The organism is Streptomyces sp. NPDC054783 (genome assembly GCF_053611725.1).
In genome coordinates this window covers 1-57671 of record NZ_JBSHAY010000023.1, presented here as the reverse complement: position 1 = coordinate 57671, position 57671 = coordinate 1, and the positions used below count along the sequence as shown (strand labels likewise).

Below are 57671 nucleotides of genomic sequence, written 5' to 3'. Positions count from 1 at the left end.
CGAGGACGAGGCGGGCTTCCCCCGGCGGCCGCTCAAAGGACGCACCTGGGGCCGGCGCGGCCGCACCCCGGTCGTGACCGTCAGCGGGCGACGCTCGGGACGGCTGTCGGTGGCCGGACTGATCGCGATGATCGTGCTGGTGTGGGACCGGCTCAACACGCATGTCTCCCACGCCATACGTGAGTTGATCGCCGAACGTGAATGGCTGGCGGTGTTCCTGCTGCCCGCCTACTCACCCGACCTCAATCCCGTCGAGGGCGTGTGGATACACGTCAAACGCAGCCTGGCCAGGCTCGCCGTCGTCGCCCTCGACCGCCTGGAAACGCTCGTCCGCAACCGCCTCAACCGCCTCCAGTACCGGCCCGACACCCTCGACGGCTTCATGGCATGCACCGGCCTGACCCTCGACAATCCAGCGTCACCTTGATGAGCCGAAGTCAGAAACGAACAGCAGCCGGCCGTGGCACTGCGGCCGGGCGGGGCGAGGTCTCGACTCAGACGCTCACTCTGCCGCGTGAGCCGCTCTGTGGGCCGTCTGTAGCAATGTAACCCGCGCATGCTGGCGCCTTCGGCCGGGTCGCCCACACGTCGCGGAACAATTGCCCTGGTCAGGAGACAGGGACGCACCTGAGCGGCATCGAGGGGAACGAACGATGGACAGAGCAGGACGTCTGGGGCGCAGGGCGCTGCTTGCCTGCGGCACCCTGGCTCTCGCGGGGTGCTCATCGTTGAGGGCCGCTCCGGCGGCGCTCAGCGCTTCACCGACAACGCGGCCGACCACACCAGCCGCGGCATTCGCGAGACTGATGGAAGGCAACGAACGCTGGGTGAGCGGGACTCTTCAACACCCCGACCGGGATCCGAACCGGCGTCAGTTCGTGGCCCAGGAGCAGGAGCCTTTCGGGGCGATCCTCTCGTGCATCGACTCCCGAGTGCCGCCTGAACTCCTCTTCGATACCGGGCTCGGAGATCTTTACGTCATGCGGACGGGCGGGGAGGCGGTCGGCCCGGTGGTCACTGGTTCTGTCGAGTACGGGCCCATGACCAGTGGCACTCCGCTCGTCGTGGTCCTTGGACATCAGCGCTGCGGCGCCGTCAAGGCGGCATACGAGTCCCATCGTTACGGCAAACCGCTGCCCGGCAACCTGCAGGCGATCGCCAAGGCTCTTCAGCCGGCATACAAACTGGCAGTGAAGGAAGGCGGCGCCGACCCGGTCGAGACCATGGCCCGTGCCCAGGTCAAGTTGACCGCCACCGATCTGCGCTCCAACCAGGATCTCGCCCCACTGGTGGGAAAGGGCACCCTTGCCGTGGTGGGCGCCTACTACTCGCTCGACACCGGCAAGGTCGAAGTCCTGACAGGCGCTCCTTCCTGAACCGGTCGTACCCGCCGGATTCATCCCTGTCCCGGCCCACTGGGCGCGGTCGGTGACCTCGCAGATCGCCATGGTCGAGTGCGGGCTCGGCGTCACCGTCGTACCCGCCGCGACGTCCGCGTCACGCCTCGCCGTCCGCATCCTCACAGCCATCGATCGGCACGGTCGCCGCACGGCTGACTCCGGTTGATCTCGTGCCGATCGATGGCTGGCAGGCCGGCGAACAGACGCAGCTCCTTGACGTGAACCAGCGGCTTCAGCTGCCGGCGTCCTGTCAGAGGCGGGCAAGGAAAGCGTAGAGGCGGGCCGCTGGTTCAGGCATCTCGCCCGGACAACGGCCCGCGGCCCAGGGCCGGGGATCCCCCTCGTAGCCGCGGCCGCCCGCAACAGACAGATCTACGCCCTGGACGCGCAAGGCCGTCACCCCGGAGGCCCAGGCGCGCCCGCCAGGCGCGCTCGCCGCCCCTCCCCCGCAGAACCAGCTCACCCCGGCCCTGCGGCTCGGTCCGGCCCTCAGCATCAACGGCCGGGCCCGCCGAGCGGACGCCCTCGCCAAAGCGGAACACGCCGACGAACTGTGCCGCAGCGTGTCCGGGGAGCAGCGCCGCCCGGCGACCGGCGCCGTGGAACTGGCCGGGGGCCGCCGCGGCCATGGCCTCCGCGTACGGGCTGATGGCGTGCCGCTCACAGCGGCACGGGGCCGACGGCCGTCTCACCGTTCCTCGCGGAAGACGACGTGCTCCCCGGCCGGCTGGTCGTACTCATGAACCGAGATACGCCTCCGCGATCGCCAGGGCAGCGGCCATGATGCTCAGCTGCGGATTCACCTGCGGGCAGCTCGGGAGCACCGAGCCATCCGTGATCAGTACACCGTGTACGCCGCGGAGCCGGCCCAGCGGGTCGGCGGGAAAGCGCTGCGCGCTGCCGCCGGCGGCGACCGTGCCGGTGGGATGGTAGGCGGACAGATGGAGCTGCCGCGCGCGTGTGCCCGCGAGGACGGCGTCCAGTTCCGCGAGGTTGCGGACGCGAGGAGCGGCGGGGATGCCCGTGAGTACTTCCTCGGCACCCGCGGCGAACAGCAGCTCGCCCATGACGCCGACTGCCCGCAGCAGGCGGCCGGCGTCGCGGCGGTCCAGGTCGTAGCGGATCAGCGTCCGGTCACGGCCGAGGACACGGCCGGAGGGGCGGTCGGCGATCATTGCGCCGAGGGTGGCGAGCCGGTCGGCGCCCTCCAGTTCGCGGCGCAGCTCATTGCCCAGTCCGGGGAGGACGAAGGAGCCCATGCCGGGCGGGGTGGCGGTGGCCTCGATGAGGATGCCCGCGTCGTGGTGCTCCTCCACGCCGACGCTCTGCAGCACACCCTCCCAGGCGGTTACCGGTTCGGCGAAGCGTCCGGCGACGCTCGTGGCAGGGTGGACGCTGAGGTTGTGCCCGAGGCGGGGATGCCGGCCGAGGCCGGAGCGGCGCAGCAGCGGCGGGGACTGCAGCGCACCCGCCGCGACGACGACCAGGGGCGCGAGGATTTCGAGCCCGCTGTCGTCCCGGTGGACGCGCACCCCGGCCACGCGCGGACCTCCGGGCCGGTCCGCGTCGACGAGGATGCGCTCCACCCGTGCGCCGGTGACGATGCGGGTCCCGGCGGCGCAGGCGTCGGGCAGCACGGAGAGCTGGACGCTCTGTTTGGCGCCGGTGGGGCAGCCCACCACGCACTGGCAGGAGCCTTGGCAGCCGGGTGCGTTGCGGCGCAGGGGCGTGGCCTGCCAGCCGAGCTGACGGGCGCCGGCGAGCGCGATGCGGCCGTTGTTCCCGAGGACGTCGAGGGGTTGGGTGGCCACCCGCAGGGTGCGTTCGGCCTCGTCCAGGTGGCGGTCGAAGCCGTCGGCGAGCGTGAAACCCCACTTCTGGCCCCAGCCGGCGAGGACGTGTCCCGGAGTGCGGTAGCAGGTACCGGAGTTGACGACCGTGGTGCCACCGACGGCACGGCCCACCGGCAGCAGCAACGGGGGGTTGCCGACCGCGACGGTCGCCCCGCCGTCCCGGTACAGCTCGGTGAACCGGTCAAGGGGCGTGCGCCGGCCGAAGGAGGCGGTGGAGTGGTGTTCTCCCTCTTCGAGGACGACGACGTCGAGTCCGGCCCGGGCCAGGGTCCGCGCGGCCATCGCCCCGCCGGCGCCCGAGCCGATGACCACGGCGTCGGCGGTGGAGCGAGCGGGCCAGGCGGACGCGGGTGTCAGGTCCAGCGGCGGGTCCTGGCGTGTGAGGCCGAGTGGTGCGGGACCGTGCTGCAGCATCCGCTCCGTTCCGGCCGCCAGGAGGACGGGCGCCTTGAGCACGTCCAGCAGCGGGAGGAGGGCGGGATGCGCGGCGAGTGCGTCCAGTACGGACTCCCGCTCGGGCGTGGTCAGGGCGCCGAGGGTGCGTCCGGTACGCGCCACTGCATAGGCGTCGATCCCGCGCGCGGCTGTCCGTAGTCCGGCCCGGGCGGCAAGCGGCATGGTGGTGAGGACCGTCTGCAGTCGGGCGGGGACGCGCCGGGGCCAGTCGGCGGTGCCGTCGTCGGCGATGAGGGCGGAGACGAGGCCGGCGAGACTCATCGGGTGCCGACCTCCGCGTGGGCCGTGCCGTCGAGCATCCACTCGGCCTCGGTGCGCCAGCCGCCGAACCACCACCGCTCCAGCAGGACGCGGGCGTCGGCGCGTTCGCTGTTGCGGCAGGTAGCGTGCCGGCCGTCGGGGTCGGTGTAGTCCAGGGCGAGCGTGCGGTCCGCCGGCTGGGTGACCTCGACCCGTATTCGGCGCAGGCCGCTGCGTCCGGTGACCGTCCACGTGGGCAGTGCGATGTCGGCGCGGAAACGCCCTGCTCCGGCCCAGCCGACGGCCGTCCGCTCGGGGCGGCGGGGCCAGCTGCGGCCGTCCCGGCGCAGCCGGAGGAAGACCAGGGGTGGAAGTCTGCGCAGGCCCGGGCGCATCGACACGGCCGCGACGATTTCCAGGACGTCTCCGCCGCCGAGGTCGGCGTGCAGCCAGGCCCAGCGGCGGGCGTTGCCGTGGCCGTAGATCCGGGCCGACGCGCCCGGGGCTGCGGCGAGCGTCAGCGTCGTGCCGTCATGGGTGAAGGTGCCGTCGTAGGAGGCCCGCGCGGCGGGGAGCATCTGGGCGGCCGGCAGCAGGGGGCGGCGCCAGGACCAGCGGGGAAAGGTGAACAGCGGCTCGTCCGCGGGCCGTTCGACGAGGTCCCAGCGCAGGGCGCCGTCCTCGACCGACCCGGTCAGGCGTCCGGGCCGGACCGCGACCCCGTCGGCTTCGAAGCCGGACTGCTCGGGAGTCCAGGGGGAGGGGCCGAACCGGGCGTGTCGCACGGGTCCGTCCTTGGGGAACACCGCGGCCCAGCCGTGTGCGTGCGGCTCGGATCCGTCGGCCGGTGCGGTCAGCTCGTGGTGCAGCCACAGCCCGCTGCCGGTGTCCGGGTCGGTGACGGTGGTGTACCAGACCTCGGTACGGCCCGGCTCGCCGCGCCAGCGGGGTGCGAGGAACACGCCCGGTTCCTCCCGTCGAGGGAAGCGGAAACTGGCAAGGAAGGGGAGGAGTTGCGTACCGAGGGGGAAGCGCAGGGTGCCGGTGCCGATTCGCGCGCCGTCGTCGTAGAGGGTGTACGGCAGGACGGTCATCGAGGCGACGGGCCTGCGCGGGGTGACGGACTTCCAGCCGTCGAGGGTGAGCGGGCGGCCGTCGGCGGTGAAGGTGATGCGGTAACGGATACGGTGGCGCGCGAGCGGCGAGATCTCCAACTCCCCCTGGGCGTACGGGTCGTCGGCCCAGCCGGTGATGCGGATCCGGCCGGTGGCCCGGGCCGGGGTGGTACCGAGGGGCCGCAGGACGCGGTCCGCCGAGACGTTCAGATCGAGGCGGATCCGGCGGGTGCGGTCCTCGTCGTCGAGCGTCAGGGTGCCGAGCATCGTCTCGCTGAAGCGGGTGCCGCGAGCGGACGGGCCGTCGGCGCCCGTGGTTGTGTGTGCGGTCGTGTCCGCGCTCATGCGAGACCCTCCAGCATGATCCGCTCGGTCGTGGTCAGATACTGCTCGGCCGCCCGCCTGGCGCCGGCCTCGTCACCGGCCTCGACCGCGTCGACCACCGGCTCCAGGCGCCCGTGTGCCAGTTCGGGGTCCTCGAAGGGTCGCCTGAGCGCGGCGCGCACCGGCAGGTAGGCGTTGAAGAGGGTATTGGTCAGCAGGAGGTACACGCGGTTGCCGGTGGCGCGGGCCAGGGCCCGGTGGACCTCGATGTCCGCGAGCTGGACTGCATCGGAGTTCGCCGCCTCCCCCACAGCTGTCAGCAGCGTGCGCAGTTCGGCCCGCTGCCGGTCGGTCGCCCGGACCGCGGCGCGTTCGGCGATCAATGCTCCGATGTGACGGCGCACTTCGAAAACCTCGCCGATCCAGTCGGGGCTGTGCCGCACCAGCATGGGCAGCAAGTCGGCGCCGCCCAGGCGCAGATAGTCCCGCACGCGGGTGCCGACACCGTGCCGCGTCTCCAGCAGGCCGGCCTGCATCAGACGCCCGAACGCGTGCTTGAGGGTGGTGCGGGTGACGCCGTAGCCGTCGGCGAGCGTACGTTCCGGCGGCAGGTAACTTCCGGCCGGGTGGCGTCCGGTGAAGATGTCCTCACGCAGCCGGCTTTCCAGGACATCGACGATGGTTTCGCGGGGCAGTGCCTCCACGCCGTCCTCCCAGTGGTTCAGTGGATGAGCCACTCAACCAAGACATGCCTCTGGGGTCAATGGACATGACATGCCTTCGGCTCCTCAGGCTGATCCTTCTCGAGGTCCCTGATGGGCCCAGGCACTGTGGACACTGGCCCACCGAGCCGTCAGCGGATCGCGTAGCATGATCTGTGCGTCCGCCCGGCCGGCGAGGCCGACTTGGCGGTCCTCGTCCGCCTCCGCGACGACGCGGCACGCTGGATGCTGACGCGCGGAATCATCGGGCAGTGGCGGCATGGAGAGCTGGACGAGGACCACTTGCGCCGGGTCATGGTGCACGGCGAGGTTCGGCTCGCGGAGAGCTGCGGGCTCATCGCCGGCGCCTGGGAGCTTTGGTGGGAGGACGAGGCCGCCTGGGGTCCGCAGCCGCCCGTGGCCGGATCCGTGCACCGGCTCAGGGTGGACCGGGGCGTCGCTGCGCCCCTGGCCCCACTCGTGCCGGCGCTCGATGGCGGCCTCCGCCCACGACAGGGGGATGACGGATGGAGCCGGCCTTGAGGAGGCGATCGCCGCCGGTCGCCACGCGGAGGACCGGGCCGAGCAGCGCGCCAAGCAGTGGGGCCGGGACTTTGCCATGTACGCCAACCGGGTGCTGGGGGAGTTCCACGCCAGCGACGGAGACAGCGTTGTCTCCGGACTTTGATCACCGCAAGCTTGCTCCATCGGAGGTTGGTTGAGCGATACAGGTGCGGCGCTGCGCTGTCCACCCCTCAAGCCGAGGGGACCGGTTCCTGCCAGTCCGGATCATGCGCGCACGCGGGCCGGCCCGGCCGGTTTTCAATCTTGCCCAGGGTCTCCGCGGAAACCCCGCTGCGGCCGCCACCTCCGCCCCGCTGCAGCCGCCACCTCCGCCACGCTGCGGCTACCGAGCGCTCGACGTAGCAGCGCGCCGACCGCTCGCCGCGTGCCCGTTCCCACGATGGACCAGCGGTGGAGATCCCTGCGGATGCCGGCTACGAGAGCCTGGGCGCGCAGAGCGCTGGGTGGGTGGTGACACCACCGCGCCGTAGACGTGCTCGAGATACTCGCCGGCCAGGCTGCTCGATCCCGACGACGCCCCGTGTGCCCGTTGTCAGGCTCCGGCTGTGCCGGCCAAGGACCGAAAGCCCTGCCCACCCGCTGGCCTGGCAGCGGGCGCACGCCAGGAGGCAGCGACTGCGATCACCGACCCAAAAGAGTGACTTTACGCCAGTTTCACGATGGGCTACCGCAGGTCAGCGCTCTGGACGGGGAGCATCGGGCGTAGGTTCTTCACCAACCGGGTTTTTAGCCGAAACTAAAGGTGGCATGCTGATGGAGTGGCAACGAGCGTTGTCTCTCCATGAGTTGGGGGTGAATCATGGGCATTTTTGCCCGTGACGAAAGCCGGACGACGGCAGCGGCCTCCCGGATAGCACGGCAGGCGACGGCCTCTCTGGCCGGTCTGCTGGCAGGGCAGGGCAAGACCCGCTCCGATCTGGCCGCGGCCATGGGCGTCAGCCCGGGCCGCGTCAGCCAGATCATGTCCGGCGAGGCGAACCTGACAGTCCGCACCCTCGCCGCCGTAGCGGAGGCACTGGACGCCGACGTCCAGATCACATTCCGTCCCCGAGGACAGTCGACGGACGCCAAAACCCGCCGCAGCACGGACTCCTCACCCATCAGGAGCAGCGGGCTCCCCGCTCATCGCTGACCCGGAACCGGCACGTGTGCCCGCCAACGACCGACCCGCCTGCTTTCAGCGGGCAAGCCAGCGCTCGAACCAGCGACGCTGCGGCGGCAGAACGGGACTGTGGAACGCGTCGTCGGACATCGCCTTGGCACACAGGGTCCTCAGCTCTTCGTTCTCGCTGCGGCGGCCGTGAGCGTACGCGAAGCGCAGCAGGTGTCCGCATTGGGCGAGGGCGGTGCCGAACGCCTGGCGGCGGGCGATGAGTTCCTCATCGGTCGGTTCACGCCCAGCCTGGCGGCACGCCTCGTCGATGCTTGTCGCCATGTCCAGCGCCACGTCGATCGCCGTCTCCACCTCCGTGTAGATAGCGTTGATCATCTTGGTCTCGGCGGCGAGCGGATGCCGCTCCAGCAGGTACAGCTTGAGATCGTGGACGAACACCCTGAGCTGGGCAGACGTTTCAATACCGCCAAGAAAACGGTCCGCCCAGGTACAGGCGTCGAGGTGCACACGCTGCACCAGCCGCTCCCTGACCAGGGCGATGCCCAGGGTCATGAACTTGATGTACGGCTGCGCCGTCTCGTCCTGTCTCCGCCGGGGCAGCGCGGTCGCCCCCGTCGCGGCGCCCGCGATCACCGGGGGAATCGACGCCGCATGCGGCAGCAGCACCACCGCACCGGCCGCCACCGCACCCATCAGCGCCAGGACGAGCAGCATCAGAGAAGCCGACGCCCAGCTGCCCAGCAGCCGCCCCTTGCCGGAGAACTCACGCGCCAGCCCCACCCACGCGATGGCCGCACTCACAGCAGCAGGAAACGCGTAAACAGCCAGCCAGTTCTGGTGAAGCCAACTCATCGACGGCGCCCCCAAGACGTTCTACGAACAGGCCGGACCGCCTTCAACGTGCGGATTCCAGGAAGCCTCCCTCTCGGCACGTGTCACACCAGCACTCAGCCCCCTCGCCGCCCCACTTGTCCCCGAGTGCTGCCGCGAGTGGAATCGATAATGACAGCCAACGTGACACCAAACCGTCACTTTCAGCGACAACGGGCCAGCGTGTCCGACCCGTGCAGGAATCCGCTTGTCGCGTCAGTAGCTGTTGCCGCGGTGTACGCCACCGCACCCGGGCGGGCCGGACGTCGAGTCGGGCACGGGCCTGATCGACTCCCAGGCGGTCAATGCGGACGCCGTCGTCGGATCCGACGGACGCGGCTTCGACGGTGGCAAGCCGACCAACGGGCGCGGCACGTCGTGGTCGACACGCTCGGCCGACTGCTGGCGTTGACCGCCACGGCTGCGGACGTCGTCGACCGTCCCGCCGCGACGGCGTCACTGGTTGGCGTGAGCGACGCGCACCACCGGCATCCGGGCAGTCCCCATGCACGCCGAGTCTCGAATGGCAGTGCCGACTTGCCCCGTCGCGCTTGGGACGGCAAGAGGGCGAGCGTGCGAGTTCACGACGGAGTCCGCGGTGTTACCGGGCCCGGGGACAATCCACGCGGCATGGGGGCGCCGGACCGGGCGTTCTGGCAGCGGTGGCCGACCCCGTCGCAGCGGTGCAGGGCATGGACTCGCAGGTTCAAGGCCGAATGGCCATCGCTCGTAGCATCTGCCAGCCTCTTCTGTGTGATTCGCCTGTAGCTGCGGTTTCTGGCGGACTGTTACTGTCCGCGTCTGCGAGCCGCGTTGAGTGCCGGCTCGTACGGGTTCCGTCTCCCCCCGTCGAAGGCTCTCCAGCCGCCTTCGGACCCGTGGCGGCCGCTCCGCCCGAAGCGGTCGCTCCTTCTCCTGCACGGCATGTCTCCGCGCTGCCTCTCCCGTGCGCAGCGCTGCAAACAGAGAGGAAGAGTCCGATGAAGACCAAAGTCCTGCCGCGCCTGGTGGCCGGCAAGGCGCTGGTGATTGGCGCTCTGCTGGCACTGGCGGTGCCCGGGGTCGCGTACGCCAACACCGTGAGCGTGACCGTGAAGACCCCCGGCGCGACCGCCGGGCCCACCACCACCTTCTCTGAGATCTCGACCCACGCGGACTGCAGCAGCGGTCTCGTCTCCGGCGGCGGTCTCGAGCAGGCCATCGGCAGCGGTACGTCGTCCAACGGCAACCATGTGATGGGCACCGAGCCCAGCTCGGACGGCTCCACCGAGTACACCGGCACCACTGGTGTCGTCGGCACCGACAACACGCACTGGCTCGGCATCGGCGGCAGCGGAGGCGCGGTGAACAGTTCCTTCGCCACGACGCCGTACGCGGTGTGCTTCACCAGCAACCTGATCAACCACACCCAGATCGTCATGAACAAGGCCGCCGGGCCGACCGCCTCGGCGACACCGGTCGCAGTCACGGCCACCTGTCCGGCCAACACCGTGCTGCTCGGCGGCGGCGCCCGGACCACCCCGGCCAGCGTCGGCAGCCTCAAGCCGATCACGAGCTTCCCCACGTTCAACAACTCCGGGCACGACTACGGCCTGAAGGCCGCGGCCGACGGTGAGACCAATCCCGACTCCTGGACGGCGGTCGGCTGGAACGGCGGCGGGGGCGGCACCACGAACGAAACCTACGCGTACGCGGTCTGCAGCGGCAGCGGCATCAACGTCAGCGGCGTGACGGTGAAGGTCCACTACAGCGAGGTGACCACCTCCTCCTCGGCGGGCGCGAACACCGTCGTGACGGTCGGCTGCGGCGCCGACGGCGATCTGGTGAGCGGCGGCGCAGGCGCCAGCGGCGGCAATGTGACGACCACCGACTACACCGGCCCCGGCTCCGGCGGCGACCACCTCAACGGCAGCTTCCCCAGCGACTCCAGTGGCAACCCGGTCAGCGACGGCACCACCACCGCCTCGTACTGGTCCGCGGACGCCCACGCAGGCGGCGCCGGCTCCACCAACACCTACGCGGACGTCTGGGCGCTCTGCGCCAACGACGGCGTCTGACCGGCCGGTTGGCCCCGATCCGCAGGCAGGCCCTGCCCACCTGCGGACCACCCGTTCCCCACCCAGGCTGCCCACAGGGCCGGAGAAACAGTGTCAACATCCATGAGCGACAGCAGCCCGACCTCCCGTCGGACCATATTCAGATCGAAGATGATGTCGGTGGCCGGCACCAGCGGCCTCGTCGCCGCCGCGATCGTGCCCCTCACCGCGGCCGCCGGCGCGGCGAGCGCGACCGAGCCCTGCGGCACCGGCGGCGTCTTCACCACGGCTCCACAGCCCACGTGCACCTACAACTCCGTGGGCACGGACACCTTCACCGTCCCGGACGGCGTGAGCGCGGTCGACATCGAGCTGTACGGCGGCGAGGGCGGCAGCGCCGCCGGCTACATCGTCCCCCACCCGGTGATCCCCGGTGCGTCCGGCGGACTCGGCGGCGAGAGCCGCGCGACCCTGCCTGTGGCCCCCGGCCACACCCTCCAGCTCACCGTGGGCGCGGCCGGCGTCCCCGGCTCGTCCCGGCACGGTGAGTTCGCCCGGCCCGGCGGCACCGGCCACGGGACCGGCGGCGGTGGCGCGCACGGCGGCGGCGGCTCGGGCGGCGGCGGCTCGGACGTCCGGGTCGGCGCGTTCGGCGGCTCCGACCGCGTTTTGGTGGCCGGCGGCGGGGGTGGCGCCGGCAACGGCGGTCCCGAGCTGCAGGGCGGCGCCGGCGGCGGCCTGGCCGGCCAGGACGGCAGCCAGAGCAACGGCCCGCTGGGCTCGGGTCTCGCGGGCGGCGGCGGCAGCCAGACCGCGGCCGGTCACGGCAACCCCAACACCCTCAACGGGGGCCCCGGCACCCCGGGCATCGACCTCGACCCCGTAACCAGCAAGCCCAACCCCGGCAGCGGCGGAACCGGCGGCAACGGCGGTGCGGGCGGCCCCGGCGGCGGCGGTGGCGGTGGCGGCTGGCACGGCGGTGGCGGCGGCTCCGGCGGCGGCAACCCGGGCTACTTCCCGGGCGCGGGCGGTGGCGGCGGCAGCAGCTACGCGGATCCGTCGGCGATCAACGTCGCGCTCCTCCAGGGGGTCAACCACGGCAACGGCAAGGCTGTCATCACGTTCCAGTACGGGACTTCGGTCATGCTCGACGCGGACACCACCTCCCCGCTGTTCGGCCACGCCGTCGACGTCACCGCCACCGTGACCCCGGCCAACCTGGGCGCGGGCGCCCCGACGGGGTCGGTCACCTTCTCGGACGGGACGACCACGCTGGCGACCGTGCCGCTCAACGACGCCAAGGCCACATTCACCACCAGCAAGTTTCAGCCGGGTGACCACCCCATCACCGCCACCTACAGCGGCGACCCCACCTTCACGTCCGGCACCACGGCCGCACCCACCGACGTCACCGTGGGCTTCAGCCAGCCGTGCATCACGGACCACGCCGGACCGCTGACCGTGGCCGCCGACCAGTCGCTGTGCATCGCTCCCGGCGGTACACAGAACGGCCCGGTGCAGGTGCAGCCCGGCGGGGCGCTGGCAGTGGCGGGTGCGCAGATCAACGGCCCGTTGGCCTCAAACGGCGCCCTCGCCGTCACCATCTGCCACTCGACCCTCGACGCGCAGGTAACCCTCACGGACACCAGCGGGTTCGTGCTGCTGGGCGAGGATGGTGGGGGGATGGACTGCGCAGGCAACGCCTTCAAGGGCCCGCTGACCGTGGACGGCAATACCGGTGGCCTGGAGGTTTCGTCCAACACGATGTCGGCGCCCGTGAGAATCAACGACAACAGTGGCAGCGGCCTGCTGCCCGAGGACCTCGTCCCGGAGTTCGAGGGCAACCAGGTCGGGGCGCCCCTGCGCTGCGCGGGCAACTCACCCACCCTGCAGCAGTCGGACAACACCGTGAATGGGCCGCACATCGGTCAGTGCAAGTGACCTGAGCTGACGGGACCTGTCCGGCCGATCTAGCCGGGCAGGGCCCCGGCAGTGTCCTGGCGATCACGAGCGGAGCCGGATGACGAGCGCGCGGTGTGCAGCCCGGCGGTCAGCCTCGGCACGCGATTCCTGTCCATGACCGGCTCGAACCAGGTGCAGTCCGGTGGTGAAGCCGCCGCGCGAGCGGCCGAGCGCTTCACCTCCCGCACCTCCGCCGCCAGCCGGTCGACCCGTTCCGCCTGAATCCGAGGGGCTTTGACCGCCTGGCCGAAGCCCGTTTTGAGGACGGGCGTCGGGCGCCGTCGGGCGCCGCCGGCGTGGTGGTGCGCGCGCACGGACGTCGAGTCGACCGAGACATCCCAGTCAACATGACCGGCCGCGTCCGCCGCGTGGATCCGTTGGAGAAGCATCTCCCGCCTGCCGTCGGTCGACCAGCGGTGATGCCGCGCATGCAGCGTCTTCCACGGCCCGTACCGCTGCGGTGGATGAGGCCACTCACGCCCGTGCGGATCCGGTACAGCGCTCTTGTGTTCACCCCAGTTCGCCGCCGGACCGCTCCGCGCGGAGCATGGAGAAGATCACCTGATCGTGCCACTGGCCGCCGCGCCACTGAGCGGAGCGCAGCACGCCCTCCCTGACGAAGCCCGCCTTCTCCAACGCACGCTGCTCGGCGAGGTTGGCGCAATCCGTCCAGGCTTGCAGCCGTTCGGCCCTGGTGTGGTCGAAGAGGTACTCGGCCAGCAGTCGCTGGGCCCGCGTGCCTACGCCGCGGCCGTGCGCGGCGGGCACCAGGCCGATCGCCAGGGTCCAGCAGGTGGAGGTGGCGGGCCGCCCCCAGGTGCCGGCGAACCACTCGACCCGGCCGACCGTCCGGCCCGCCTCCGCGACGGAGAGCACGCCGCCGTCGGGGCTCAGCAGGCCGTTCTCCGCGAACTGCCGGCGCAGGCCGGCCGGTGAACCGAAGCCGAACCACTGGTACTGGCCGGTCCCCTCCGGCCCGTTGAACTCGCGCTCGAACAGGTCGAGATCGTCGGCGGTCACCGGGCGCAGAGTGATCTCATCGGACATGCAACGACTCCTGATCCTCTCGACCACAGGGTTCCACCTCGCGTGGTCGGCGTGGGCAATGGCGACTGACTCTTCCACACATCAAGCCGCGCCCCGGCAGGAAGCCCGCGGGAATCGTGAGCCACTCCGAAGCTGTTCCGGCTCACGAACTGAACGAAGCGCCGACCGGGATCCCGGGGTGAGGCCGTGTGCTTGGACACCGACCGCTCGGTGATGACCAGTTGCTGGGCGATGGCGGCGTTGGAGCACCCCTCCGCCATCAGCGCGAGCACCTCCCGCTGGCGCGGGGTCAGCGCAGCCGCAGCGCCGTCGGCGGATTTGTGGGCCAGCAGGCGGGCGATCATCTCGGGGTCCATCGCGGTTGCGCCCGCCGTCACCCGTCGTACCGCGTCGACGAACTGGGCGCCGTGCATCACCCGGTCCTTGAGCAGATGGCCGGTGCCGCCCTGGCCCGCGTCCGGTAGCTCGCGGGCGTAGAGCTGCTCGACGTACTGGGAGAGGACCAGCACCGTAAGCCCGCGGCCACCACCTGGAATCCGTGTGCCTCCGGCAGGCGCGTCAGGCCGTCCCTCAGGAGGAAGAGGTCTTCGTCGATGACATCGCGCACTGGATCTCCATGTTCACGATGGTCGGGCCGCCGGACGGGCTGCTGAGCGCGAGTACGCCGTCGAAGGCGGCGGGGCGGCGCTCGACACCGCGCAGACCAGTGCCGAGGGCCGGATCGGCGCCACCCCGGCCGTCGTCGGTAACGGTGATCCGCAGCGTACCCCCGCTTTGGTGGCCGCCGTGGCCGATCTCGATCCAGATCTGCCGGGCCTGGGCGTGCCTGGTCACGTTGGCCAGCTGCTCGCTCACCGCGAAGTAGGCCGCCGACTCCACCTGAGCGGGCGCCCGGCCCGGCAGCTCGGCGGTGAAGTGCCCCCGGTAGCGCAGGTCAAGGGCCAGCGCATGGACCGCGTCGGCCAGGCCCCGGTCGGCCAGGACCGGCGTATGGATACCGCGAATAAGATCGCGTAGTTCGGCCGGAGCGCGCGCCGAGGACTCCTTGACCTCGGCCAGCGGGCTCCGCGCGGCCTCGGGGTTGGTGGCCAGGAGGTGCTCCGCCGTGTCCAGGGCCATGCCCACGGCCACCAGCCGGCCTTGCGCGCCGTCGTGCACATCGCGCTCGATCCGGCGCATCTCGGCCGCACCCGAGTCGAGGGCGTCGGAACGGGTCTGTGCCAGGTGGTCGACGCGCTGCGCCAGTTGCTCCTGGCGGCTCGGGCCGAGCAGGTGGCGGGCCGAGCGGCCGTACCCGAGCATCAGTCGCGGAGCGGCCCACAGCACGACCGGCAGCGCCGCCGGCAGCAGGGCCGCCGCGAGCGTGACTGCCCCCGGCACCAGCAGGTGTCCGGTCGGCTTCATGCCGCCCGAACCCAGGAAGGCGCCGAGCACCCGGCCGCGACGAAGCCGGAACGGCGGTCAGCACGGCGGGGACACAGCCCATGCCTCCGGTGAATTAGGTCCACAGCACGTCGCGCCAGGTCGCCGGGGCGGTCAGCAGCCACCGCGTGGTCCGCCGCAGCCGTTCCGACCGCGCAGTCCACCGTCGTAGCCGGGTCGCGGTCGTCGGCACGTCGGCGACCGGATCGGGCACGGAACGATGGGGCACCGCGATGGGCACCCCACTCCACGAACCGACCATCCCCCAGTCACAACTACATCCGGTTCTCGGATGATCCTCCGCCCTGGGGCCCGGAGGTCACGACGACGTGAGATGTCTACCGGGACGTATCTCCTTCGCACACGTGGTGAAGGCGGGGGGAACGAGGCACAAGTGGTGTAGGCCGCCGAGCGACGGAAGGGCGCGGGTATCTGCCGGTCGAAGGGGCGATGAACCGCCGCCGCTTCTCCGAGCCGGCCCCACGCCTGCTCCCCTTCGTAGAGGACCAGGGCACGGAAGGAAGAGCCTGCGCCCCGGAACGCCGTCGCGTCACGGGCGAAGACGAGGCGGCCCCGGTTCCCTACGCGCCGATGCCCAGGCAGAACGGGAGCTGGACGGTCAGGACACAGTTCTCGCTGTCCCTGGGGATGCCGGTCGGGCTGGTCAGAGCATCCGTCGCCTTTGTGGTGACGTGTGGGGTGAGCGGGGCGGCCGCAGCGGACGCGGCCGTCGCCGCCCCTACCGCAAGAGCAAAGGCCAAGGCAGCACCAGCTGTCCATGTTTGCAGGATGACCTTCTTCGGTCGGTCCATCTGTGTGTGCATGGGGATACCGTGCACACCGCCGCGAGACATGTCATCTTGAGCGCAGCACATGGAGCAGCCGCCGACAAACGCATCACCTGACTGTGACCGGGACGGGCCCTCTCGGAGTCCCGCCGCGACTCATACGAAGGTCATCCGAACGGCTGACTTCCAGCCCCGAAGCGCCGGTTGCCCGATTCGCCGTGGCGGCTGACGGTCAGTGATCTGAGTACGCCTTGAGTTTGACGGTCTCCCGGTCGACGGTGTTCCCGGCCTTGTACCGGGTCCCGTCGAGGCCGGGACGTCGGTCGGCGCGCGAATCCTTGGGCAAACGGGCGGACTTGGTGCCGCTCTTCTCCGGGATCACCTGGCGGATGACCCGATGCCGCAGGTAGGAGCGGATCACGCCGTGCCCCTCCGCCCGCACGGCCGGGGTGGAGTCCACCCTCGGTCGTCGCTCGGCCGGCGCCACGGTCCGCTGCGCCGAGACGCGTGGCCGTCTGCGGCCGCCCGGACAGATCCGAGCAGTCCGCCCTCCGTGCTCTCTCAGCCGCCGTAGAGGATCCGGAAGCGATCGGGTTCCGCCGGGTCCCGGTCGACGACTCGGATGGGTGCCCAGGCCCATTGCCAAACGCTGATGCCCGGCGTGCGGGAGAACCGGATCGGCCCGCGGGTACCCTCGACCGCCACACGCTGCCATGACTCGGCGATGGCCGCCCGGTCCGTGCCGTGGGAACGCAGCGCCTCGGCGAGGACGGCGACGGTGTCCCAACCCTCGAAGGCGACGAAGGAGGGCGCTTCGCCCAGTTGCTCGCGAAGCTCCTTCCCGACGCGTTCGCCGAGCGGACCGAGGCGCTCGGGCAGGTAGCGCAGGAACGGGATCCCGGCGCCGTCCTCGCCCAGCGCCGCGGCCCATTGGGCGAACTCCGGTTGTCCGGCCGGTGCGCCGATCAGGATCTCCGCGAGCCGCCGGTCGCCCCGGACGGCTCTGACGATCGGTTCCGCCGGCTCCGGATGGCCGACCAGCAGGAGCAGCGCGGTCACGCCGTGGTCGACGAGCGCGTCGCACAGGGCCTCGGGAGTGAGCGCGTTCGTATCGAGTTCGACGACGGTACCGCCCCGGGCAGCGAGGTGGTCCCGCAGGACGCGGGTCCCGGACGCCCAGTAGACGCTCGGTTGGGTCGCCACGGCGATCCGACGACGGCCCGCGCCGAGGAGGAAGTCCGCGTAGATCCGCCACCCGCGGGACTGGACCGGAGCCAGGCGCGCGACCCATTCCGTCGGCTCCTCGGTGAGCGCGTCGAGCACAGCGGACGAGCAGAGGAACGGCACGCCGAGGGCGTCGGCCCGGACGGCGGCGGCGCGGGCAACCACGCTGTGGTACTCGCCCGCCACGGCGGCCACGCCCAGGCCGGCCAGTTCGTCCACGGCCGCCGCGGCCCGCTCCGGATCGGCCGCGGTGTCCCGGACCATCAGCTCCAGCGGTCTGCCGTCGACCCCGCCGGCGTCGTTGACCTCGCGAACGGCCAGGTCGAGTCCTGCGAGCAGGTGCCGGCCCGCCTCGACCCAGCCGGGCCGCGTCAGCGGGACGAGAGCGCCCAGGCGGACGGACGACCCGTCCGTGTGCTCCGTTCCGAACGGCGATGGTGGCGTGTTCATCGGGTGGCGTCTCCTCTGCGACGATGCGGTCCCGGTCCGCCCGGACCACGCGCCGGCCGGGGCAAGCTGTGCGCGTTCATCACCACTCTCGCCGCGACAGGCGCGCCCGGGTGATCACGACGCTCATTGCATCCAACATCATCGCCAACAGGCAACCGAGTCCTGGTCCGCAACCGCTACATCTGCGAGGCCGAAGACCGCGCAGTGTCCGTCCCGGAACTACCGTATGCGAGAACGCCGACTGGTTGCGTCAGCCGGCCGACGGCTCCTCAATACTCCGGCGAATCCCGCGCCGGCCGAGGTGATCGAGGAAGGTGCCGTGGGTGCAATCGATTCCCTGATTCTTCACCTGTCGGTGTGCGGGGCTGTAGCGGGTAGTTCCACAGTGATGCGGAGCCCGCCGGCAGGGCGCGGGGTGAGGGTGAGCGTTCCGCCATGTGCGCGGGTGATGGTTTTGACGATGGCCAGGCCGAGGCCGACGCCGGCGTGATGGGTGTGTACGCGTTCGGTGCCGCGCTGGAATGGTTCGGTGAGGGTCGAGGCCAGCTGGGGGGTAACCTGCTCGCCGGTGTTCTCGACAGTGAGCACCACGGTCTTGGGGCGGACGCTGGTATGGACCCACACGGTGCCCTGTTCGGGCAGGTTGTGGATGATCGCGTTGTGCACGAGGTTCGTGGTCAGCTGCAGCAGGAGCGCCGGCGATCCGATCGTGGGGGTGGTGTCGCCACGGGTCTCGATGGTGACACCATGCTTTTCCGCGAGCGGGAGGAGTGTTTCGGTGGCTTCTTCCGCCATGAGGGACAGGTCGACGCGTTCTCGGGTGAAGGACCACTGGTCGGCTCGGCTGAGCAGGAGCAGTGCCTCGGTGAGGTCGATCGCTCGGGTGTTGACGGCGTGGAGGCGGTCGATGACTTCGCCGGTGTCGCACGTCGGGTCGGTGCGGGCCACGTCGAGAAGCGTCTTCGAGATGGCCAGCGGGGTGCGCAGCTCGTGAGAGGCGTTGGCTGCGAATCTCCGCTGTTCGGCGACGTGTGCTTCGAGCCGCGCGAGCATCGTGTCGAAGGCGTCGGCGAGTTCGCGGAACTCGTCCTTGCGGCCCGGCAGCCGGATCCGGTGCGAAAGCGATCCGTTCGCGGCCGTGCGGGTGGCGCCCGTGATGCGAGTCAGGGGCGCGAGCATCCGGCCGGCGAGAAACCACCCTCCCACGAGACCGAACACCAGCAGGAACACCAGCACGACCGCCGCAGTCGGAGCGAAAGCGCGCAGCGTTGATGCTCAGCAGTTCCAGGGCCGTGTCACCGTCACCTGCGATGTCAGCCGCGATCGCCTCCAGGCGTAGGCCGTCGCGGATGGCTTCCGCCAGATAGGGCTCGTCCTCGACGATCAACACACGCATGCCATCAAGGCTACGAGTCGGCACATATCGTCGGTGTATCGAAAACCGCATACGTGCCCGCAACACGGCGCCGCCTTGACTGGCGGCATGAATCGAACACCACCGTCGGCACGAACAAGGAATCGCCGGATTCGGTGGCTCGTGGTGGTCGGCCTGGCAGTGGTCACAGCAGTGATCACCGCAGCCCTCGGCCACCAGGTGCCGAAGCCCTCTTCCACCTCGGCCTCCTTGCCCTCCTCAGCCGCATCGCCCTCGAAGTCCTCCCCGGCGGCATCACCGCATGCGTCTGGCGGTGAGCAACGTGGTGCGCCCGGCGACGCTGACGGTGTCGTCCCCGATGGCGCGACGGTCTTCGGTGACGCGATTCCGGCTGTGGCCAACCTCGATGCAGGTCTGTTCAAGGCCCTCCGCCGGGCTGCGACAGCTGCCACGGACGCCGGAGTCGAGTTCTACGCCGGCAGCGGCGGGCGTTCCCCGGAATACCAGAGTCAGCTGCTTCGCGAGACGGACGCCGAGTACGGGTCCGAAGACGAGGCCGCTCGATGGGTGGCCGCCGCGGCGGCGTCTCCCCACGTGTCGGCGGACGCGGACGGCATCGGACGCTCCCATGCGACAGCGTTGCTGTCCCGGCACGGTGCCGCATACGGGATGTGCCGGATCTGCAAGAACGAAGCCCGGCACTACGAACTGCGCCCCGATGCGACCGGTCGTCGCTGTCCGCGTATGCATGCCGCCCCCACCCAGGACCCGGGGACGCAGCAGTGACCGGCAGTGAACGAGGACGGACGATGGTGCGGCTGGACACGGCGGAGACCGGGCAGGAAGGCGAAGGCGGCCGCGACACCGGCTTTGGTACCCGGCGCGCGCGCATCCGCCGCGTGATCCGCCTCGCTACCCGGCCGGGGCCCTGGAAGCGCGGCCCGGTGCCGGCCGCGCTGGCGCTGCTGCTCGGGCTGCTCATGCTGCTGCACGCACGGATCACGGACCGAGGGGGCCTCGGCAGCCTGGTGGAGACCTTTCTGCCGTGGTTCGGCCTGTTCGTTCCGGTGCTGCTGGCCGGGGCGCTCTGGCGCCGCTCCGCCTCCGCGGTGCTCGCGCTGCTGTTGCCGGTGTCGGTGTGGTTGAACCTCTTCGGCGGGCTGCTCATCGACAAGTCCCACCCAGGCAGCGACCTCACCGTGGTCAGCCACAACGTCAGCGCCGACAACCCCGATCCGGCCGGCACCGGCCGCGACCTGGCCGCCTCCGGTGCGGACCTGCTGGCACTGGAGGAGATCACCCCGCAGGCCCAGGGCACGTACGAGAAGGAGCTGGCGAAGAGGTACCCGTACCACACGGTGCAGGGCACGGTCGGGCTGTGGAGCAAGCTGCCGCTGTCGGACACCCAGCCGGTCGACATCGAGATGGACTACGGGCCGCTGGCGGACACCAAGCCGGTCGACGTCAAGATGGCCTACAACCGGGCGCTGCGCACCACGGTGACCACGGACCAGGGGCCGCTGGCGGTGTATGTGGCCCACCTGGGGTCCGTACGCGTGCTTCCCAGGAATGGCTTTGGGACGGACAGCCGGGACCGCGGCGCGAAGGCGCTGGCCGAGGCCGTCGCCGCCGAGCCGAACGAGCGGGTCGTGCTGCTCGGCGACCTCAACGGCACCACAGACGACCGCGCGTTCGCCGGCATCACCTCGCAGCTGCATTCGGTCCAGGACGCGGCCGGGGACGGCTTCGGCTTCAGCTGGCCGGCGAAGTTCCCGGTCGCACGGATCGACCAGATCCTGGTCCGCGGCGTGACGCCGAAGAGCTCGTGGGTGCTGCCGGCCACCGGCAGCGACCACCTGCCGGTGGCGGCCGGAATCACCTGGTGAACACGCGTGGAACTGCCGGCCGGTTCGCCCAGTCGACAGCGCAGATCCAGTCCCAGCCGATCCAGTTCGCGCCGAACGCCGCCTCACCCCACGAGCTGTGCTCGGTCCGGGTCGTTTCCGACACCTCAGCTGGCAGACCTCGATCGGCTGCGACTGCCGTTGCGGTCCCAGGTTCGGTACTCCACGAATCCGCGAAGGTCTGTTCCCGCGTGCTCAAGGTGTCGTGATGCCGCCGATCCGTGTACCCCGGGTGGCTGACGGTGGCACTTGCGGGGCGATCCCCGGGACCGCGGCTCGAAGTGCGGCGGCGACTTCCTGAGTTCCCCGTGCGCGCGTGGGACGGTCTTCACCACCCCGACGTCGCGCCGCAGTGCTTCCCGGGAGCACCGGCCTCTCCAATCCGGACCGCCGGCCGTCTGTGCCGCCGTGACCGGCGCGCCGCCGTTCCCTCCGGTTCGTTCGTCCCGCGTGCCTCTTGGGCACGCGGGACGAACAGCGCAGAGGTACTACTTACTGATCGCGAAACGCATCAGGGCATGCTCGTCACCCTGCTTGATCTTCCCGGTCACATTGATCACTTCGAGCTTCCAGGTCTCGCCGACGCGCATGGCCTTGGCCACGGCGCAACCGTTGTCCTGGGTGAGAAGGCTGGGCCAGATGTCGGCGACCTGCTGGGAGGTTCCGCCGGTGGCGTCGTACACCTTGAAACTGATGTTGCGCGCCTTCTGAAAGGAGCTGCCCCTCTTGAAGGCAGCAGCGACGAACACGATCGAGGTGATGTTGCCGGGGATTCGCGCGAACTCGACCGTCACGGTCTCGTCGTCCCCATCCCCCCGGCCGGTCTGGTTGTCCCCGCTGTGCACCATGGAGCCGTTGCCCATCGGATCGAGAGAATCCAGGCCGGCCAGGCGAACCGGGTCCGACCCCTGCATGGCGATGGCTATCAGGTCCAGGTCGGTGCCAGCCTTGCGCCGGAGCACGCCCATGACTCCGCCGCTGGCGCCCCCCGTGGGATCCCAGGACACCCCGATCGACAGGTGGGTCACTCCGTCCAGATCGGCCGGGCCGTCTTCCTTGGTCAGCGTGATCATGCGTGATTCATCCTCTTGGTGAAGGGACTGCGACACGAAGAGTGTGCCGGGAGCTTGTGGTACTCCGCCCAACGGGTCAAGTGTCCGAGCATCCGGCGCCCCCTCCAGATACACAGGCTCAGTGACAGGTCCGGCCCCGAGCCACGTAGCCGCAGGTGTGACGGGAGACGGCGGCCGGCTTCCTCGAGGCGGGTGCGGTGGCTGAGGGTGATCGACATCGGGTCGATGGGGGCATCCAGCTCCAGGCAGTGCCGGCGACCGCGGGGGACGATCGCAGCGCGCCTGTCTCCAACTGCGCCATGTCCTCGGCTCCGTCGGGTCTGGCGGAACGGGAGTACAGGCGGACATCACCGGCCAGGCAGCACACCGCCTTCTTGTCCGGAACACCGTCTCGTTTCCGCCATTGCCGTCCTTCGACTCGCCGGTCAGGCCGCCGAACGGCTGCCCCGCCGGGCGGCACGTCCAACTGCCTCACGGAATTCGGACATCACGACGCTCCCTCATGCACGGTACCCGGCTGATCAGCGGGACCGGTTCGCTTCATGGCCGGCGCCGCGGCCGCGCCGCTGACTCCTCATCAGGCTGACCGGACGCGCCACCGCGCGCCGCCTTCGCCGCGAACCCGCACCGGTCATCAGGACAACCCGGGCCCGCACCGCGCCTCACCATGTTGTTCTCACCATGGACATGCCATATTGAAGGGTCCATCCCCCACGAAAGGTCACCTCCATGGCATACAAACGCCTGGCGGGCCTGACCGCCGGTGCCGTCGTCGTCGCCACGGCCCTGCTGCCGCAGGTGGCACAGGCCGGCACCGGCGCGCACGCCACAGCGGGCCGTGCCACCACCACCGGCCGCGCCCACGGCGCGCACCGTACGGTCGTCATCTACCGCGTGCCCACGCGCAATCCCCGCGCCGACGCCGAACGCCTCATCGACTCCGGATACGACCTGCTGGAGAAGCGGCAGGGTGACAGCCTGTTCGTCGCGGGCGACACGTCGACCGCAGCCGGACTGCGGCGGCTCGGCTTCGCCCCTGCGATCGCCTCCACGCTGACCGAGGCGACACCCTCCCCCACCGCGGTGACGCGCGCCGCCGCTGGCGACACCTTCGACGGCGGCTACCACACGGTCACCGCGCAGTACTCCCACCTGGACGCAACCGCCTCCCAACACCCCGACCTCGCCAAGGTGGTGACGTATGGTCAGTCATGGCTCAAGCAGAAGGGGCGGGGCGGGCGTGATCTCAAGGCGATATGCCTCACCAAGCTCCAGGCCGGCGACTGCGCCCTCAGCCCGAACTCGGCCAAGCCGCGGTTCTTCCTGATGAGCCAGATCCACGCCCGCGAACTGACCACCGGTGAGATGTCGTGGCGCTGGATCGATGCGTTGACCAGCGGCTACGGCAGAGACTCGGCGATCACCAAGCTGATGGACACCACCGAGATGTGGGTGGTGCCCGACGCCAACCCCGACGGCGTCGACATGGTCGCGGCGGGCGGCGACAACCCCGTCCTCCAGCGCAAGAACGCCGACGACTCGCACGGCTCCAACTGCGGGGTGAGCGCCTACAGCCAGATCGGCGTCGACCTCAACCGCAACGCCGACACCCACTGGGACACCTCCGGCACCTCCCACGCGCCCTGTGCCCAGACCTACGACGGTCCCGCAAGCGACTCCGAGGTGGAGAACTCCGCTCTGGAGAGCCTCTTCCGCAAGCTGTTCCCCGCGGTGCGCACCGGGACCGGCGACACCGACCCGGCCCGGTCGAACGCCAAGGGCATGATGATCACCCTGCACAGTGACGCCAGCATGGTGCTCTTCCCCTGGGAGTACGACTCCACCGTGCACACCGGCAACGACACCGCCCTGCGCACGCTGGCCGCACACATGGCCTCACTCACCGGCTACCAGTACGGCCAGGCGGGCGAGATCCTGTACAACGCCTCTGGCGGAACCGACGACTGGACCTACGACAAGCTCGGCCTGGCCAGCTTCACCATCGAGATCGGCGACAGCGACGGCGTCGGCTGCGACGGCTTCACCCCGTCGTACTCCTGCCAGGACAGCTACTTCTGGCCGAAGATCGAACCGGCCCTCCGCTACGCCGCCCAGCACGCCGCGGCCCCGTACACCACCACAGCCACCGACCACCGCTGACGGCCCGAATCCAAGCGGCAGGCAGAACGGGGGGTGTCCCCCTCCCGTCGCGGAGGGGGACACCGGCGTCCGGCCATGTCAGGAAGCCGGCAGGGTCCAGCGCCGACCGGCACTGCCCGTGCAGGTGGCAAGCGTCATCTGGGTCTCGTCGGCCGCTCCGTTGCTGGAACGTGCGTCACGCCGGTGACCATGCCCCACTTGGCGAGGGTGCCGCCCTTTGCGTAGTCCTCGGTGTACCGGGCGCCGTGGCGGCTGGTCACGGGGTGCACGGCGTCGTCTTAGCCCCGGTAGCAGCCGTCGGCGTGGCTGACCACGCTGGGGAAGAGCGAGGTGCTCCAGGGCGGTGTGGAAGATGCGCTGCTGGTCGCTGGTTGCCGCCGCTGACCGCGATCTTCGACAGCTCCTCGCGCCACGCCGTCGTCACCGCGGACCTCACGTCGGCGAAGCTCTTGCCGGTGACCTCCGCGTCCCCGTTGGCGGCCGCCTCGGCCACCGACGTGCAGGACACGCCGACCCGGGCCCCGACCGTGCCGTACCACCCGCTCGTGTTCCGGCTCACCGGGCCGGCTCAGGAAGAAGCCCCCGCGGCCGGGAGTTGCCGGCGGACGGCGCCCACCGCCCGGCCTCCAGCAGTTGACCCACCGCGTGATCGTCCACGGCGGCCGACGGGGCGAACGGGTGAGGCTGAACCGTCCGGCCAACCGAGGATGGATGCCGTCGGGCGCTTCCGGATCACGTCGCATGTCCCGGTGCAACCGATCACCGTACGGGCACCGCCCCGAGCGTCACCGGCAGCACGCCTCCGGCACCCGCCGCGTGAGCGGTGGTCCGTATCCAGCACTGCTTCATCGAGGCCTGCCCGACGGCCAGGAGCGTCCTGATGGCGGAAAGGGGTGTTCTGGTATGCATGGTGGGAAGGAACACCGTGGCGGAGTGGACGGGGGTGACGCCGTGGCGGAGTACCACGTGGACTGGCCGTGGCTGCTGACGGGACCGGACCCTCGCGGGGACGAGGCCCTGCGGGGGATCACGGAGGCCAAGTCCGCTCCGGACCGGGAGCGGTGGCTGGCCGTCCTGTCCGACGCGGCGACCAGCGCCGACCCGGCGGCAGTCGAGCGCTATGCGATCGGCCTGGCGCAGGCGGGCCGGTACGCCGAGTCGCTCAGGTTCTGGCGGCTGCTGGTGGACCATCTGCCGGGGACCGCCCGCGTGCTGCTGAACATGGCCTCCTGCCTGATGAGCGCCGGACGCCTGGACGAATGCTCCCATGTGATGGAGGAGTGCGCCCGGCTCTGCCGCGACGACGACCCGGCCCACCCGGTGGTACGCCGACGGCGAACCGAACTGGAGGACGTGCGTGGACGGTTGGACCGGGAGCAACGCCTGCTGGAGGCCCGCGCGGACGCCTACCGGAAGCTGGCCGCCCAGGGCCGCGCCTCGCTCTCCGACCTCAAGGAGCTGTGCCGGATCCTGGCCGGCCTCGCTCGGCAGCCCGGCAGCCGTGTCACCGCGTCCGAGGTGGCGGAGGTCGCGGAGCGGATCCACGCCCAAGCGCCGGACGACGCGGGAGGCCTTGAACTCCTCGCCATGGCGAGGGTACTGACGGATGATCGCAACGGGTTGGCCGAAGTCCTGCGCCGACTGGAGCGGGTCGCCCCGGACTCACCGGTACTCGCGGCCGTCCGCGCCCAGGTGACCGATCCCGGATTCCGCGAGCGCTCGGACGAGCTCAAGCGCCGCTGGGACGACATCTGCCGCCGGGCCTCCCACGGCGAAGCCGGCGCCGAGGACGAACTCCGCCGGGAGCTCCGCAGCCACCCGAACGTCGAGCAGCTACGGATCGGCCTGCTCTTCGCCGTGTACGGCCGGGCTGCGGACGGCCGGGGCGACTACGAGGAAGCGCGCCGGCTCGCCCTCGAACTCGCCGCTGATCCGCGCGCGGGGCACCACGCCCACTTCCACGTCGCGCAGTTCCTCTGGAACCTCGGTGAACGCGACGAGGCGCGGCGGCAGTTCACCTTCGCGCTGGCGACCTCGGAGACCGAGGAGGATCGGGAGAGCGTACGGCTGGCCGCGCGCACCGTCGGCGCGCAGATCGGCGATCTTGCGGGCGGCGCGGGTGGGTGACCGTGAGCGGCAGGTCGCCGCGCTGCTGATGCAGGCGGACAGTCTGCGGCGGGCCGAGTACGTGCTCTTCACTCATGCACCGGGCATCGATCTCACGGAACTGGTAAGGGAGTTGCGGGCCGGTCGGCGCACCTTCGAGAGGGACGGACAGGCGAAGGCCGCGGCTTTGGTGGACCTCTATGTGTCGCTGGTGGAGGGGATCACGCCCGCGCTGCGGGAGGCCGACCGCCGTCGCGGCGCGGAGCCCGCCGACAGCTGGGAGCCCACCGAGCGGGATGCCTCCAGACTGCTGGCGCAGGGGCACCTGGACGCCGCCCTGGCGCTGGTGCGCACCGCGGGCGCTGCGCTGCCGCCGGGCTCCTATGCCATCGGGCGGATGCTCGGGATGGAGTGGCGGGTTGCCGAGGCCATGGGGGCCGCAGGGCGCCACCGCGAGGCACTTCGAATCCTGGACGGCCTCGACCGGGAGGTCGGCACCTCCGACGATGTGATCCAGCCCGGTCTGCGGCTCCGGCTGCACCGGATGCGCGGCGGGCTGTACCGGGCTCAGGCAGAGTACGAGCGCGCCTGTTCCGAGTACCGGGCGGCGCTCAATGCGGCGTCGTCGATCGGGGAGATCGGCGACGAGCTGGAGATTCGGAGCGAGTTGGCGGACGCCCACTCGGCTGCCGGCCGGAGCCGGCAGGCGGTGCGGGAGTGCCGCCGGGTGCTGACCCGCGCCGAGGCCGCGGGCGCCGGACCGGGGCCGCGGGCGCTGGCGCTCAACCGGCTGGGTGAGACGTACCGACAGGCGGGGGATGCCGCAGCGGCCCGGCGCTGTTTCCGACGCGCCCTGCAGCTGGCCGATGACGCCGGCGTCGACGACCCGCGGGTGCTGCGGGCGGCGGAGGCCTGGGTCGGGCTCGGGGACCTTCTGGTGGACGAGGACGACCACGCGGGGGCCGCAGAGGCTTACTTCCAGGGGCTTTTGAAGTCGATGACGGTCAACCGGGAAGCCACCGCGCACGGTATGCGGCTGGTGGCGTGGCGGATGGAACGGCTCAGGGCCCCGGAGGCGAAGCTGCTGCTGAGCACCGCGGAGGTGTTTCGCGACTCGTTCCCCGAGGACGACCGCTACTGGGGGCATCATCTGCCGTTCCGACTGGCTGAGGCGGAGGCGCTGGCCGCGTCGGGAGACGCGGGCGGCGCGGCCGCGGCGCTGCGGGCGCTGCGGGAGGAGGCGCTCGGGCGCAGGGCCGGTCTGACGACACTGCTGCGGATCGAGGTGCGGCTGGCCAGAACGCTGAGGGCGGGCGGAGCAGGCAGGGTCTCACGATCGGGCACCGGCGCGGATCGGCAGGCGGCGTTCGACCTGTTGTGGGCGCGGCGCTGGGAGCTGCGGCGCACGGTCGCCGGGCGTGCCGGGGAGGCACGGGCGGACCTTGCCTCGCTGGTGACACGGCATCAGGAGTGCTACGGGCTGCTCATCGGCATGCTGCTCGACGACGGGGACGGGCTCGCCCTGCCGGAGGGGGACGGGCCGCTCGAGCTCGCCTTCGATCTCCACGAGGAGTACCGGGCATGGGTCGAGGGCGCCTCGTCGCCCGCGGGCGTGCCCCGGAAGCCGGCGACCTTGCGTGAGCTGCGGGCCTGCCTCGCAGCGGATCCGGACGCCCGTCACTGCGCCCTCGTCTCCTACTTCTGCTGCGGCGAGCGCGGCTGCGTCATCTTCGTCGTCCACGCCGACACCGGGCGGCTGACGGCCTTGCAGACGACACTGTCCGAACGCGAGGTGCAGCGGGCGGCGGGACGGCTGCGGCGGGCCTTCGACGGGGACGCAGACGCCTTCCCTCCGCTGCCTCCGTTGCCGGCAAAGCGGCCCTGGCGCCGGAAGCTGGACTTCTTCGAGGATCTGGCGCCGGGACTGCTGGCCTTCCTGCCCGCGGTGGAGGGGCGGGAGCTGCTCTGCGTCGCCGCCGACCCGGCGCTGCAGGCATTGCCCCTGGCGGCGCTACCGCTGCCGTCGGCGGACGACGGCGCGCGGGGAGACCGACCGTTGCTCGCCCACCGCCACGCCGTCGTGCAGGTGTCCAGCGCGACCGCTCTGCTGCGTACGGTCGCCCTGCCCCCCGCCCCGGCCGACGGAGGTGTTCTGGTCGCTGGCGTCGCGGCCGGCGAGGACCCGGACCCGGAGCGGCTGGAGCACGACATCGACTTCATCGCCCCTGAGCACGCCGGCCGGAACACGGTGACCGAAATCGGCTGTCTGTCCGCCACCCCGGACGCAGTACTGGCCGGTCTGCGCACCGCGCGAGTCGCCCACCTCACCGGGCACGGCTGGTTCGACCGCGTCGAGCCGCTCGACTCCGGGCTGCTGCTGGCTCAGGACGGTCGGCGACCGAGCAAATATCCACCAGAGGTGGAGATCCGGACCCGGCTCCGGCACTTGTTGACGGCACGTCAGGTTCTCGACGCCAAGTTACGGTTGGACCTCCTCACACTGCGCGCCTGCTCGACGGCCCGCCGCGACCTGCACAGCACCGGGGACCTCCAGGGACTGGCCCACCTTCTCCAGGCCTCCGGCGTGCGGTCGGTCGTCGGCACGTTGTGGGACGTGGACGACGCCAGTTCGCGACAGCTCTTCGCGGACTTCTACCGCCGGTTGACCGCCACCCCGGAGACGCCGTGGCGGGCATTGTGGGAGGCCCAGCGCGCGATGCTCCGGGGAGAGGGCGCGCAGTGCGACGCGCCCTGGAGGCGCCATCCGTACCATTGGGCCGCGCTCGCACTCTTCGGAGATTGGAGAATCCGGTGACATCGCCGACACCGTACGCTGCGGCCGAACTGACCGACCGTGAAGTCGTCCTCGTCCTCCAGGAGCTGACGGAGGAGCTGACGGCCGGCGCGGCCGCGGACGCGATGCCGATGGACCAGGAGGAGGCGGTCCTCCTGCTGGACGCCGTGCGCCGCGCCCGGCCGGAGGCGGAGGCCGACGCGGTCCCGGCCCTCCCCGAGGGCGCCGCGGCCTGTGCCGCCGCCCGCCGCCTGCTCGCTGTGCTCGCCGAGGAGCCAACCTGCGCCGACTTCGCCGCCGAGCTGCTCGCCGAGCCGCCGAACGACTCGCGGCTCGGCGGCGAGCTGGCCGTTCCGGGCGTCGTCGTCCTGGCCGGTACGGTGGCCTGGCTGCAGACAAAGGTCGACATCCGTTTCAAGCGAGGCGGCGGCAAGACCGAGTTCGAGTTCCGGCTGGGCAAGGAGGCCGCCGACGGGTCCACGCTGCGTGAGCTGGCTGCGGTCATCGCCCGCCTGCTCGGCTGGCCCCGGCAGTAGTCACCCGGTGCCTGCCCCGCCGGCCGGGGCGGGCACCGAGTCCACGCATCGCGGCGGTTGGGTAGTCCACCGCCCAGGGACGACACCCGACTGATCAGGCTGTCGTCCTGACCCACTCCCCCGCACCCGGAGGCCTCACGTGGCACCCACATGTCTCCCGGCGGTCGCGCCGGCGCTGTGATGCTCCTCGCGGCTGTCCCACGTCGCCCACGTCACCACTCAAAGGGCCAACCGCTCCGGTCTGCCGCACAACACTTCCCGGTCCCGAAGGTGGTCCCGGGACCGGCACGACGAAGCTCCTGGTGGTCAGCGAGTGGTCCTGGTCGTCACCCCGTCTGCCGGGAGCTTCGTCGCTGCGTACTGCTTGGGCCTCTCACCTTGGTGGCGGCCCCGTGCGTGAGCCGTCTCCCGTGGACCCCCGGATCAGCAGGGGAAGGTGCCGCTGTAGAAGGCGTGTCCGTAGGAGGAGCTTCCGGAGCCGAAGCCGTACATGCCGTCGTCGCTCCAGACCGCCTCGCGGAAGCCGTTGACGCAGGTCGACGTCGGCGCGATCGCGAAGCCCTCCAGGTTGTCGGTCGGCATGACGGCCGGGTTGGTGTAGGTCGCATCAGGAACGATCGCGCCGCCGGCGTTGACCTTCATGAAGGTGTGCGTCTCGCCGCAGGTGTTGTCGCAGGTCGCGACGATGCGCTGGGTTCCGGCGTCGAACGTCACATCCATCACGGAGACCTTGCCGGTCGCGATCGTGCCGAACGTGGTGAACGTGCCGTCGGAGTTCAGGCCGTAGACATGCAGCGTGCCGTCCCACTCCAGGCCGGCGAAGAACAGGCCCGACCCGTGCAGCGGGTAGTTCGCAGGGTTGTAGGCGGCGCCGGTGAGCGGGTCGACCCATCCGTTCGCGGTCAGCCAGCTGTCCGGTACGTAGCCGACGCCCTCGAAGCCCAGGTTGGCGTCGTCCTTGCTCCCGGTGTTGAGCTGCGGGAACTGGGAGGTCATGTCCCACTGGTGGATCGGCGTCAGAGTCGATCCGGTCGCGGCCGGGTCGAACTCCATGATCGTGTCCTTGGGGACCGTGTTGTTGGTGTTGTCACGCTCGGAGGTCACGTAGATGTGGCCGTTGGCGCCGACCGTCAGGCCCTCGGAGTCCGGCTGGCCGGTGCCGCCGGCGAAACGGATCTGCTTGCCGGTCGCGCTCCATGACGCGTCCGGGATCCACTTGCCGTTGCTCTTGACCAGCTTGTACAGCCAGTTCTTGTTCTTGGCGGCCCACAGCACCGACGGGTTCGCCGGGTCGAAGGCCAGCCCGCTCAGGTCCCGTCCTTCAGGGCCGGTGGACGTGGTGAACGCGCAGACGTCGTCGGCGATCGTGACGTCCAGCCCGCCCGGCCACGCCAGGGTGCCCGCCGGGGTGGAACCCGTACCGGAAGGGGCCTCGGGGGTGCAGCCGCTGGTGAGCGCGCCGCCGCCACCCAGCAGCTGACCGCCACCACCGCCGGTACCACCGCCACCGCCGCTGCCCGAGCAGGAGTTGGCGCTGCCGAGCGTCGCGGTCGTGGAGGTCTGGAACCAGCCGGTGCCGTTGGCGCAGCGCTCGTCCGACGGCTTGGCGCCATCGGTCGCCCAGGTCAGCGAGTCGACGGTGTTGCCGTTGCTGTCGAGGAGGAAGACCGAGTCGTTGTCGCCCAGACCGAGGGTGGAGTTGAACGTGACGTAACCTCCCGCGGGGATGCTGGTCGCGCTCGGCGAGGAGGACGAGACCGAGACCGGGGAGTGCGTGGTGTCATTGTCGACGTACTTCCACGACCCGATGCTGACCGCGCTCGTTCCGCCGTTGTACAGCTCCACGGTGTCCGCGCCGTCCGAGGTGACCTCGTTGATCCGCACCCGGCTCGCCGCCGGTATCGACGACGGACAGCCCGAGGCGTTCGAGGCGCCGAACGTCGACGCCGCGGTCATGGTCACCCACCCCCCGGTGCCGTCGCCGCCGCAACGCGCCATCGCCGGCTTCGCACCGTTGGTGGCCCACTCAACGCGGTCGACCACCGTGCCGCTGGCCGTGTAGACCACCAGCTTGTCCGAATCACCGAGCCCCTTGGGCGAGTTGAAGGTGACGAAGCCGCCTGCCGGGATCGTGCCGGCGGACGGGCTGAACGTCTGCGGCGAGAAGCTGTCGTCGGACATCTTCCAGCCACTGATGCTCACTGCAGTCGACCCGGTGTTGTACAGCTCCACCGTGTCGCTGTTCGACGAGGTGACCTCGTTGATCCGAACATTCTGGTAGCCGGCCGGGTCCGCGGCAGCCGCAGGCTGAGCGGCAACCAACCCTGTCACGAGCAGTCCTGAAAGCGTCAAAGCCGCGGCGCATACAGAGGCGACGCCGGCACGCGAGTGTGAGGTAGACACGAGGTGGAACTCTGGCGACGCGATCTTGAAACAGCGTGTACTCCAGCTGAATGCCACCTGCTGGCCACCAGAACGCCAGGCGCGCATCACCACCTTGCGATGCGAGGGCACCGCCGAGAACGGTCAAGAACACCGCTCCGGAGAGCACCGTCGGACACCACGGTGCACCGCCCTGCCCACGCGGCCCTGCCGCACACTACCGCGCCCCTGCTCTCTCCGGCCCGACAGCCCCTCAACAGCGGTCGGCCGCCGAAGCGTTGGCCCCAGCTGCCGCACTCGCGCGGCCGTCACGCACGCTCCGGATGTGAGGCACCGCGCTTCTGGAGCAGACAGACAGGCACGGTTCGTCGTCCCGGCCTGGCTCGGGCGCTCATCGGGTTCGCCCCGGCCGGACTGCTGTCTCCGGGTCGGCCGGCGGCGGCCACGGTGAGGTAAGGGGCGGCGCCGTCGGGACAGACGTGGGTGAGGCGGCAGTTGATGGTGGCCGGATGTCCGGTGGCCTTCGCGGCGGCGGTGCCGACCTCGGTGCGGACGGCGTCGATCAGGGCGGGAATCGTGTCCCAGGTGGCGGCGGTCTCGAAGGTCTCGATCACGGCGCCCATGCGGGCCAGGCCGTCGCGCAGGTAGGGCATGCGCAGGAACACCGAGCGCCAGGCGCTCACGGCCGCGTCGGCCGGGGCATCGCGGTCCGCCGTCAGCGCCCCGCTGCGGCCGCCGTGGGCCCGGGCCAGGTCCACGGCGCTCGCGAGGCGGTCTTCGACGGGGGTGGTGGCGGACTCGAAGCCCAGGACCAGGACGGCGGAGCCGTCGTTGGAGGCGCCGGACAGTGCGGCCTCGCCGGGGTCGAGCAGGCGGCAGTTGGCCGGGCCGAGGTCGGACTGGGCGATGGCACGCACCGCGTCCAGCGCCTGGTGGAAGTCGGCGAAGGCCACGGACGCAGAGGTCTTGCGGAGAGGGTCGACCACCCCGACCAGTCACCCGAGGCCATGACCCGGCGCTGCGCACGGCTCTTCGGAGCCACCCACGCCATCCTCGCCACCGGCGACGACAGCACGTTAGCCGGACCCAGACCCCACCTACCTGCCGTGAACGCCGGGGGTTCTGGCTCAACATCCGTGAAGTCACGCCGCGCGCGGCATTGATCCTTACAGGTTTCCACGCCCGTCGGCCGATGATCCCTCGCCGGTGCGGACCCGGCTCAAACCGCCGCGATCCACGAACTCGCGGCTCAGCGGCGGCAGTTCAGCGTCTTGACCTGCTTGCACGGCGGCAGGTTGCCCAGCGGCAGGTGCGAGGAACCGAAACAGCCCGGACCCGCATTTCTGAGGCGGGGTGCGCTCTGCGGCGTCGTCGTCGCTCACCTCTACGTCACGCCCCTCCGGTCACCCCGCGCACGCCTCGCACCGCCTGGCGCACGTGGCACGCGGCTGTCGGCCTACTTGATTCCGACCACCTTCTTGAGAAGGTCCTCACAGGTGAATCCGGGATGCCAGGAGTCGTCGTGGTTCAGGATGCGGTCTATGAAAGGCGTGTCGTCCCCGACGTCGTGGGTGGGCTCGTACTGGCAGAACTCCTGGTCCACAACGTGTTTGGAGTCAGCGGTCAGCAGAACTCCGTTGGAGGACAGGATGGTCTCCGAGGTGTCGCTGTCGTCGAGGACGTAGCCGACGAAGGTGTAGCGGCCGTCGTGCTCGACGTTCAGGTGCGGGAAATCCGAGTCGTGCTGAATGCCCTCCTGCTCGACCACAGCCGGGACTCCGTCGAGTGTGATCACCTGGGCGGGCAGCCACATGCGGTCGTCGGACTGCTTGAGCAATGACCAGGTCATCAGGATGGCGACAGGGAGAAGGGTGTACGTCGCCACTCCCCACATACGCCAGGGGCTGCGGGTGGGCGCAGCCGGCGTCCGAGCCTGGTCCGGGTCGCCGGTGTCGTCCCTGGTGCCGTCCGTGGTGGCCACCGTCGCGTCGGCCGTTGTGCCGTCCGTGCTCGGTCGCCGGAATGCGGAACGGCGTCGCCAGCCACGGACAGCGAGCGCGCGGCCGACATACAGCAACCCGAGCCAGGCGTAGATCCTGAAGAGGTCGACGGGCTGCCAGGTCCACTCGTTGTCGGCGTCGTAGAACTCTTCCAGGTAAGCAGTACTGATGAACGCCGCGAACGTGCCTGCCAGCAGCCAGAGGGCCGCGCGGCGGTGGTCCCAGATGACGCGGCGGAGCCAGGAGCGGGGAGGGGATTCCGGTCGTTCGAGCAAGAGGCGCGCCAGGAGGAACGCCGTCACCGCCCCGCCGATCACCCCGATGAAGCGGATGAAGGTGTCCAGCACCAGGGCGCTCACGTTCAGCGTGGCGAGCAATTCCAGCATGGTCGTACGGTCGCCGTGAGCGATCAGATAGATTCGTGTCCCGGCGATGAGTGTGGGCAACAGGCCGAGGAAGAAGAACAGGTACTCGGCGAGGCTGGCTTCGTCCTGCCCCGGATCGCCCCCCGCTAAGTGTTCCGGACAGTCACCGGGGTCCGGCTGCGCGTGCGGGCCCGTGCTGCCTGATCTGGTCTCCGTATCGGCTGTTGCGGTGGCAGACACACCGCCGCCGCCCTCCCCGCTCGTCACGCCTGGCCCCCTCTTCTGTCCAGTTGTGCGCAGACACCACCGTAGCGGGGGCGCGGCCGGTCCGGCCAGGCACTTGACCCGCCTTGCTCCTGCCGGCCCGCACCTTCGGTGGCCGCCCTGGCCACCGGTCTCAGGCAGGAGGCCTTCGCCTCCGTCACGTGGCGGCAGGGCCCGTCGTCGACCCCGGCACCGACACATCCCATCTGCTCATCGCCCTTGGCACCGAGACCGCGATGGCCGGTTTCCGTAGTACGCACGTCCCTTGCGAGCGAACTGGTCAGCGAGCTCGTCGAAGCCGCAGACGAGACGCAGCCGATCAAGGCCATCTCCCGCTACGGCCGGGGCGAACTTCTCTGCATCGTGAACGTGGCAACAGAAATCAGCACCCTGCCATGCCGCCTGCCTGAGACAGCAGGCCGTGACGCCCTGGGGCCGGCGCTCGCGCACTGTCCGGCGGAGCCTGTGTCGTGGGTCGCCACAGAAGCACGCCTGTCCTGACCGGGGGCCGCGCCGTCGCGGCGGCGCGGCCCCCAGTACGGATGCGGGCCGGCGGTGCCTCAGCGGGCTTCAGCGCCCTGCCGTCGCAGGTGCTGGCCGGCGGACGGCACAGTGAGCCGCTGCCCCGGGTAGATCACATCCGGATCGGGGCCGATGGCCTTGCGGTTGGCGTCGTACAGCCGCTGCCAGCCGCCGAAGACGGCAGCCTGCCGCGCGACACTGGACAGGGTGTCGCCGACCTGCACGGTGTACGACGTCCCGGGGCGTCGGTCGGTGCCGCCATGCGAGCGAGGCCCGGGCACGGCGTGCCGCGGACCGGCGGGACGGACCCCTGGCTCGCTCTGCCCGACGCCCCGCCTGAGGTGCGCCCGCACCGAGCAGACCGGCCATGCTCCCGGCCCCTGCCGGGCGAGCACCGCTTCGGCCACGGTGATCTGCTGCGCTCGGCTCGCCAGATCGGCTCGCGGGGCGTAGACGGTACCGCCGTACGCCACCCACGTCGGCTGAGCGAACTGCAGCCCGCCGTAGTTGCCGTTGCCGGTGTTGGTGCTCCAGTTGCCACCGCTCTCGCAGTCGGCGACCCGGTCCCAGATGGTGCCGGATGCCGCTTCGCCGACGCCCGGGGTGAGAAGCGGCAGGACGACGCCGAGGCTGCCGATGGTGAGAACGGTGCGGAGCGATGACAGGAGGCGTGGGGACGTGGTGCGGCGGTGCCGCGGTGGTGCGGTCATGGCCTTCCTCTCCACTGCGAATCCCGCCCAGCGGTGGGCCCGGTGGGCTGAAGGCAGTACGACAGTGCCGCCCGACCGCTCACAAGGCGTGAGGGGTTCACGGATGGTCATGCGCTGCTGCGCGCCACCGCGTGCATGGGTGACGACCCGTCAGTTATGCAGGGGTGCCGTCACGCAAGTGGGCATGGGCGCACGGAAGTTCAGCTGCTACAACTCGAGACGGTGCTGCACTTCGACGGCACTGCACTTGGACGGCAAGCCGCAGGCGCCGCACATCTGCAACCGGTACGGGAGCGCACCGCCCTCGTCGGGCGGTCACGACAGCGCCGTTGCAGTACCCGGCACCGCGCGAACGGGCCAGGAGGCGCACACGGCCACCCGCCGCGCGTTGATCCGCGTCTTGGGTAGGACAAGGGGATGGATTAGAGGGCTCCGACCCGCCGGACAGGCCTCCGCCCCGCGCACCGCCCGGATGCGCTTCCCGCCGACCGCGGCTACGGCCCGCCACAGGCAACGGCGCGCAGACCAGCGGTACGTGAGCACGTCTCGGAGGCAGTGGAGGCCTTCGTGGTGCACATGTCGTACGAGGGCCATTGCGTCCGGTGTTCTCTACCGGTACGACCTCCGGGGACCAGACGGCCCTCGGGGCTGTGCCTGAGGTATGGGCGCATGCACCGCGGGAAAATCCCTGCCCGGCCCTTGCGCATGACGTACGCTGGGGACACCGACGCGGGGTGGAGCAGCTCGGTAGCTCGCTGGGCTCATAACCCAGAGGTCGCGTGGTTCGAATCCCGCCCCCGCTACGAGCATCCGGCCCCCTCCCTTCGCAGTGGAGGGGGCCGGAGCAGTGTGCGGTGCTGCCGCCGGTGCCCCGCGAGCCGGGACCAACCCCAAAGAGCTTGGAAGCAATTGAGATCGGGGGTTGTCGGCCTGGCTGTTCGGCTGGTGGTTGATCAACAGGCGCGCTGCCGGACGAGGACGGGTTCGTCCGCACCGGGGACTGGCTACGGCGCTGCTCACGCCATGCGTGGTGTTCGCCCAGCGGCGCGTCCGCCTTCGGCGACTTCGGCGGGGCGCTCATCTGGTCGGAAAACTCGTCGGCCGGGCCCGGCAGCCCTGGGCGATCGCTACCCTCACCCCGGGGGTGCTGGCGGAGCTGCTCGGCGCTGCCCTGCGCGGGGACGGCGGACCTGCACCTCAGTGCGGGCCCGGCCGCAACTCGGCGCACCCGGCGTCGGCGTGGGCGCACAGGCCCTCCAGCGTGCGCAGCCGCAGTCCGGGGCGGTCGGGCACCGCGAAGCCGCGGTCGGTCCGGCAGCTGTCGGACTTCGCGGATCGCCCCGGAAAAAGTGGAGCGATCGCACTGTCTGGGCCGCCGCTCCGGCCGCCCGCTGCCTGCCGCCGCTCTCCGCCGCGCCGTACAACCGGGCACCGGTCACAACTCGCCCCACCCGTAAGGCGCTTGCTACGTCAAGGGGCGGCCGGCCCTGCCGCTCCTCGAACGGCAGGGCGTCTGCCATGATCGCTGCCATGCGCGCACAGATCACCTCGGCAGAGATGACCGACATCCATCAGGTTCTTGCCGATCACCACCGGTACTGGGGAGAACGGGACCTTCGGTCCCTGCACCTTCTGGCGCTGGTGCAAGAGTTCGGTGAGACCTGTCTGGTCGCACGGGCCGAGGACGGAATCCAGGGGTACGTCATCGGATTCGTCACCCCGACCGGCACCGGCTACGTACACCTGATCGCCACTCGGGACGATGCCCGCGGTACCGGTATCGGGCGCCGTCTGTATACGGCGTTCGCTGACGCCGCGCATCGCCGTGGCGCGCTTCGGTTGAAGGCGATCACGTCACTCGGAAACACCGGCTCGATCGCATTCCATCGCAGTCTCGGCTTCGACGCGAAGGTCGTCGACGACTACAACGGCCCCGGCCAGGCCATGGTCGTCTTCCGTCGCGCTCTGCCGTTCGACTCGGTGCAGCCCTGAGCGACCAGCCGTCCCGCCGGCGGCAATCGTCCACCGGATCGTCGGAGTCGAGGGCTGGGCGAGCGGGCCGCTGTGCTACGCGGTCGGTCGTTTTCCGTCGTAGGGACTTACGGTCCTGGCCGGCTTCCGCCGGATCTGCCGCAGCACCCTCCGATCGTCGCCTCGTCGCTGTATCCCGTCGCCGCCGCCCATGCGACGCCCGCTGCGGCGAGGTCGCTGACGAAGACGATCTCTGTGGCGAGAAGTGTCCGTGCCCATTCCCCCGCCACCGAGTGCGTGCGACGTCCTCAGCCAGCGCATTCCGGGCAGGGTCGGGGTTGCTGTCGTAGCCGAGGTGGGAGGCATCCACGGATCGTCACGCCGGCGGGCAGGCGGACCGGACGGCCTACTTCCGCATGCCTGCCACTCACGAAGACACCAGAGTGGGACACAACAGGCCTGTTGGAAGGGAGTATCCGTTCGTGGGGATACCGAGCCCGTTTCACTTCCCGAGGACAGGCGCAGGCACAGGACAGCGTCGGCCACGGCGCCCCCGATGGCTTACCACAGCGGTCACGGTCGCGCTCGCCGCGACAGCGGCCGGCTGCCCCGCCTCCCGCCCGTCGGACCGCACCGGGAGTCCCCCCGTGGCGCCGGACCGGCACCTTGCATCCGCTGTGACCTGGATCGACCACGCCTACCAAATACCCGATCCGCTGCCATCCGCGGAACCGGGCACACTGATTGCGGCGACAGACCATGGCCCTGATGCGCGGCTGGGGAGCGCGCGGCGCTGGACGGTGCTGTACCACTCCACCAACGCGCGCGGCGCGAACGTTGCCGTCAGCGGCACCGTACTGCTGCCGTCGGGCAGCGCTCCCCAGGGAGGCTGGCCGGTGGTGTCCTGGGCGCATGGAACGACCGGCGTGGCCGACGCCTGCGCACCCTCGCAGTCAGCGAACCTGGGCTCGGAGGCCTTCGCTCAGGAACTGCGCGCGCTCCTGCGGGCCGGGTACGCGGTCACTGCCTCGGACTACCCCGGACTGGGCACCCCGGGCCCGCACACCTATCTGGTCGGCGTGGACGAGGGCAACGCCGTGGCCGACATCGTCACCGCGGCTCGCCGGCTGGTGCCCAGCCTGGCGCCGGTGTGGTTCGCGGTCGGGCACTCACAAGGGGGCCAGGCCGCACTGTTCGCCACCCACACCGAGCGCCGGACGGGCGGCCAGCGCCTTGGCGCGGCGGTGGCCGTCGCCCCGGCCAGCCACCTGGAGGCAATGCTCGCGGGGGTGAGAGCCTCCCATGTGCCCAGCGAGCTGTCCTTCGCCTTCTACTCGCTCGTCGGTCTGTCCGCCACCGAGCCCGGCGGCCCTGCGGCGGATCTGCGTTCGCTGCTGGGGCCCTCGGCAGCCGCTACGGCCTCCCGGGTCATCGCCGACTGCGTGACGCACAGCGACCCCGTGCTCAAAGGGGTGAACACCGAGCGGATGCTGCCGCTGAATGGAGATCAACTGCGGCGCATGAGCGAGCGGATGGGCGCCTACGGCGATCCGGACCGCTCCGCCGTCACCGTCCCCACACTGGTCATCCAGGGTGGCGCCGACGAGGATGTGCCGCCGGCCTGGACCGACGAGGTCGTGGCCCGCCTACGTCGCCTGGGCTCCCCCTCACTGGTCTACCGCGCCTACCCCGGTGCGGGCCACGACCAGGTCCTCGGCCAGTCCGTCTGCGATCTGCTAGCCTTCCTCCACGCCCACGGCGGAACCCGCCCCGGGGCCTGCGCCCCGCCCCCGAGCCGTCACGGTTGAACCGGTCGGGCACGCCACCGAGCCCCGCTTCGGTATCGAACCAACCGCACGGTTCCGGCGCGCTCTCGCCACCGGCACCTGACGACTGCCCCGGCGCCCTCGCCCGTCCACGGACGGCGGCTGCAAGTACGCGCTCCGACCCCGCGCACGCCCTGCAGCGCGAAGGCGCTCTCATGGACTTTCAGCGGGTGTGGGCGGTGGCCGCCGCGATGTTGTTCACCGACGACGTCATCGCTGGTCAGGGGGCTGCCACGCCAGTTGATCGAGAGGTGGCTCGGGAACGGCGGCCGGCGCCCCGGTGCAGGCTGACCAGCCCGTATGCGCGGCGAGGTCGCAGAATGCGAGGGTGGTCCTCCGGCGAGGCCTCCGCTGCGCCACCGTGGTCGGCCTGGTTCCCGTCTGGCAACAGCGGAGACATGTGTCAGAGTGGAGACATCCGGACGGCGCGGTCAGCGCGGACGAGACAGGAGAGGGCGGCCTGTCATGTCCACATATTTCCGTCCCCGCAGTGCGGCGACGGCCCAGTCGGTCTCCGTCGACCGACGGAGCGAGGAGTACGCGGACCTGTTCGGGCAGGCCCCGGTGATCTTCGCTGCGCTCAGCGGCCCGAGACACCTGCTGGAAGCGGCGAACTCGGCATTCTTCGAAACCCTCGGGTGCGACCGCGGGCGCCTCGGCGAGCCGGTCGGAAAGGTGATTCCGGAACTGGTTCCGCAGGGCGTCCTCGACCGGCTCGATGCGGTCTACCGCACCGGTGTGGCATTCAGGGCCCGGGGCGGGCGACTTCTGCTGGGCTGCCCGGGCAAGCAGCGGGAAGGGTTCTTCGACTTCACCTACGAGCCCCGCCGGGACGCCGCCGGCCGGATCGACGGGGTCGTGGTGATCGCGGTCGAGACCACCGCGTACCACCACGCGCATCTCCTGGCCGCCGAGCAGCGCGCGCTGCTGGAGCAGATCGCGCGTGACGCCCCGCTGGACGAGATCCTCCGTGGCATGGCCACCGCGATCGAGGAGCTCTCCCCGGACATGCTCGTCTCGGTACTGCTCGTCGATCCCGACGGACAGCGCCTGCGGCACGGCACCGGCCCGCGCCTGCCCGACTTCTACAACGACGCGGTCGACGGGGCACCCATCGCGGAGGGCATCGGCTCATGCGGCACGACCGCCTTCCGGCGCGAACCGGTGATCGTCACGGACATCGCCACCGATCCCCTGTGGAAGGACTACCGCGAACTTGCACTGAGGGCCGGGGTCGCGGCGTGCTGGTCCACACCCATCCAGGACGCGGACCGCCGACTCCTGGGCACCTTCGCGATGTACCACCGCGCGCCCAAGGCTCCCACGGACAAGGACGTGGCCCTCAGCGCCTCCTTCGCCCGCATAGCCGCGCTGGCCATCGAACGCCACGCCGCGGTGGAGGCCAGCCGCGCCGCCCAGGAACGCGAGAAGGCCGCCCGGGAGGATCTGGCCTTCCTGCTGGAGGCCAGCACCGCCATCACCGGCGAGACGCACTATGCGGACAGCCTCCAGCGCATGGCCCGGCTGACGGTCCCGACCCTGGCGCCGCTGTGTGCTGTCCACGTATCCGAGCGCGGCGAGACCCAGCGCATCGCCATCGCAGCGTCGACCCGGGAGGGGGAGAAGCTCCTCTCTTCCCCCGCGCTGTGCGACGAGGTGGACGCCGCTGTCGCCCGAGTCCTTGCCTCCGGCGCCACCGAATCCGGCCACGCGAGCGGCCTGCGCGCGCGGCTCGGCGTCATGGATTACGTGTGCGTGCCGCTTTCCACCAGGGGCCGCACCTTCGGAGCGCTGACCCTCCTGGCCACCGACCTGCCTCTGGACGAACGCAAAATGGCCCTGGCCCAGGAACTCGCCCGCCGGGCCGCTTCGAGTGCCGACAACGCCCATCAGTTCACCGACCGCGTCCGGCTTTCCCACGATCTCCAGGCAGGCCTGTTGCCTCCCGAGTTGCCCAGGATTCCCGGCGCCACCCTGGCGGCCTCGTACCACCCGGCCGGCGAGGGCCTCGAGGTCGGCGGCGACTTCTACGACGTCTTCCCGCTGCCCGCCGACCGCTGGGCGCTCATGATCGGCGACGTCTCCGGACGTGGCGCGCTGGCAGCCACCACCACCGGAATGGTCCGCCACACCGCACGCGCCGCCGCCCGCCTCCTCGACGAGCCGGCTGCCGTGGTCACCGCCATCAACGACGCGTTGACGGGGAACACCACCGATGACGACCAGTTCGTTTCGCTCGTCTACGGCGAACTGCGGCACATCGCGTCCCACCTCACGCTCGACCTGATCCGAGCAGGGCACGTACCGCCACTCGTGCGCCGCGCCGACGGCACGGTCGTAGAACACACGCAACCGGGCCTGCTGTTGGGCATCGGTCCTGATCCCGACTTCTCCCCGTGCCGCATCGAACTCCACGTCGGCGACAGCCTCGTCCTGGTCACCGACGGCATCACCGAGGCCCGTTCCGCCGACGGCGAGTTCTTCGGCGAGGATCGCTTGTCCGACGCGCTCGTCGCCGTCCGGACCATGACGCCGACAGCCGCTGCCGTCGTCGAGTCCATCACCACGGCGGTCACCGCGTTCGCGGGCAATGCCACCCTCGACGACCAGGCCGTACTGGTGATCACCGCCATCTGACGGCCCCGGCGCGGCATCCGTTCGACACATCAGTGCAGCGATCCTGGCGGCGACAGGGCGGGTCACCCGTAGGGCCCAACAAGAGTCACAACACTCGTACGGCGGACCTGGCGTGCCGCCGGTTGACGCTTCCGGAAGCCTAGGATCCGGCACCGGACGAAGGGGTGTCGTCCGCCCTGCCGGGCACGGGCGGATTCACCTCACAACCGGAGGAGATGGGATCTTGCACCACGCCGGCAGAACCTGCTGGAGGCGCTTCGCCGCCGTCCTGATCCCCGGCATCGTGGCCTCCGCAGCCCTCGCCGTCGCCATGGCACAGGGAGCCCTGGCCGCGTCCTTCTTCGTCTCCGGCCAGCGATTCCAGGTGACCGCGGACACGCTGACCATGCGCGGCTTCAGCCTCTACGGCATGGTGGACGTGCCCAAGAAGGGCAGCCCCGTGCCGGTCATGGTCATTGGAGCGCGACACGCCACGGTCAGCGGATTGTGCCAGTCCGTGGTGGTCGACATCCCGGTACTGGGCCCACAGACGTTGAGACTCACCGGCGGCAACGAGCATCCGGCCGAGGCGACGAACCTGTTCATCAACGCGACATCCGAGTTGATCGGACAGGCGGATTTCAGAGGGATCGACACCGGTGTCGCACAGGGTGCGATCACCAAGGGACCGGTCGATCCGGGCGACAGGGACTCCCGGTTCTTCGACCCCAACGGTGTCGGGCAGCAGGCCGTGTCGGCCACGCTGACCAACGTGCGCGTGACGGCGATCGCGGTCTCGGCCGGCACGTTCAGCATCCCCGGCCTCTACGAGCAGCTCAAGCAGGGCCGCCACGAATGCTTCTGACCGGGCGGCGCGTCGTACGCGCCCCAGGCCCGTCGTCATCCGAGCCGGAATGTTCTCGCCCCACCCTGATCAGGACAGGACACGTGTTCATCGACTCCCTCCGCCGCCCCGCGAGACCGCGCTTCACGGCCGCCGATGCCCGGCGCAGGTTCAGAACCTGGCGCGGTGAGCGCCCCTTCTGGGCCGGGGTGTTCACCTTCCAGGCGAGCCTCCCCATCCTGTATCTGCCATACGCGCACCTTGATCTCGGCGCAGTGCCGCTGGCCTTGTCGACCACCTCGGGCGCCGGATCCCTGGTCATCGGCATTCTGCTCATGGCCCTGGGCCTCAGCCTCTGGTACCAGCAGCGCCTTCGCGTATTCGCCGGCATCGCCACCCTGCTGCTCGCCCTCGTCTCCTTCCCCGTCGCAAACTTCGGGGGCTTCCTGCTCGGACTGATCTCCGCCCTGATCGGCGGCTCCTTGGCCTGTGCCTGGATCCCGCCCACCGCCGCCGAGCCGCCGACGGCCACTGGAGCGACTGCGACCACGACTGCGACGCACAGCGCCTCCACAGCCGTTCCGGCGGCGGGAGAGCCAACGTGACAAGTGACAAGCGCAGCCGCATGATCGGCCGAGTGCAGCGCCCCATTGTCTGCACACTGGCCGCGGCAGCCGTCCCCCTGGCCCTGCACCTCACCACGCCCATGGCGACGAAGACGCTCCTGGCCCCCGCAGACACCACCACCGGATCCGAGACCCCCTCGACCTTCACACCGACGCCCACGGACGTCGGACCGACACAGGCGAGCGGCACACCGACGCCCACGGACACCGGGCCGACACAGGCGAGTAGCACACCGACGCCGTCGAGCTCCGCGCGGGCATCCGTGAGCACCGCACGAGCAGCCACGAGCGCGCCGCCGGCTCCCTCCGAGGCACCGCTCGATCGGCCACCCGTCCGTCCCGCGAACCCCTCCTGGGAACTGCGAAGCGACAGGCTCGTAGTTCGCGGGGCCCGCTTCGAGGGTGTGGTCACCGTGCGCACCGAGGCTGGGGCCGTGCGGGTGCTGAAGTTCACGGCCGGATCGGTGACCGCCGTCGACCTCGACGTGACCGCAGGCCGTGGCCGCGCCGCGATGCGGCTGCGAGCCGGAGCCAGGAGCACGGCCACCCTCAGAGGCAAAGGCAGCGGCGGTGTGGTGACCTTCTATGTGCGCAAGCTGTCCGGCACGGTCACAGGCCTCGGCGGCGCCCCGCTCCCGGCCGACCGAACCGTCACCATCACCCCCGATGCCGTACCGAGCTGGTTGTCCCACCCTGCCGTTCCCGCCCGCACGCTCTCGTTCAGCAACGCGACCGTTGCGCAGATCGCCCAGTTCGGGGGCGATCTGTCCGTCAGTGGGGCGGTGTACCGAGCCCCGGTCGAGTGACCGCCGCGATCAGCACGCCGGCGGGCCATGAACGCCAGGCTCTTCGCCGCCCGGCGGGCAGCAGCGGCACGACCCTCCCGAACTCCTCACCCCGGCGCGCAGCCGGATCGCGCGTCGTGGAGCTCGACGCGTTCTGTGGCTCAGCGGCCCGGGTGCCGCTGGGCGAGGAGGGCAGCGATGTCGTCGTCGAGTGCACCGCCGCTGTAGGCGATCAGGTCGCGGTGGAGGTGGTGGAGGAGCTGGTGGGGTGACTCGCTGCTCCACGAGCGGATGCGTTCGGCAAGCGGGTAGAAGGCGCCGGAGCGGTCGCGGGTCTCGGTGACCCCGTCGGTGTACAGCAGGAGCTTGTCCCCAGGGTGGAACGGGGCGAGGTCGACGTGGTAGCCGTCGCTCATCAGCATGCCCAGGTTGAGCGGCGGCGAGGGAGCGGCGGGCTGAAGCTCCCGGACCCCGCCGTGGTGCAGCAGCAGCGGGGGCGGGTGGCCGCAGGTGACGGTCCGGACCACCGGCTCATCGTCCGGGATCTCGGCAAGGAGAGCGGTGATGAAGCGTTCAGCGATCTCCGAGCCCGGGACGCCCGGGTACTGGGAGGCATGGCGGCTCATGCTCGTCTCCAGGCGGCGCGCGAGGTGGGGCAGGTCCGGCGCGTCGTGGGCGGCCTCACGGAAGGCGCTGAGCAGCGTCGCGGCGGTCTGGATCGCGAGCAGGCCCTTGCCGCGTACGTCGCCGATGAGCAGCCGTACGCCGTGCGGGGTGTGTATCGCCTCGTACAGGTCGCCGCCGATACGGGCTTCCGCCGCGGCTGCCAGGTACAGGCTCTCGAGCGTGACGTGCCCGAGGTGTCGCGGTACCGGATGCAGCACCGCCAGCTGGGCGGTCTCGGCCACTGAGCGGACCTGAACCAGCTGATGGGCGTGCCGGTCGAGCAGGCGGTTGAAGAAGACGGCGAATGCCGCGATCGCGGTGAGCGTGGCCAGCTCGGAGTAGGCGGTCGCATCCCGCAGCCCATTGAAGTCCACCATCAAGCCGACGAAGATCGTGCACGCGCCCACCCCGATGAGCACGGTCCCCCACAGGGGCAGCAGCGCCGCGGCAGAAACCATGGCTGTGGCGAGGAAGGCGTCCGGCCTGACATCGCGGGGCGTAGCGAGGCCGACGACCAGGCCGATGAGCAGCAGCAGAGCAGGCAGCACGGGCAGCAACCTGCCCCGCACACCAGCATTGCGTGTGACGCTGCGTTCCTCAGAAGACCTCGCCACTGTGCCGCTCCCCAGGGTCGTACAGGTCGAGCGGCAGCCCGGGTCCGGAAGCCAGGGCACCGATTTGGGTAATTTTAACGCTGCTCGCCCCGCGGCCGGGTAACAACCCGCTGAACGGGCGTGACGCTCAGGCGTCACCACGTCATCGTGCCGCCAGTTGCCACCGCGCGCCGTGTCCCTGTGGCCTGCGGAAAGAGGATGGGACACAGTCCTCGGATCCGCCCGGCACAGCCGGTGATCAGGAGCCGACGGCGCAGCTGCGCGAGTGGTGCGGCGCGCTCCTCGACCGCGCCCAGCAGGCCGGGGCGGTGCGCGACGACGTGGACACCGCGGACGTGCAAGCCATTGTCGTGGCCGCGGTGACGGCCCGGCCGCCGGCGTGGCAGGAGTGACCGCCGAGGAGGCCGACGGGCGTCGTCCACGACCGCCTGCACCCGAGGCGCACCGACGCCGGTGGCGCCACGGAACGAGGGGGCGCTCCGGAGAGCCCAGGCCGTCGAGCCACCGCCCGGTTCACCTGGCCCGGTTCACCTGCCGTCGTCTACTCCTGGGTCTCCGCCCGGTGTTCCTCCCCCACGGGAAGGCCCTCCGGACGCCGGCCCGGCGGCTGCTGCGGCTCGGGGCGGGTGGGCGTGGGAGGCAACGGGCAGTCCACCGGCGCATCGACGGTCACGGTCATCGGCTCTCCGTGATGCAGGAAGGCCATCGGTTCACCTTCCAGCAAGTGGTAGCGCGCCTGGGACGGGCCGATGTCCACCTTCAGTCTGCGGCCGGACACCAGCACCGTGAAGGCCACCCGGGACAGCGCTTCGGGCAGGCGCGGTGCGAACGACAGCGGGTCCGGCCTGCCCTCGTCGCTGAGGTACCGCCGCATGCCCCCGAAACCATTGACCAGGGCGATCCAGGTTCCCGCGAGGGAGGCGATGTGCAGCCCGTCGCGGGTGTTGTGCTCCAGGTCGTCCAGGTCCATCAGCGCGGCCTCGCTCAGGTAGGCGTAGGCCAGCCGCAGATGTCCGGTCTCGGCGGCGAGCACCGCCTGACAGCACGCCGAGAGGGAGGAGTCCCGGACGGTCAGCGGTTCGTAGTAGGCGAAATTGCGCGCCTTCTGCTCGTCGGAGAAGAGGTGCGGGCACTCCATCATCGCCATGACGAGGTCGGCCTGCTTCAGCACCTGCCTGCGATACAGGTCGAAGTAGGGGTAGTGCAGCAGCAGAGGGTAGTTCTCGGGCGGGGTCGCCTCGAAGTCCCAGCGCTGGAAGGTCGTGAAACCGGCCGACTGCTCGTGCACACCCAGGGACTCGTTGTACGGCATGGCCATGCGGGCCGCGGCGTCCCGCCACCCCGCGGCCTCCTCCTCGTCGACACCGAGCTCCTCGGCGCGTTCCGTATGGCGCGTGGTCACGTTCGCGGCGGCGAGCAGGTTCTGACGGGCCATCAGATTGGTGTACAGGTTGTCGCGGGCGACGGCGCTGTACTCGTCGGGGCCGGTGACCCCGTCGATGTGGAAGACACCTTCCGCGTCATGGTGTCCCAGGGACCGCCACAGACGGGCGGTGTCCACGAGGAGGTCGAGTCCCTCGCCACGCTCGAAGTCCTCGTCCCCGGTCACCATGACGTACCGTACGGCGGCCAGGGCGATGTCGGCGTTGACATGGAAGGCGGCGGTCCCGGCCGGCCAGTAGGCGGAGCACTCGGCGCCGTCGATCGTCCGCCAGGGAAACGCCGCTCCGGCGAGCCCCAGCTGACGGGCGCGTTCGCGCGCCGCCGGCAGCATCCGGTGGCGCGCCCTCAGCGCCGATGCCACGGCCCCCGGCGCGGTGTACGACAGTACGGGCAGTACATAGGACTCGGTGTCCCAGAAGGAGTGCCCGTCGTAACCCGTTCCGGTCAGGCCCTTCGCGGGAATCGCCCGGTTCTCGCCGCGGGCCGCCGCCTGGAGCACATGGAAGAGAGCGAACCGCACCGCCTGCTGGATCTGCGCATCGCCCTCCACCTCGACGTCCGCGCAGTCCCAGAAGCGATCCAGGTACGCCCGCTGCGCGGCGACGAGCCCTTCCCAGCCGGTGCTGACCGCGGCCGCCACTGCTCCGTCCACCTGATCGTGCACGGCCGGCAGCGAACGCTCCCCCGACCATCCGTACGCCACGAACTTCACCAGTCGCAACGGCTGTCCGGGCACGAGGTCCGCCGTCACCGTCAGCCGGCTGACATCGGACTCGCTCTGTGCTGTCCAGCTCGTGCTCTCGGGTCCGTCGACGAGATGGTCGGCAGCAGCCGCGACCCGCAGTCGGCTGCGCCCGGTGCAGTGCACGAGCCGCAGCCTGGTCTCCTGCGCGAAGTGTTCCTCGGGCACCAGCGGTGACTCGGTCGCGGCGGCGACACGCGGGTCGCCCTCGAAGCGGGGCAGCTGTTCGTTGGCGACGAGCTCGGACTGTACGGCCACCGTGGTGGGCCCGTCGATCGGCTCCACCTCGTACACGATCGCGGCCACCGCTCGCTGGGTGAAGGACACCAGCCGGCGTGAGGTGATCCGGACCGTACGGCCGCCGGGCGAGGTCCACTGCGCGTTGCGGCTGAGCACACCGGTCCGGAAGTCCAGAACCCGTTCGTGCGTGCGCAGCCTGCCGTAGCGCAGATCGCACGGGTGGTCGTCGACCAGCAGCCGGATGACCTTGCCGTCGGTGACGTTGATCATCGTCTGGCCGGACTCGGGGTATCCGTAGCCGGCTTCCGCGTACGGCAGTGGATGCTGCTCGTAGACGCCGTTGAGGTACGCGCCGGGCAGTCCGTGCGGTTCTCCCTCGTCGAGGTTGCCGCGCCATCCGACGTGCCCGTTGGACAGTGCGAACACCGACTCGCTCTGGGCGAGCACGTCCAGGTTCAGCTCGGTCTCGCGCAGGCACCACGGCTCGACGGTGAAGCTCGGATGGGTGATCACGGCGCCTCCAGAAGTTCGCCCAGGTCGCGGACCACCACATCGGCGCCGTGCGCCCGCAGCTGCTCCGCCTGGCCCACCCTGTCGACCCCCACGACGGCACCGAACCGGCCCGCTCGGCCCGCCTCGACGCCGGCCAGGGCGTCCTCGAACACCGCCGCTTCGTACGGATCCGTCGCCAGGCCTCGGGCCGCCTCCAGGTAGGTGTCCGGAGCCGGCTTGCCCCGGAGCCGGCGCTCACGCGCCACCACTCCGTCGATCCGCTCGTCGAACAGGTCCTCGATGCCGGCCGCCACCAGGACGTCCCGGCAGTTCGCGCTGGACGACACCACCGCGCAGCGCAGACCGGCCTCCCGGACGGCGTGCACGAACCGGACCGATCCCTCGTACGGCTCGACGCCGTCCTCGCGGATCCGCCGCAGCACCAGCTCGTTCTTCCGGTTGCCCAGCCCGTTCACGGTCTCGGCCCCCGGCGGGTCCTCCGGCGATCCCTCGGGCAGCTCGATCCCGCGTGCGGCGAGAAACGTGCGCACGCCGTCCGCACGGGGGCGCCCGTCCACGTACTCGTCGTAGTCACCGACCGCGTCGAACGGCACGAACGCGGTCCCCTCACGCGTCGCACGCTCGTGGAGGTAGCCGTCGAACATCTCCTTCCACGCTGCCGCGTGCACCTTCGCGGTCTGCGTGAGCACCCCGTCGAGGTCGAAAAGGCAGGCACGGACATGAGCAGGAAGCCCCAGCATGTCGCCGAGGCTAAGAGCCGCCCGCGAACACCCGGGACACGTCAGCGTCCGGCACGCCGGAAGACACCCACTCGGTCCAGGGTCCCGAGCGGCACCGGAAGTGCTGTGTGCGAGGCGTCCCCGGCACCTCCCGGAAGGTCGGCGCCCTTCAGGTCACGGCGTGTGCGGAGGCGCCAGGGCGCGTGTACGCCTGTCGTGGGCCGAGCGGCCCGTGATCGCCCGTGCAGATGACGACGGCTTCCACCTGCTCGCCGCAGTCACGGTGACGCACCTCCAGCGGCGGCCCCTCCGGGTCAGCGGTGTAGCGATCGCCCCACTGCTTCAGGGCGATCATCACGGGCCACAGGTCCCAGCCCTTCCGGGTGAGCCGGTACTCGTGGCGAGTGCGGTGTCCGGGCTCGCGGTACGGGACGGTCTCCAGGATCCCCGCGGCCACCAGTTTGCGCAGCCGGTCCGCCAGCACCGCCTCCGAAAGTCCCACGTGCCGACGGAAGTCATCGAAACGGTGCACGCCGTTCATGGCGTCACGCAACACCAGCAGCGACCACTTCTCGCCGATCAGGTCGAGGGTGCGCTGCACCGTGCAGTTCTCCGTACTGGTCTCCAGCCAGGTCATGCGGTCATCGTAGGCTGACTTCGACGTTGACAGCCAGATACGAGGCTGGCTAACTTCTATTTCCACAGACAGCAGGAGGAAGAGGTCGATGAGCAGGTCACGCACGTTCGAGTGGCAGGATCCGAGCGTCTCCGCGGCCGCCGTCGGCCAGGAGAGCGGCCTCGACTTCCTGCGCAGGGTACTGTGCGGACGCCTGCCCGCCCCGCCCATCGCCGCGACCCTCGGATTCACGCTGGAACAGGTTGAGTTCGGCAGCGCCGTCTTCGCCCTGGAACCGGGCGAGGAGCACTACAACCCCATCGGCAGTGTCCATGGCGGGGTCTACGCCACTCTCCTCGACTCGGCTGCGGGCTGTGCCGTGCAGTCCGTTCTTCCGGCGGGCATGGGATACACCTCGCTCGACCTGAGTGTGAAGTTCCTGCGGCCGATCACGGTCGACACCGGCAAGGTCCGCGCCATCGGCACCGTCCTCAACCACGGCCGCCGCACCGCCCTCGCACAAGCCGACCTGTTGGATTCCGAGGACCGCCTGCTCGCCCATGCCACCAGCAGCTGCCTGCTCTTCCCCGTTTCTCCGAGCTAGCCGACGGGACGAGAACCCGGTCATCCGCCAGACCCAGGCCCCGTCACCGAGGCGGGAACGCCACCTGGGGCCCGAGCCGCATCCCCGTACCACAGTGGCCCGCCCCGGCGCGACACCCGTGGAGACCCTCGACCGGCACGGCCACCACCACTGACGCGCCTTGGCCGACCGGGTCGACAAAAAGGTGCCGGCTTCCGGAGCGGCCGCGCGGGTGAGCGCCGGATTACCGATGAGGCGCTTGGCTTCGGCAGTATGGGTGCATGACCGAGATCCGCACACCCCGTCTCCTCCTCCGTAGCTGGCACGACGACGACCTCGCGCCGATGGCGGACATCAACGCGGACCCACGGGTCATGCGCTGGATCGACGACGGCTCGGTGCGCGACCTGGACCACACGGCCGAGGCCATCGAGCGATGGGAGGAGGAGTGGGATGAGGAGGGCTTCGGACTCTTCGCCGTCGAGCTGCTGGCCTCGGGCGAACTGATCGGCTTCACGGGACTGTCCGTGCCCGAGTTCCTGCCGGAGGTGATGCCCGCCGTGGCGATCAGCTGGCGGCTCGGCTCACAGTTCTGGGGCCAGGGATACGCGTCCGAAGCCGCGCACGCCACGCTGGAGTTCGCGCTCCAGGACCGCGGCCTGGACCGCGTCATCAGCATCAACCGGGTGGAGGACATCGCCTCCGAGAACGTCATCCGCAAGCTCGGCATGGTGCCCGAGCGGGAGACGGTACACCCGGTGTACGGCCACCCACTGCGCGTTCACGCCATCGATCTCACCGAGTTCCAGGCGTGATCCGGCCGAGCCGTCGATCACCACGCGGCAGCCGACCACTGTCCCTACGTCCCGGAGCGCATTGATCGCGGCGGTACGGACACCGAGGGACGGATGGTGTCTTCCCGTCACTGACCTGCGCTTTCACGGAACTACGGCCAGAGCCGCCGGCAAAGAGCGCCATCACAGCCGGCGCATGCGAGACCTTGGCATCGTCCGACACGGTGCCCATGCCGACATACTCACCGAACCAGCTCGGGCGTTCCCCTGCCTGCCGACCCCGATGAGGCCGAAGGCATCGTGGACGAACTCCTCACCGCCATCGAGCACATCGGCCAGATGTTCTCCGTGCTGTCAGCTGAAGTGGATGTCGCTGAGGTCGATCGAGACCATGACCTGGTCGAGGGTGGGGTGGCCATCGGCGTCGCGGCGGTACGCCCGGCGCTTGGTGGGCAGCACGATGCCGTCCGCTTCCACGCAGTCGTAGACGTACTGCGCGGCGGCGAATCCGCCTGCCACATCGACGTGATAGTCGTGTCGGCGCAACAGCCGGTCGGGGCCGAAGTAGAAGTCCTGGTGGGTGCTGTGGCTGGCGATCTCGGGTGGAAACGTGGCGCGCAGTCCTCGCCAGAACTCGTCTCCTTCCCGCCACGGCTCGATCTCGGTGACCGTGAAACCGGGCATGGCCAGCAGGAACGGGGTGGTGAGGTAGGTCCACAGGGCGTAACCGTTGAAGTAGGCGCGGTCCAGCGGGTCCCAAGGGGTCTCCAGGGTGTGGCCGCTGAAGGACGACCGTGGGTCCTCGCGTTCGGCCACCACCCGCCCGTCGAGCTTGTCGATGCTCACACGTCCGGGCATGAAGTCGGTCTTCTGGTCAGGAGCTCCGAAGGGCCTGACCGACGCGTGCTCCTCGTGGAGGAGAACGGTCATCTCGCGCGGCGCGGGATCCTGCGGCAGACCTTTCACGGCGAACAGATGACCGCCGCTGACAAGGGTGGCTCGCGCCTGGGTCAGCCGGCGCCAGCGGGCCTTCCCGCCGTGGGCTTCGATCGCCTCGGTGAGCAGTTCGTTCATTTGGTCTCCTGAGTGCGGCGCCGGGGGAATCCGCGGACCCGTGATGCGCCGGACGAGAGCCTGAATTCCGACAATCGCCCGTGACCAGCACCGACCGCCCCCTCACAGCGGGCCGTGACCAGACAGCTTCAAGTGGTGGATCTTCATCGTACCGAGACTGATCACGGGACCTCAGCGCAGTGCGACCGCTCCCGTGTGGACGGCGCGCACGGCGCGTTCGATGGTCTCCTGGTTTTCGCCGACCGGAGCAACGTAGCCGATGACCTCGCGCGCAGCGTCCTCCCCGAGCATGCGGGTGATCACCCAGGTGGCGAGGTACTGGGACGCCAGGCAGCCTCCTGCCGTGGCGATGTTCCCCTCGGTGTGGAACGGCGCGTCCAGCACGGTCACGCCACAGGCTTCGACAAGAGGCCGGCTCTTCATGTCGGTGCAAGCCGGCATGCCGTCGAGCAACCCCAGCCGGGCGAGCACCAGCGCGCCGGAGCATTGCGCACCGACGAGCTGTCGCGAAGGATCGAGCGGCAGCCGGGAGATCAGCCGGTCGTCGGCGACCACATCTCGTGTCTTCACGCCACTACCGATCAGCACGACTTCGGCTTCGGTCACGAACTCCATCGGGCGCTGCCCGGTCACCTTCACTCCGTTCATCGACGTGACCACCGGTGTCGGTGTCGTGATGAAGGCTTCCAGGCCGTCCTTGGAGCATCGATTGATCAGCGCGGAAGCGATGAAGCTGTCGAGTTCGTTGAACCCGTCGAAGGTGACCACGGCTACCTGCATCACATCTCCTTCAAGCACGGCGTCAGATCTGCAGTCTTCCCTGGCACGCCGTTCCGGGACGAGAGCCACTCAGCGACTGGTGGCACGCCTGTCGCCTGTTCAAACGGCAGATCCGGCCTGAGGAGGTTGCGATGGCCTCGGCCGGAGTCGACACGAGCGCAGTCGTGCCAAGGCCGCGCCCGGTGTCCGGTGGCGTTCTTGCGCTCACCAGTGTGGCACCACGGGCAAGTGCGGGCCGCTTGCTGGAATCGCTGCCGTCCGGTCGCTCGGGCGCGGCAACCTCGTCCTGCGGCCACGGTTCACCGGCGTGGGGTGACTTCGGCGAGCCGGAGTTCGCCCCGACCGAAGGTGGGCCGGGGGAGAACGAGGTGCCTTGGCCGGCTACTGCGCCGACCACCAGCGCGGTACGGGCGCCGGAGAGGGAGAAGATGTCGAACCCGCCGCCTCCGCCCTCTTCGGAGGGCACGCGCATGTGCGCGGTTTCAACGGTCGTCCGCGGCACGGCCCGGCAAAGCAGCAGGTGGCGCTGGATCGTCAAGGCGATGGTGACATCGCCCTTGTCGTAGGTGTCACCCTGGTCGGTGCGGTACAGGCTCATCGGTCCCAGCACGCTTCCCCGCAGAGTCAGGGGTGTGGTGACCAGGCTGTGGGCACCGGAGACCCGGATCGCCTCGGCGCGCGGTGGGACGGCCGCCAGTCAGGGCGGTTCGGGGCTCAGGGAAACGAGGCGGGGCTTGAGGTCGGTCAGCGTCAGCACGTAAGGCGTCGGGAACGGCACACACGGCGATGTCGGCAAGATCCGGCACCACCGCCTGCACCAGTTCCTCGCAGGTGGCCACCACATCGAGGGTCGATCCCACGCGCTCGCGCACCGAACCGAGGACGCGCAAGGGAATGCTCCGCAGGCGGGGGTCGAGACGCTGCGCCCCGATGTCGCCGACGAGGACCAGGTCGCTGCGGCGACCCCGTCCGACGCCACCATCGTGATCAACGACGCCCGACTCCCGGACCAGCGAGTGGGCCGAGGCCCAACGGCAGCCGGCGGCGGCCGAGATCTTCCGGGTGTCCACGGCGCGGCCCGGCGGCCGGCTGCCCGTGACCTCCGTGAACGTCGGCTGCCGTTCCCGATGTGCCGCCGACGCCGAGCCGCATGTGGCCGATGCGGCCACGGCCATGACGACGTGGTGGCCCGCGTTGGTCAGTCCATCGGCCACGCTGCGGCAGCCAGCCTCAACCGGACTCGCAGCAGGGCCGGTTGAGGCGTTCCGAGCTGGCCGGAGACGTACGGTCGCCGGGCTACGGAAGCGTCGCGCCCTCCGCGCTCAGCGCCGCCGGCACCGGCTGGAAGAAGGTCTCGCCCCCAGAACTGCAGTCACCGCTGCCACCCGAGGTCAGCCCGATGGCCGCGTCGCCGTCGAAGAGCGCGCCGCCGCTGTCGCCGGGCTCGGCGCACACATCGGTGTCGATGAGTCCGGAGACCGTGCCCTCCTCATAGTTCACCGTCGCGTCCAGTCCGTTGACCGTCCCACCGTGGACACCCGAGGTGCTGCCGCTGCGCTCGACCGGTTCGCCCACGTAGGCGTCGGCGGCGTGGGTGATCTGCTGGCTGCTGCCGTCGTAGAGGTCGACGGCGCTCGAGTGGTCGCTGTTCGCGTCGTCGTACTGGACCAGGGCGTAGTCGGTGCCGGGGAACTGGGAGTCGACGGTCTGGCCGACCTCGTCGCCGCCCTGCGAGTCGGACCAGGTCGAGGAAGCGTTGCCGCAGTGCCCGGCGGTGAGGAAGTACGGCGCGTCGTTCACCGTCACATTGAAGCCGAGGGAGCAGCGGACACCGCTGCCCCAGATGGCGTCGCCGCCCGCGACGAACGGCTTGAACGCGGAGGCGGCCCGACGTACGACCACCTTGTCGCCGAGCGAGTCGACCACGGTGCGCAGCCGGTTGCGCTTCGCCCCGGTGACCGTCGGGTCGACGGTCACGACCACCTTGTCCTGACGGGGGTCGATCGCCCAGGCGGTGCCCGCGATTCGGGCCCGCTGGTTCAAGGTGCCGAGCGTGCCTTGGAGTTGGGCCGTGGAGTAGCGCACGGTTCTGGGCACGGCACCGGCGTTGCGGACCTGGCCGGCCGCGGCCGGATCGGTGATGTCGACGACGAACCGGCGGGCCGCCGCGTCGTAGTAGGAGCCGGCGGCACGGTCGCCCAGGCGGGCGACGAGGTTCGCGGTGGCCGCGGCACGGGCCGCGGCCGGAGCGGTGGCGGCGGCCGTGGCCGAGCCGGGGAGCAGCGCGGCGCCGGCGGTGAGGACCACGGCAGTCGCTCCGGTGAGCCCGCGGGTGGTGAGAGCTGTGCGACGTTGCGTCATGTGAGGCCTCCAGTGGGGGTTGCCCCGTTCACTCAGTGAGCCGGGGCCGGAGGGATGGAAGGCACGGGGACGCCGGCCCACAGATCCGACGTGGCCATGCCAAACGCCGTCGAGTATGGCGACGCACGCCCGCCGCAGCAAGGAGGCATTCCGGCCGGGCCTGCGCCGGGACTGGCGATCCCCGGTCGCAGCCGTCTCGCACGCCGGACCTGGCTGCCGACGCGGGGCGTTCACGCACGGTGCGCGTCATCGGGCCTGCCGTCCACGCTCGGTTCCTCCGGGGATGGCCGGTACCCGGCGATTCCGTCCGGAAGTCGGAATGCATGTCCCTCATTTGGATCACTCTTGGCCCGCCGATGACCTGCCGCGGCGGCACCGGCTTGTCCCGTTTGGCGGTTCGTTCACCCGGATCTCACCGTGCCGTTCACCGGCGCCCCGTAAGAATCGACGCCCATGAACTCTCCTGACTCTGTTGTCCGTTCAGGCCCCAGCAGACGCGCGCTGCTGGCGGGTGCGTCCGGGGCAGGGCTGGCCGGTGCGATCGGGCCGGTCGGTGCCACGCCCGCCGCGGCGAGCCCGGTGCTGTGGGAGAAGCCGGGCGCCCTCGGAGCACCGCGGGTCGCCGGGCTGCATCTGCAGTTCGGTGCCGACGCCTCCCGTGAGGTCGTGGTCTCCTGGCACACCACCGCTTCCGTGTCCCGGCCCCGCGTGCTGCTCGGCACCCCGGCCGGCGGCCTCGGCCGTACCGTCGCCGCGCAGACCACGACGTACCGCGACGCCAAGTCGGGCACCGAGGTACAGGTGCACCACGCCCGGCTGCGCGGCCTCAGGCCGGACAGCGACTACGTCTACGCCGCCGTGCACGAGGGTGCGCAGGCCGAGTTCGGCACCGTACGCACCGCCCCGCGCGGCCGATCGGCGTTCACCTTCACCAGCTTCGGTGACCAGGGCACACCGAGTCTCGGCCGGAAGAACGCCGACGGCATCTACGTCAGCGACAACCTCGGCTCCCCGGCCGCCGGCGACACCACCGCCGGCGTCGAGCGGATCGCTCCCCTGTTCCACCTGGTCAACGGGGACCTCTGCTACGCCAACCTGTCCACCGACCGGGTGCGCACCTGGTCCGACTGGTTCGAGAACAACTCCCGCTCGGCCCGCCACCGGCCCTGGATGCCGGCCGCCGGCAACCACGAGAACGAACTCGGCAACGGCCCCATCGGCTACGGCGCCTACCAGACCTACTTCAGCCTGCCCGACGCCGGAGCCGACGCGGAACTGCACGGCCTGTGGTACGCGTTCACCGCGGGATCGGTAAGGGTGATCAGCCTCAACAACGACGACGTCGCTCTGCAGGACGGGGGAAACTCCTACGTCCACGGCTACTCCGGCGGCGCGCAGAAGCGCTGGCTGGAGACCGAACTCGCCGCCGCCCGCGCGAACCCCGACATCGACTGGGTCGTCGTGTGCATGCACCAGGTGGTGATCTCGACCGCCGACAAGTTCAACGGCGCCGACCTCGGCATCCGTGAGGAGTGGGTACCGCTGTTCGACCGCTACGGCGTCGACCTGGTCGTCTGCGGCCACGAGCACCACTACGAGCGCTCGCACCCCATCCGTGGCCAGCAGCCCAACGACACCCGCACCCCGGTCCCGGCCGCCACCGACACGCACACCGTCGACACCACCAAGGGCACCGTGCACATGGTGATCGGCGGGGGTGGCACCTCGGCACCCTCCAACCAGCTCCTCTTCCCCACCCCGCAGTGCCGGGTGATCACCGAGGTGGGCCCGGCCGACCCGGCGACCGGCAAACGCCCGCCCGTCTACGTCATCGAGGACGCCCCCTGGTCGGCGGTGCGCGACGCCGAACACTCCTACGGCTTCGCCGCGTTCGAGGTCGACCCCGGCCGTCCCGGCGGCACGACCTCGATCCACGTCACCTACTACACCGTCAGCGGACCTTACGGCGACCTCGTCCCCGTCGACCGCTTCACCCTCACCCGGCCGCGCGCCGACCGCTGACGCCGGCCCGCCCAGTGCGGGGAACACGGCGCCGGGACCCATCGCTCTGCCCCGGCCG

Annotated in this window: 44 protein-coding genes, 1 tRNA gene and 8 pseudogenes (1 of these 53 running past the window's edge); 25 read left to right on the top strand and 28 right to left on the bottom strand. The window is 70.5% G+C overall.

Going from position 1 to position 57671, the window contains the following annotated elements; genetic code table 11:
• Together ACWGJ5_RS31910 and ACWGJ5_RS31905 are read left to right on the top strand one after the other, a co-directional pair.
• Positions 1–427, top strand: a pseudogene (locus ACWGJ5_RS31910) (transposase) (it extends 517 nt beyond the left edge of the window).
• 379 nt (positions 428–806) lie between these two features.
• Positions 807–1376: a carbonic anhydrase gene (locus ACWGJ5_RS31905; protein ID WP_453313100.1), complete on the top strand. Its 570-nt coding sequence runs from the start codon at positions 807–809 to the stop codon at positions 1374–1376.
• A 761-nt stretch (positions 1377–2137) separates the two neighbouring features.
• Here the strand turns inward: ACWGJ5_RS31905 and ACWGJ5_RS31900 are convergent.
• Genes ACWGJ5_RS31900 through ACWGJ5_RS31890 form a run of 3 tightly spaced genes read right to left on the bottom strand, consistent with a single transcriptional unit; the run spans position 2138 to position 6125 of the window.
• Positions 2138–3970 carry a GMC family oxidoreductase N-terminal domain-containing protein gene (locus ACWGJ5_RS31900; RefSeq protein ID WP_453313099.1) on the bottom strand — a complete coding sequence of 611 codons (1833 nt, stop codon included), beginning with the start codon at positions 3968–3970 and terminating at the stop codon, positions 2138–2140.
• Positions 3967–5409, bottom strand: coding sequence for a hypothetical protein (locus tag ACWGJ5_RS31895; protein WP_453313098.1), 1443 nt, complete (start codon positions 5407–5409; stop codon positions 3967–3969). Before ACWGJ5_RS31895 ends, ACWGJ5_RS31900 begins: the two co-directional genes overlap by 4 nt.
• Positions 5406–6125, bottom strand: a complete 720-nt coding sequence (locus tag ACWGJ5_RS31890; protein WP_453313097.1) for a FadR/GntR family transcriptional regulator — start codon at positions 6123–6125, stop codon at positions 5406–5408. The genes ACWGJ5_RS31895 and ACWGJ5_RS31890 overlap by 4 nt, the downstream gene beginning before the upstream one ends.
• A 138-nt stretch (positions 6126–6263) precedes the next feature.
• Between ACWGJ5_RS31890 and ACWGJ5_RS31885 the strand changes: the two are divergent.
• The 3 genes and pseudogenes from ACWGJ5_RS31885 to ACWGJ5_RS31875 all read left to right on the top strand — a co-directional run.
• Positions 6264–6557 (top strand): annotated as a pseudogene (locus ACWGJ5_RS31885) (GNAT family N-acetyltransferase); the annotation flags it as partial.
• 52 nt (positions 6558–6609) lie between these two features.
• Positions 6610–6777: a hypothetical protein gene (locus ACWGJ5_RS31880; RefSeq protein WP_453313096.1), complete on the top strand. Its 168-nt coding sequence runs from the start codon at positions 6610–6612 to the stop codon at positions 6775–6777.
• A gap of 696 nt (positions 6778–7473) precedes the next feature.
• Entirely contained in the window at positions 7474–7806 is a 333-nt protein-coding gene (locus tag ACWGJ5_RS31875; protein ID WP_453313095.1) for a helix-turn-helix domain-containing protein, read from the top strand.
• Between the two features lie 45 nt (positions 7807–7851).
• Here ACWGJ5_RS31875 and ACWGJ5_RS31870 read toward each other — a convergent pair whose 3' ends face one another.
• Positions 7852–8589, bottom strand: coding sequence for a hypothetical protein (locus ACWGJ5_RS31870; protein ID WP_453313094.1), 738 nt, complete (start codon positions 8587–8589; stop codon positions 7852–7854).
• A gap of 1049 nt (positions 8590–9638) precedes the next feature.
• On the opposite strand from ACWGJ5_RS31870, the gene ACWGJ5_RS31865 reads away from it, so the two are divergent.
• The gene (locus tag ACWGJ5_RS31865; RefSeq protein ID WP_453313093.1) at positions 9639–10715 is read left to right on the top strand and encodes a hypothetical protein; all 1077 of its coding nucleotides are present in this window, start codon (positions 9639–9641) and stop codon (positions 10713–10715) included.
• A 102-nt stretch (positions 10716–10817) separates the two neighbouring features.
• Complete coding sequence (locus ACWGJ5_RS31860) at positions 10818–12635, top strand: Ig-like domain-containing protein (protein ID WP_453313092.1); 1818 nt, start codon at positions 10818–10820, stop codon at positions 12633–12635.
• Between the two features lie 531 nt (positions 12636–13166).
• Here ACWGJ5_RS31860 and ACWGJ5_RS31855 read toward each other — a convergent pair.
• The 9 genes and pseudogenes from ACWGJ5_RS31855 to ACWGJ5_RS31815 form a co-directional block, all read right to left on the bottom strand.
• Positions 13167–13703 carry a GNAT family N-acetyltransferase gene (locus tag ACWGJ5_RS31855; RefSeq protein ID WP_453313091.1) on the bottom strand — a complete coding sequence of 179 codons (537 nt, stop codon included), beginning with the start codon at positions 13701–13703 and terminating at the stop codon, positions 13167–13169.
• 179 nt (positions 13704–13882) lie between these two features.
• Positions 13883–14310, bottom strand: a pseudogene (locus ACWGJ5_RS31850) (LuxR C-terminal-related transcriptional regulator); the annotation flags it as partial.
• Positions 14274–15107 (bottom strand): sensor histidine kinase, encoded by an 834-nt coding sequence (locus ACWGJ5_RS31845; RefSeq protein ID WP_453313090.1) that lies wholly within the window; start codon positions 15105–15107, stop codon positions 14274–14276. The gene ACWGJ5_RS31845 and the pseudogene ACWGJ5_RS31850, both read right to left, overlap by 37 nt.
• A gap of 94 nt (positions 15108–15201) precedes the next feature.
• Entirely contained in the window at positions 15202–15339 is a 138-nt protein-coding gene (locus ACWGJ5_RS31840; protein ID WP_453313089.1) for a hypothetical protein, read from the bottom strand.
• A gap of 367 nt (positions 15340–15706) precedes the next feature.
• Positions 15707–15949: a hypothetical protein gene (locus ACWGJ5_RS31835; protein WP_453313088.1), complete on the bottom strand. Its 243-nt coding sequence runs from the start codon at positions 15947–15949 to the stop codon at positions 15707–15709.
• A gap of 196 nt (positions 15950–16145) precedes the next feature.
• Entirely contained in the window at positions 16146–16373 is a 228-nt protein-coding gene (locus ACWGJ5_RS31830; protein WP_453313087.1) for a hypothetical protein, read from the bottom strand.
• Between the two features lie 101 nt (positions 16374–16474).
• Entirely contained in the window at positions 16475–17587 is a 1113-nt protein-coding gene (locus ACWGJ5_RS31825) for an ABC transporter substrate-binding protein (RefSeq protein WP_453313086.1), read from the bottom strand.
• Positions 17588–17932: 345 nt separating this feature from the next.
• A pseudogene (locus ACWGJ5_RS31820) lies at positions 17933–18853 on the bottom strand (sensor histidine kinase); the annotation flags it as partial.
• Positions 18852–18983 (bottom strand): annotated as a pseudogene (locus ACWGJ5_RS31815) (response regulator transcription factor); the annotation flags it as partial. The pseudogenes ACWGJ5_RS31815 and ACWGJ5_RS31820, both read right to left, overlap by 2 nt.
• A gap of 141 nt (positions 18984–19124) precedes the next feature.
• On the opposite strand from ACWGJ5_RS31815, the gene ACWGJ5_RS31810 reads away from it, so the two are divergent.
• Both ACWGJ5_RS31810 and ACWGJ5_RS31805 read left to right on the top strand, forming a co-directional pair.
• On the top strand, positions 19125–19748 hold the full coding sequence (locus tag ACWGJ5_RS31810; protein ID WP_453313085.1) for a peptidase M15: 624 nt from the start codon (positions 19125–19127) through the stop codon (positions 19746–19748).
• A gap of 23 nt (positions 19749–19771) precedes the next feature.
• Entirely contained in the window at positions 19772–20848 is a 1077-nt protein-coding gene (locus ACWGJ5_RS31805) for an endonuclease/exonuclease/phosphatase family protein (RefSeq protein ID WP_453313084.1), read from the top strand.
• 506 nt (positions 20849–21354) lie between these two features.
• On the opposite strand, the gene ACWGJ5_RS31800 is transcribed toward ACWGJ5_RS31805, so the two are convergent.
• Positions 21355–21939 carry a TerD family protein gene (locus tag ACWGJ5_RS31800; protein ID WP_453313083.1) on the bottom strand — a complete coding sequence of 195 codons (585 nt, stop codon included), beginning with the start codon at positions 21937–21939 and terminating at the stop codon, positions 21355–21357.
• A gap of 729 nt (positions 21940–22668) precedes the next feature.
• Here ACWGJ5_RS31800 and ACWGJ5_RS31795 point away from each other — a divergent pair.
• Positions 22669–24099, top strand: a complete 1431-nt coding sequence (locus ACWGJ5_RS31795) for a M14 family zinc carboxypeptidase (protein ID WP_453313082.1) — start codon at positions 22669–22671, stop codon at positions 24097–24099.
• A 759-nt stretch (positions 24100–24858) separates the two neighbouring features.
• Here ACWGJ5_RS31795 and ACWGJ5_RS31790 read toward each other — a convergent pair.
• Entirely contained in the window at positions 24859–25008 is a 150-nt protein-coding gene (locus ACWGJ5_RS31790; protein ID WP_453313081.1) for a hypothetical protein, read from the bottom strand.
• 24 nt (positions 25009–25032) lie between these two features.
• Here ACWGJ5_RS31790 and ACWGJ5_RS31785 point away from each other — a divergent pair, with 24 nt between their 5' ends.
• The 3 genes from ACWGJ5_RS31785 to ACWGJ5_RS31775 are packed head-to-tail and all read left to right on the top strand — an operon-like array spanning position 25033 to position 29535.
• Positions 25033–26226: a hypothetical protein gene (locus ACWGJ5_RS31785; protein WP_453313080.1), complete on the top strand. Its 1194-nt coding sequence runs from the start codon at positions 25033–25035 to the stop codon at positions 26224–26226.
• Positions 26219–29020, top strand: coding sequence for a CHAT domain-containing tetratricopeptide repeat protein (locus ACWGJ5_RS31780; protein ID WP_453313079.1), 2802 nt, complete (start codon positions 26219–26221; stop codon positions 29018–29020). The genes ACWGJ5_RS31785 and ACWGJ5_RS31780 overlap by 8 nt, the downstream gene beginning before the upstream one ends.
• Positions 29017–29535, top strand: coding sequence for a hypothetical protein (locus ACWGJ5_RS31775; protein WP_453313078.1), 519 nt, complete (start codon positions 29017–29019; stop codon positions 29533–29535). The genes ACWGJ5_RS31780 and ACWGJ5_RS31775 overlap by 4 nt, the downstream gene beginning before the upstream one ends.
• A 423-nt stretch (positions 29536–29958) precedes the next feature.
• Here ACWGJ5_RS31775 and ACWGJ5_RS31770 read toward each other — a convergent pair whose 3' ends face one another.
• From ACWGJ5_RS31770 to ACWGJ5_RS31760, 3 genes and pseudogenes are all read right to left on the bottom strand, one after another.
• Complete coding sequence (locus tag ACWGJ5_RS31770) at positions 29959–31866, bottom strand: lamin tail domain-containing protein (protein WP_453313077.1); 1908 nt, start codon at positions 31864–31866, stop codon at positions 29959–29961.
• Positions 31867–32336: 470 nt separating this feature from the next.
• Positions 32337–32894, bottom strand: a pseudogene (locus ACWGJ5_RS31765) (FAD-linked oxidase C-terminal domain-containing protein); the annotation flags it as partial.
• Positions 32895–33373: 479 nt separating this feature from the next.
• A complete protein-coding gene (locus tag ACWGJ5_RS31760; protein WP_453313076.1) occupies positions 33374–34303 on the bottom strand; it encodes a hypothetical protein in 930 nt (309 codons plus the stop codon).
• A 425-nt stretch (positions 34304–34728) separates the two neighbouring features.
• Here ACWGJ5_RS31760 and ACWGJ5_RS31755 point away from each other — a divergent pair.
• Positions 34729–34909 (top strand): annotated as a pseudogene (locus ACWGJ5_RS31755) (IS21-like element helper ATPase IstB); the annotation flags it as partial.
• A 197-nt stretch (positions 34910–35106) separates the two neighbouring features.
• On the opposite strand, the gene ACWGJ5_RS31750 reads toward ACWGJ5_RS31755, so the two are convergent.
• Positions 35107–35778: a transglycosylase family protein gene (locus ACWGJ5_RS31750; RefSeq protein WP_453313075.1), complete on the bottom strand. Its 672-nt coding sequence runs from the start codon at positions 35776–35778 to the stop codon at positions 35107–35109.
• 728 nt (positions 35779–36506) lie between these two features.
• Here ACWGJ5_RS31750 and ACWGJ5_RS31745 point away from each other — a divergent pair.
• Positions 36507–36581 (top strand) — tRNA-Met (locus ACWGJ5_RS31745).
• A gap of 354 nt (positions 36582–36935) precedes the next feature.
• Here ACWGJ5_RS31745 and ACWGJ5_RS31740 read toward each other — a convergent pair.
• Positions 36936–37138: pseudogene (locus ACWGJ5_RS31740) on the bottom strand (transposase family protein); the annotation flags it as partial.
• A 170-nt stretch (positions 37139–37308) separates the two neighbouring features.
• Between ACWGJ5_RS31740 and ACWGJ5_RS31735 the strand changes: the two are divergent.
• The 6 genes from ACWGJ5_RS31735 to ACWGJ5_RS31710 all read left to right on the top strand — a co-directional run bounded on the left by ACWGJ5_RS31735 (position 37309) and on the right by ACWGJ5_RS31710 (position 44467).
• A complete protein-coding gene (locus tag ACWGJ5_RS31735; protein ID WP_453313074.1) occupies positions 37309–37770 on the top strand; it encodes an N-acetyltransferase family protein in 462 nt (153 codons plus the stop codon).
• 779 nt (positions 37771–38549) lie between these two features.
• Positions 38550–39557 (top strand): alpha/beta hydrolase family protein, encoded by a 1008-nt coding sequence (locus tag ACWGJ5_RS31730; protein ID WP_453313073.1) that lies wholly within the window; start codon positions 38550–38552, stop codon positions 39555–39557.
• A 483-nt stretch (positions 39558–40040) separates the two neighbouring features.
• A complete protein-coding gene (locus ACWGJ5_RS31725) occupies positions 40041–42212 on the top strand; it encodes a SpoIIE family protein phosphatase (RefSeq protein ID WP_453313072.1) in 2172 nt (723 codons plus the stop codon).
• Between the two features lie 223 nt (positions 42213–42435).
• Complete coding sequence (locus tag ACWGJ5_RS31720; protein WP_453313071.1) at positions 42436–43056, top strand: DUF6230 family protein; 621 nt, start codon at positions 42436–42438, stop codon at positions 43054–43056.
• Between the two features lie 83 nt (positions 43057–43139).
• Positions 43140–43640 (top strand): DUF6114 domain-containing protein, encoded by a 501-nt coding sequence (locus tag ACWGJ5_RS31715; protein WP_453313070.1) that lies wholly within the window; start codon positions 43140–43142, stop codon positions 43638–43640.
• A 434-nt stretch (positions 43641–44074) separates the two neighbouring features.
• A complete protein-coding gene (locus tag ACWGJ5_RS31710) occupies positions 44075–44467 on the top strand; it encodes a hypothetical protein (RefSeq protein ID WP_453313069.1) in 393 nt (130 codons plus the stop codon).
• Positions 44468–44607: 140 nt separating this feature from the next.
• Here ACWGJ5_RS31710 and ACWGJ5_RS31705 read toward each other — a convergent pair whose 3' ends face one another.
• Entirely contained in the window at positions 44608–45660 is a 1053-nt protein-coding gene (locus ACWGJ5_RS31705) for a PP2C family protein-serine/threonine phosphatase (protein WP_453313068.1), read from the bottom strand.
• Between the two features lie 65 nt (positions 45661–45725).
• Between ACWGJ5_RS31705 and ACWGJ5_RS31700 the strand changes: the two genes are divergently transcribed.
• Positions 45726–46118 (top strand): SbtR family transcriptional regulator, encoded by a 393-nt coding sequence (locus ACWGJ5_RS31700; protein WP_453313169.1) that lies wholly within the window; start codon positions 45726–45728, stop codon positions 46116–46118.
• A gap of 149 nt (positions 46119–46267) precedes the next feature.
• On the opposite strand, the gene ACWGJ5_RS31695 is transcribed toward ACWGJ5_RS31700, so the two are convergent.
• From ACWGJ5_RS31695 to ACWGJ5_RS31685, 3 genes are all read right to left on the bottom strand, one after another.
• Positions 46268–48664 (bottom strand): glycoside hydrolase family 65 protein, encoded by a 2397-nt coding sequence (locus ACWGJ5_RS31695; protein WP_453313067.1) that lies wholly within the window; start codon positions 48662–48664, stop codon positions 46268–46270.
• Positions 48661–49404 (bottom strand): HAD family hydrolase, encoded by a 744-nt coding sequence (locus ACWGJ5_RS31690; RefSeq protein WP_453313066.1) that lies wholly within the window; start codon positions 49402–49404, stop codon positions 48661–48663. The genes ACWGJ5_RS31695 and ACWGJ5_RS31690 overlap by 4 nt, the downstream gene beginning before the upstream one ends.
• Positions 49405–49552: 148 nt before the next feature.
• Complete coding sequence (locus ACWGJ5_RS31685; RefSeq protein ID WP_453313065.1) at positions 49553–50020, bottom strand: winged helix-turn-helix transcriptional regulator; 468 nt, start codon at positions 50018–50020, stop codon at positions 49553–49555.
• Positions 50021–50108: 88 nt separating this feature from the next.
• Between ACWGJ5_RS31685 and ACWGJ5_RS31680 the strand changes: the two genes are divergently transcribed.
• Positions 50109–50603, top strand: coding sequence for a PaaI family thioesterase (locus tag ACWGJ5_RS31680; protein WP_453313064.1), 495 nt, complete (start codon positions 50109–50111; stop codon positions 50601–50603).
• 260 nt (positions 50604–50863) lie between these two features.
• Complete coding sequence (locus ACWGJ5_RS31675; RefSeq protein WP_453313063.1) at positions 50864–51397, top strand: GNAT family N-acetyltransferase; 534 nt, start codon at positions 50864–50866, stop codon at positions 51395–51397.
• A gap of 333 nt (positions 51398–51730) precedes the next feature.
• Here ACWGJ5_RS31675 and ACWGJ5_RS31670 read toward each other — a convergent pair whose 3' ends face one another.
• The 4 genes from ACWGJ5_RS31670 to ACWGJ5_RS31655 form a co-directional block, all read right to left on the bottom strand.
• The gene (locus ACWGJ5_RS31670; protein WP_453313062.1) at positions 51731–52450 is read right to left on the bottom strand and encodes a hypothetical protein; all 720 of its coding nucleotides are present in this window, start codon (positions 52448–52450) and stop codon (positions 51731–51733) included.
• A gap of 171 nt (positions 52451–52621) precedes the next feature.
• Entirely contained in the window at positions 52622–53230 is a 609-nt protein-coding gene (locus ACWGJ5_RS31665; RefSeq protein ID WP_453313061.1) for a DJ-1/PfpI family protein, read from the bottom strand.
• 22 nt (positions 53231–53252) lie between these two features.
• Positions 53253–53828, bottom strand: coding sequence for a hypothetical protein (locus ACWGJ5_RS31660; protein ID WP_453313060.1), 576 nt, complete (start codon positions 53826–53828; stop codon positions 53253–53255).
• A gap of 698 nt (positions 53829–54526) precedes the next feature.
• Positions 54527–55591 (bottom strand): S1 family peptidase, encoded by a 1065-nt coding sequence (locus tag ACWGJ5_RS31655; RefSeq protein WP_453313059.1) that lies wholly within the window; start codon positions 55589–55591, stop codon positions 54527–54529.
• 453 nt (positions 55592–56044) lie between these two features.
• On the opposite strand from ACWGJ5_RS31655, the gene ACWGJ5_RS31650 reads away from it, so the two are divergent.
• Positions 56045–57613 carry a purple acid phosphatase family protein gene (locus ACWGJ5_RS31650; protein ID WP_453313058.1) on the top strand — a complete coding sequence of 523 codons (1569 nt, stop codon included), beginning with the start codon at positions 56045–56047 and terminating at the stop codon, positions 57611–57613.
• Positions 57614–57671 lie beyond the last annotated feature (58 nt).

Bases quoted from the DNA above. Each gene is read 5' to 3' on its own strand.
- ACWGJ5_RS31905 (WP_453313100.1), top strand. From the start codon at position 807: ATGGAAGGCAACGAACGCTGGGTGAGCGGGACTCTTCAACACCCCGAC.
- ACWGJ5_RS31900 (WP_453313099.1), bottom strand. From the start codon at position 3,970: ATGAGTCTCGCCGGCCTCGTCTCCGCCCTCATCGCCGACGACGGCACC.
- ACWGJ5_RS31895 (WP_453313098.1), bottom strand. From the start codon at position 5,409: ATGAGCGCGGACACGACCGCACACACAACCACGGGCGCCGACGGCCCG.
- ACWGJ5_RS31880 (WP_453313096.1), top strand. From the start codon at position 6,610: ATGACGGATGGAGCCGGCCTTGAGGAGGCGATCGCCGCCGGTCGCCAC.
- ACWGJ5_RS31875 (WP_453313095.1), top strand. From the start codon at position 7,474: ATGGGCATTTTTGCCCGTGACGAAAGCCGGACGACGGCAGCGGCCTCC.
- ACWGJ5_RS31865 (WP_453313093.1), top strand. From the start codon at position 9,639: ATGAAGACCAAAGTCCTGCCGCGCCTGGTGGCCGGCAAGGCGCTGGTG.
- ACWGJ5_RS31860 (WP_453313092.1), top strand. From the start codon at position 10,818: ATGAGCGACAGCAGCCCGACCTCCCGTCGGACCATATTCAGATCGAAG.
- ACWGJ5_RS31855 (WP_453313091.1), bottom strand. From the start codon at position 13,703: ATGTCCGATGAGATCACTCTGCGCCCGGTGACCGCCGACGATCTCGAC.
- ACWGJ5_RS31845 (WP_453313090.1), bottom strand. From the start codon at position 15,107: ATGAAGCCGACCGGACACCTGCTGGTGCCGGGGGCAGTCACGCTCGCG.
- ACWGJ5_RS31835 (WP_453313088.1), bottom strand. From the start codon at position 15,949: ATGCACACACAGATGGACCGACCGAAGAAGGTCATCCTGCAAACATGG.
- ACWGJ5_RS31825 (WP_453313086.1), bottom strand. From the start codon at position 17,587: ATGAACACGCCACCATCGCCGTTCGGAACGGAGCACACGGACGGGTCG.
- ACWGJ5_RS31805 (WP_453313084.1), top strand. From the start codon at position 19,772: ATGGTGCGGCTGGACACGGCGGAGACCGGGCAGGAAGGCGAAGGCGGC.
- ACWGJ5_RS31800 (WP_453313083.1), bottom strand. From the start codon at position 21,939: ATGATCACGCTGACCAAGGAAGACGGCCCGGCCGATCTGGACGGAGTG.
- ACWGJ5_RS31795 (WP_453313082.1), top strand. From the start codon at position 22,669: ATGGCATACAAACGCCTGGCGGGCCTGACCGCCGGTGCCGTCGTCGTC.
- ACWGJ5_RS31790 (WP_453313081.1), bottom strand. From the start codon at position 25,008: ATGCATACCAGAACACCCCTTTCCGCCATCAGGACGCTCCTGGCCGTC.
- ACWGJ5_RS31760 (WP_453313076.1), bottom strand. From the start codon at position 34,303: ATGCTGGAATTGCTCGCCACGCTGAACGTGAGCGCCCTGGTGCTGGAC.
- ACWGJ5_RS31750 (WP_453313075.1), bottom strand. From the start codon at position 35,778: ATGACCGCACCACCGCGGCACCGCCGCACCACGTCCCCACGCCTCCTG.
- ACWGJ5_RS31735 (WP_453313074.1), top strand. From the start codon at position 37,309: ATGCGCGCACAGATCACCTCGGCAGAGATGACCGACATCCATCAGGTT.
- ACWGJ5_RS31725 (WP_453313072.1), top strand. From the start codon at position 40,041: ATGTCCACATATTTCCGTCCCCGCAGTGCGGCGACGGCCCAGTCGGTC.
- ACWGJ5_RS31690 (WP_453313066.1), bottom strand. From the start codon at position 49,404: ATGCTGGGGCTTCCTGCTCATGTCCGTGCCTGCCTTTTCGACCTCGAC.
- ACWGJ5_RS31685 (WP_453313065.1), bottom strand. From the start codon at position 50,020: ATGACCTGGCTGGAGACCAGTACGGAGAACTGCACGGTGCAGCGCACC.
- ACWGJ5_RS31680 (WP_453313064.1), top strand. From the start codon at position 50,109: ATGAGCAGGTCACGCACGTTCGAGTGGCAGGATCCGAGCGTCTCCGCG.
- ACWGJ5_RS31675 (WP_453313063.1), top strand. From the start codon at position 50,864: ATGACCGAGATCCGCACACCCCGTCTCCTCCTCCGTAGCTGGCACGAC.
- ACWGJ5_RS31670 (WP_453313062.1), bottom strand. From the start codon at position 52,450: ATGAACGAACTGCTCACCGAGGCGATCGAAGCCCACGGCGGGAAGGCC.
- ACWGJ5_RS31665 (WP_453313061.1), bottom strand. From the start codon at position 53,230: ATGCAGGTAGCCGTGGTCACCTTCGACGGGTTCAACGAACTCGACAGC.
- ACWGJ5_RS31660 (WP_453313060.1), bottom strand. From the start codon at position 53,828: ATGAGCCTGTACCGCACCGACCAGGGTGACACCTACGACAAGGGCGAT.
- ACWGJ5_RS31655 (WP_453313059.1), bottom strand. From the start codon at position 55,591: ATGACGCAACGTCGCACAGCTCTCACCACCCGCGGGCTCACCGGAGCG.
- ACWGJ5_RS31650 (WP_453313058.1), top strand. From the start codon at position 56,045: ATGAACTCTCCTGACTCTGTTGTCCGTTCAGGCCCCAGCAGACGCGCG.